This window comes from Chryseolinea serpens, assembly GCF_900129725.1.
GTDB classification, from domain to species: domain Bacteria; phylum Bacteroidota; class Bacteroidia; order Cytophagales; family Cyclobacteriaceae; genus Chryseolinea; species Chryseolinea serpens.
This window is the reverse complement of the sequence record NZ_FQWQ01000001.1, coordinates 57,672-115,342: the sequence shown is the minus strand read 5'-3', so window position 1 is coordinate 115,342 and position 57,671 is coordinate 57,672. Positions and strand designations below refer to the sequence as shown.

At 53.0% G+C, this 57,671-nt stretch carries 39 protein-coding genes (2 of these 39 cut by a window edge); 13 read left to right on the top strand and 26 right to left on the bottom strand.

Annotated elements, in window-relative coordinates:
- The 4 genes from BUB30_RS00395 to BUB30_RS00380 form a co-directional block, all read right to left on the bottom strand.
- A protein-coding gene (locus BUB30_RS00395; RefSeq protein WP_073129794.1) for a PKD domain-containing protein crosses the window boundary here: on the bottom strand, positions 1-1,071 show its 5' portion. Its footprint begins 276 nt before the window's first position; the window shows 1,071 of its 1,347 coding nt (coding positions 1-1,071); its start codon is at positions 1,069-1,071; the stop codon falls past the left edge of the window.
- Positions 1,072-1,102: 31 nt separating this feature from the next.
- Positions 1,103-2,422, bottom strand: coding sequence for a RagB/SusD family nutrient uptake outer membrane protein (locus BUB30_RS00390; RefSeq protein ID WP_073129793.1), 1,320 nt, complete (start codon positions 2,420-2,422; stop codon positions 1,103-1,105).
- 3 nt (positions 2,423-2,425) lie between these two features.
- Entirely contained in the window at positions 2,426-5,356 is a 2,931-nt protein-coding gene (locus BUB30_RS00385; protein WP_073129791.1) for a SusC/RagA family TonB-linked outer membrane protein, read from the bottom strand.
- Positions 5,357-5,433: 77 nt separating this feature from the next.
- Positions 5,434-7,452 (bottom strand): T9SS type A sorting domain-containing protein, encoded by a 2,019-nt coding sequence (locus BUB30_RS00380; protein ID WP_073129790.1) that lies wholly within the window; start codon positions 7,450-7,452, stop codon positions 5,434-5,436.
- A gap of 277 nt (positions 7,453-7,729) precedes the next feature.
- Here BUB30_RS00380 and BUB30_RS00375 point away from each other — a divergent pair, with 277 nt between their 5' ends.
- The gene (locus BUB30_RS00375; protein ID WP_073129788.1) at positions 7,730-8,278 is read left to right on the top strand and encodes an NADPH-dependent FMN reductase; all 549 of its coding nucleotides are present in this window, start codon (positions 7,730-7,732) and stop codon (positions 8,276-8,278) included.
- 12 nt (positions 8,279-8,290) lie between these two features.
- On the opposite strand, the gene BUB30_RS00370 is transcribed toward BUB30_RS00375, so the two are convergent.
- Positions 8,291-9,196: an SAM hydrolase/SAM-dependent halogenase family protein gene (locus BUB30_RS00370; protein ID WP_073129787.1), complete on the bottom strand. Its 906-nt coding sequence runs from the start codon at positions 9,194-9,196 to the stop codon at positions 8,291-8,293.
- 124 nt (positions 9,197-9,320) lie between these two features.
- Here BUB30_RS00370 and BUB30_RS00365 point away from each other — a divergent pair, with 124 nt between their 5' ends.
- Positions 9,321-10,940, top strand: coding sequence for an ABC-F family ATP-binding cassette domain-containing protein (locus BUB30_RS00365; protein ID WP_073129785.1), 1,620 nt, complete (start codon positions 9,321-9,323; stop codon positions 10,938-10,940).
- A 34-nt stretch (positions 10,941-10,974) separates the two neighbouring features.
- On the opposite strand, the gene BUB30_RS00360 is transcribed toward BUB30_RS00365, so the two are convergent.
- Positions 10,975-11,439: a hypothetical protein gene (locus BUB30_RS00360; RefSeq protein WP_143164702.1), complete on the bottom strand. Its 465-nt coding sequence runs from the start codon at positions 11,437-11,439 to the stop codon at positions 10,975-10,977.
- A 333-nt stretch (positions 11,440-11,772) separates the two neighbouring features.
- Here BUB30_RS00360 and BUB30_RS00355 point away from each other — a divergent pair, with 333 nt between their 5' ends.
- Together BUB30_RS00355 and BUB30_RS34995 are read left to right on the top strand one after the other, a co-directional pair.
- Positions 11,773-13,521, top strand: a complete 1,749-nt coding sequence (locus tag BUB30_RS00355; protein ID WP_073129782.1) for an ABC transporter ATP-binding protein — start codon at positions 11,773-11,775, stop codon at positions 13,519-13,521.
- Between the two features lie 165 nt (positions 13,522-13,686).
- A complete protein-coding gene (locus BUB30_RS34995) occupies positions 13,687-14,142 on the top strand; it encodes a hypothetical protein (protein ID WP_178376978.1) in 456 nt (151 codons plus the stop codon).
- Positions 14,143-15,358: 1,216 nt separating this feature from the next.
- Here BUB30_RS34995 and BUB30_RS00345 read toward each other — a convergent pair.
- From BUB30_RS00345 to BUB30_RS00330, 4 genes are all read right to left on the bottom strand, one after another.
- The gene (locus BUB30_RS00345; protein WP_073129780.1) at positions 15,359-17,257 is read right to left on the bottom strand and encodes a polysaccharide biosynthesis protein; all 1,899 of its coding nucleotides are present in this window, start codon (positions 17,255-17,257) and stop codon (positions 15,359-15,361) included.
- A complete protein-coding gene (locus tag BUB30_RS00340; protein WP_073129778.1) occupies positions 17,254-17,442 on the bottom strand; it encodes a hypothetical protein in 189 nt (62 codons plus the stop codon). The genes BUB30_RS00345 and BUB30_RS00340 overlap by 4 nt, the downstream gene beginning before the upstream one ends.
- The gene (locus tag BUB30_RS00335; protein ID WP_221408650.1) at positions 17,442-22,631 is read right to left on the bottom strand and encodes an Ig-like domain-containing protein; all 5,190 of its coding nucleotides are present in this window, start codon (positions 22,629-22,631) and stop codon (positions 17,442-17,444) included. The genes BUB30_RS00340 and BUB30_RS00335 overlap by 1 nt, the downstream gene beginning before the upstream one ends.
- A 595-nt stretch (positions 22,632-23,226) precedes the next feature.
- On the bottom strand, positions 23,227-24,039 hold the full coding sequence (locus tag BUB30_RS00330) for a caspase family protein (RefSeq protein ID WP_073129775.1): 813 nt from the start codon (positions 24,037-24,039) through the stop codon (positions 23,227-23,229).
- A gap of 48 nt (positions 24,040-24,087) precedes the next feature.
- Here BUB30_RS00330 and BUB30_RS00325 point away from each other — a divergent pair, with 48 nt between their 5' ends.
- Positions 24,088-25,017 carry a hypothetical protein gene (locus BUB30_RS00325; RefSeq protein ID WP_143164701.1) on the top strand — a complete coding sequence of 310 codons (930 nt, stop codon included), beginning with the start codon at positions 24,088-24,090 and terminating at the stop codon, positions 25,015-25,017.
- A complete protein-coding gene (locus BUB30_RS00320) occupies positions 25,017-25,943 on the top strand; it encodes a porin family protein (RefSeq protein WP_073129772.1) in 927 nt (308 codons plus the stop codon). The genes BUB30_RS00325 and BUB30_RS00320 overlap by 1 nt, the downstream gene beginning before the upstream one ends.
- Positions 25,944-26,053: 110 nt before the next feature.
- Here the strand turns inward: BUB30_RS00320 and BUB30_RS00315 are convergent, their stop codons facing one another.
- The 3 genes from BUB30_RS00315 to BUB30_RS00305 form a co-directional block, all read right to left on the bottom strand.
- Entirely contained in the window at positions 26,054-26,473 is a 420-nt protein-coding gene (locus BUB30_RS00315) for a hypothetical protein (protein ID WP_143164700.1), read from the bottom strand.
- A gap of 36 nt (positions 26,474-26,509) precedes the next feature.
- Complete coding sequence (locus BUB30_RS00310) at positions 26,510-29,425, bottom strand: IPT/TIG domain-containing protein (RefSeq protein ID WP_084137807.1); 2,916 nt, start codon at positions 29,423-29,425, stop codon at positions 26,510-26,512.
- 318 nt (positions 29,426-29,743) lie between these two features.
- Positions 29,744-33,049 (bottom strand): immunoglobulin domain-containing protein, encoded by a 3,306-nt coding sequence (locus BUB30_RS00305; protein ID WP_084137806.1) that lies wholly within the window; start codon positions 33,047-33,049, stop codon positions 29,744-29,746.
- A gap of 482 nt (positions 33,050-33,531) precedes the next feature.
- On the opposite strand from BUB30_RS00305, the gene BUB30_RS00300 reads away from it, so the two are divergent.
- From BUB30_RS00300 to BUB30_RS00285, 4 genes are all read left to right on the top strand, one after another.
- A complete protein-coding gene (locus tag BUB30_RS00300) occupies positions 33,532-33,798 on the top strand; it encodes an NTF2 fold immunity protein (protein ID WP_073129766.1) in 267 nt (88 codons plus the stop codon).
- 547 nt (positions 33,799-34,345) lie between these two features.
- Entirely contained in the window at positions 34,346-34,678 is a 333-nt protein-coding gene (gldC, locus tag BUB30_RS00295; protein ID WP_073129764.1) for a gliding motility protein GldC, read from the top strand.
- Positions 34,679-34,832: 154 nt separating this feature from the next.
- Complete coding sequence (locus tag BUB30_RS00290; RefSeq protein WP_073129762.1) at positions 34,833-37,751, top strand: TonB-dependent receptor; 2,919 nt, start codon at positions 34,833-34,835, stop codon at positions 37,749-37,751.
- 19 nt (positions 37,752-37,770) lie between these two features.
- Positions 37,771-39,294, top strand: coding sequence for a hypothetical protein (locus tag BUB30_RS00285; RefSeq protein WP_073129760.1), 1,524 nt, complete (start codon positions 37,771-37,773; stop codon positions 39,292-39,294).
- Positions 39,295-39,404: 110 nt separating this feature from the next.
- Here BUB30_RS00285 and BUB30_RS00280 read toward each other — a convergent pair whose 3' ends face one another.
- From BUB30_RS00280 to BUB30_RS00265, 4 genes are all read right to left on the bottom strand, one after another.
- Positions 39,405-39,860 (bottom strand): rhodanese-like domain-containing protein, encoded by a 456-nt coding sequence (locus BUB30_RS00280; protein ID WP_084138081.1) that lies wholly within the window; start codon positions 39,858-39,860, stop codon positions 39,405-39,407.
- 63 nt (positions 39,861-39,923) lie between these two features.
- The gene (locus BUB30_RS00275) at positions 39,924-40,688 is read right to left on the bottom strand and encodes a YdcF family protein (RefSeq protein WP_073129758.1); all 765 of its coding nucleotides are present in this window, start codon (positions 40,686-40,688) and stop codon (positions 39,924-39,926) included.
- A 52-nt stretch (positions 40,689-40,740) separates the two neighbouring features.
- A complete protein-coding gene (locus BUB30_RS00270) occupies positions 40,741-43,800 on the bottom strand; it encodes an ATP-binding cassette domain-containing protein (protein ID WP_073129757.1) in 3,060 nt (1,019 codons plus the stop codon).
- 117 nt (positions 43,801-43,917) lie between these two features.
- Positions 43,918-44,805 (bottom strand): hypothetical protein, encoded by an 888-nt coding sequence (locus tag BUB30_RS00265; protein WP_073129755.1) that lies wholly within the window; start codon positions 44,803-44,805, stop codon positions 43,918-43,920.
- Between the two features lie 140 nt (positions 44,806-44,945).
- Between BUB30_RS00265 and BUB30_RS00260 the strand changes: the two genes are divergently transcribed.
- Positions 44,946-45,356 (top strand): response regulator, encoded by a 411-nt coding sequence (locus tag BUB30_RS00260; protein WP_073129753.1) that lies wholly within the window; start codon positions 44,946-44,948, stop codon positions 45,354-45,356.
- A 244-nt stretch (positions 45,357-45,600) separates the two neighbouring features.
- On the opposite strand, the gene BUB30_RS00255 is transcribed toward BUB30_RS00260, so the two are convergent.
- From BUB30_RS00255 to BUB30_RS00235, 5 genes are all read right to left on the bottom strand, one after another.
- Positions 45,601-46,365, bottom strand: coding sequence for a LytR/AlgR family response regulator transcription factor (locus tag BUB30_RS00255; protein ID WP_073129752.1), 765 nt, complete (start codon positions 46,363-46,365; stop codon positions 45,601-45,603).
- Positions 46,362-47,378: a sensor histidine kinase gene (locus BUB30_RS00250; RefSeq protein WP_073129750.1), complete on the bottom strand. Its 1,017-nt coding sequence runs from the start codon at positions 47,376-47,378 to the stop codon at positions 46,362-46,364. Before BUB30_RS00250 ends, BUB30_RS00255 begins: the two co-directional genes overlap by 4 nt.
- A 22-nt stretch (positions 47,379-47,400) precedes the next feature.
- A complete protein-coding gene (locus tag BUB30_RS00245; protein ID WP_073129748.1) occupies positions 47,401-47,808 on the bottom strand; it encodes a hypothetical protein in 408 nt (135 codons plus the stop codon).
- A gap of 258 nt (positions 47,809-48,066) precedes the next feature.
- Positions 48,067-48,720: a hypothetical protein gene (locus BUB30_RS00240; protein ID WP_084137804.1), complete on the bottom strand. Its 654-nt coding sequence runs from the start codon at positions 48,718-48,720 to the stop codon at positions 48,067-48,069.
- Between the two features lie 43 nt (positions 48,721-48,763).
- Complete coding sequence (locus BUB30_RS00235; RefSeq protein WP_073129746.1) at positions 48,764-50,914, bottom strand: TonB-dependent receptor; 2,151 nt, start codon at positions 50,912-50,914, stop codon at positions 48,764-48,766.
- A 547-nt stretch (positions 50,915-51,461) separates the two neighbouring features.
- Here BUB30_RS00235 and BUB30_RS00225 point away from each other — a divergent pair.
- A complete protein-coding gene (locus tag BUB30_RS00225; RefSeq protein ID WP_073129742.1) occupies positions 51,462-52,175 on the top strand; it encodes a DUF3667 domain-containing protein in 714 nt (237 codons plus the stop codon).
- Between the two features lie 290 nt (positions 52,176-52,465).
- Positions 52,466-52,843, top strand: coding sequence for a hypothetical protein (locus BUB30_RS00220; RefSeq protein WP_143164699.1), 378 nt, complete (start codon positions 52,466-52,468; stop codon positions 52,841-52,843).
- A gap of 96 nt (positions 52,844-52,939) precedes the next feature.
- Here BUB30_RS00220 and BUB30_RS00215 read toward each other — a convergent pair whose 3' ends face one another.
- From BUB30_RS00215 to BUB30_RS00200, 4 genes are all read right to left on the bottom strand, one after another.
- Complete coding sequence (locus tag BUB30_RS00215) at positions 52,940-53,875, bottom strand: ribose-phosphate diphosphokinase (RefSeq protein WP_073129739.1); 936 nt, start codon at positions 53,873-53,875, stop codon at positions 52,940-52,942.
- Between the two features lie 111 nt (positions 53,876-53,986).
- On the bottom strand, positions 53,987-55,150 hold the full coding sequence (locus tag BUB30_RS00210) for a bile acid:sodium symporter family protein (protein ID WP_084137803.1): 1,164 nt from the start codon (positions 55,148-55,150) through the stop codon (positions 53,987-53,989).
- A gap of 110 nt (positions 55,151-55,260) precedes the next feature.
- Positions 55,261-56,670, bottom strand: coding sequence for a mandelate racemase/muconate lactonizing enzyme family protein (locus tag BUB30_RS00205; protein WP_073134588.1), 1,410 nt, complete (start codon positions 56,668-56,670; stop codon positions 55,261-55,263).
- 125 nt (positions 56,671-56,795) lie between these two features.
- A protein-coding gene (locus tag BUB30_RS00200; RefSeq protein WP_073134587.1) for an RraA family protein crosses the window boundary here: on the bottom strand, positions 56,796-57,671 show its 3' portion. The gene runs 51 nt beyond the window's last position; the window shows 876 of its 927 coding nt (coding positions 52-927); its start codon lies off the right edge, out of view — the gene reads right to left on this strand; it ends in the stop codon at positions 56,796-56,798.

The window sequence follows — 57,671 nt, the reverse complement described above, 5'->3', positions numbered from 1 at the left end:
GCCATACACGCCCGAAATGATCGGCGTCGCATTGCCACCATCCAGGTCGGACATATAAAGGTCTTCGTTGTTCACTTCGTAGAAATACATTTTGTTGTTTTTAAGATCGAGGGCAACGGCTCTGAATTGCGCATCGGCCATCGTCACGATATCCACTTTGTCGCTGCCATCGAGGTTAGCTCTCGAAACATGTCCGTCACCATTGGCATCCGTCTCGTCTACCCAATAGATTTTTCCGGCGGCCACGTCCAGGGCAATGGCATAAGGCTCAACAAGTCCGTCGACGATAGGAGTCAATTCCGTACCGTCCAGGTTTACGCTCCAGATCTTTCCATCGGCGGTGGCAAAGTCGCTGAAGTACACCTTGCCGTGAACGTCGTCATAAGCGAGGCCCACGCCAGACATTCCGGCGACATCAAGGAAATTGGTGACTGTACCCGAGCCATCCAAAGCAAGCTTCTTGATAAGGTCGTTGTTCAATTCCGAAAAATAAATTTCCGGAACGGCTGCTTTTATCGTGATCTGCTTTTCATATGTGGTGGATCCTTCTGCGCTGGTCGTTTTCAGGGTAACCTTATACGTTCCGGCTTTCAGATAAGTAAACGTCGGATTCTCCGCGGTAGAGGTCGAACCGGCCTCGTTGCCAAAGGACCACAAGTATGAGGTTGCCCCTTTGGATGCGTTTGTGAATTGAACCGGCGTGAGCGCGATCAAATCGTCCTCCCCTTCCACGGTGAAGGCCGATGTCGGCACCACCGTGATCGTCAGGTTGGAAATCGTCGATCCCCCTTCCCCAGTGCTCACCAGGCTCACCAGGAATGTGCCCGACGATTGATAGGACTTCTTAGGCGAAACTTCCTTAGAGGTCGTGCCATCGCCAAAGCTCCACTTGAAGGCCGTTGCATTTTGAGAGGTGTTTGTGAATTGAATACTCTCATCCACTTGCGCCGTAGACTTATCGGCCGTGAACGTGGCCGCGGCCTGGGGTACGGCATCATCGTCTTCTTTACAGGACAGCACGCAGGCAAACATCAGGAAGAGCGTGAGGTATGCGTATATCTTTGATTTCATATGCTATGTTATTTTTTTCAGGTTCAGTTTATTAATAGCCGGGGTTTTGCGACATACCGGGGTTTGTGTTGGTCAGGATCTCGGATAACGGAATGGGCCAAAGCGTTTGGTTCACGTTGTTCACGCTCAACAAAACGTCGACCGCTCTTCCGGTGCGTACCAGGTCAAACCAGCGCTGGCCTTCGAAGGCAAACTCCACTCGTCTCTCCTTTTCAATGGCGCGAAGCAAGTCGGCAAACGAAGAAGCCGGTGTGTCGGGCAGCTTGGCCCTGGTCCGGATCACGTTGATGTCATTCTGAATGTTGCCGACATTTCCTTGCAGTTCGGCTTCCGCTTCTGCGCGAATGAGATACATTTCTGCCAGCCGAAGAATGATGACGTTGTCTGCTCCAAGACTCAGGTCGTCATACTTGATGGCATAGGCCAGCGTTCCCGAGAAAGCAATGGAACCCGAGAAGCGTTCATCGCCCGCTTCATAGGACGCCAGCAGGGAGGCCGTCGGCGCCACTTCCCTTCTTCCATTCAGGGTTTTGGGGAAGTTGTATTCGGCAATGCGGTTCCGGTTGAGCTCTGTAAAGTCGATCTCGAAAATCGATTCGGCAGATTCATCCGTAAACACGTCAGCGTAGTTCAGCAAATCGTATCCTCCGTTGGTGATCACATCCGTAGCCTTGGTCTTCGCATTGGCATAGTCACCTTTGTAGAGATACACACGCGCCAGCAAGGCCGTGGCGGCATATTTTGATGCGCGTACTTTCGTACCACCGGCCGACAGGTTTTGTTCTGCAAATGTCAGGTCGGCGATGATCTGGTCATACACTTTGGCCACGGGGTCGCGCGCCACATCCAATCCCGTTGCTCCAGCGGTGGGCTGCGTCTTGATGGGAATAGCGCCAAACCAATTCACGAGACTGAAGTGGTTGAACGCCCGTATGAAATACAGCTCGCCCAAGGCCTGGTTCTTTTCTTCATCCGTCATGTCGCTCATTTCGGGCACTTTGGCGATGATGTTGTTGGCAATGTTGATGCCTTCATAACCCGCGGCCCAGATGTCGGAGATGCCGGCATTCTCCGGCAACACGACGTTGTTATCAATTTGCGTATAGCTCACTGCCGTTCCGTCAACGGGTTGTTCAAGATTGTCGGCGGCGAGATCCGAGAAGATGATATAGGACCTGCCGTAGTAACCAAGTTCCTGGAACGACGTGTAGGCTCCGAGGATCCCTTTTTCGATTCCTTTTTTATCCTTGATCGCCTTCTCTTCCGGCACCGCGCTTTGCGATTCTACGTTGAGCACATCGCATGAAGCCAGCGGCAATAATGTAATGATGAGTATGAATAGCTTTTTCATGCGTTAAAATTTAAGGTTAAGACCAAACGTGATGGCACGGGCTTGCGGGAACGTGAAGAAGTCTGTTCCCACCACCGAAACGTCGTTGCCACTGTAGTTTACCTCCGGATCGAGGCCTCCATAGTTAGTGAACGTAAAGAGGTTTTGTGCGCTGGCATACACGCGAATGCTGGAAAGCATGATCTTGTCGGAAAATTTCCTGCGCAACGTATAGCCCAGGGTAACATTCTTTACCCTCAGGTACGATCCGTCCTCGACGAAGCGCGATGATACGCGTACGTTATTGGCCGCGGCAACCGGATCGGATGTGGCCCGGGGAACATCGGTGATGTCGCCCGGTTTCTTCCAGCGTCGCAGGACGGCCGTGGTCTGGTTGTCGCCACGCTGCAGCGACTCCAGGTAGAGGCGTGATCCGTTGAACACGTCGTTCCCATACGACCATTGCAGGAAGACGCTGAGATCAAAATTTTTGTAGTTGAACGTGTTGGTGAACCCGCCAATGAATTTGGGGTTGGGGTTGCCCACCACGGTACGATCATCGGTCGTGATCTCGCCGTCGTGATTGGTGTCGGCAAAAACGATGTCGCCGGTTGAGGGATCTACACCCAGGGATTTGAAATTATAAAAAACACCGATGGGCTGTCTTTCCATAATACGGTTTCCGCCACGACCGGCATCCAGGGGCTGGCCCCCGTAAAGCTTTGTCACCTTGTTCCGGTTTCCGGAGACGTTCAACCGCGAGGTCCATTGCAGGTCGCCAAAGCGATTGTTGTAGCCCAGGCTGATTTCAATACCCTTGTTTTCGAGCTCACCCACATTTTGATATGCCGAACTGAAGCCTGACGAGGGCTCCACCGGTGCGGCCTGCAAGAGGTCTTTCGTTTGTTTGTTGTAATAGTCGAACGACACCGTGACGCGGTCTTCGAACAAACCGGCGTCGAGGCCCACATCGAACTGGGCGGTGCTCTCCCACTTCAGGTCCGGGTTGGGGATCTGTGAGGGATATATCGCCGGCGCCCCGTGATAGGACGCTGTGCCATACATGGCCTGATACGAAAACGGCGTCAGGTCCTCGTTCCCCAGCAAGCCATAGCTCGCCCTAACCTTGAATTCTGAGATCACCGAGAGATTGTCCTTTATGAAATCCTCTTCGCCGATACGCCAGGCCACGGAAGCCGCGGGGAAGAACCCGTTCTTGTGGTTCGGGCCGAAGTTGGACGAGCCGTCGATCCGTCCCGACAGCGATACCATATATCGGCCATGATAGTTGTAGTTCAAACGGCTGAAATACGAACGCAGGCCGTGATCCAGGGCGTTGGCTGTAACGTCAACTTTTGTAGCCGCTGAATTGATGTATTGCAAATTCTCGTCGGTGTAATCCTGACCGCGCATGTACGAACTGCGCGTTTCTTTTTTCTCAAAGCTATAGCCCGCCACCACGTCCAGGTTGTGTTGACCGAACGAAGTCTCGTACCGGAGCATGTTGTTGCTCACAATGTTGAGTACGTTGGTATACGTCTCGAAGCCGAGACCGTTGTACTTCTGTCCTTGCACGGTATTGAACTCGAAAGCGTGTTCACGGAGGTTGTAGAAGTCCACACCCCACTTGGAGGTGACCGTCAACCCCGGAAGGATGCGGTATTCGCCGAATACGTTACCCAAGGTGCGATAGGTAAAGTTCTCGTTGGTCGCTTCGTTGGCGATCGATACGGCATTTGAATACGGGCCGCTCTGGTTATAGGAACCGTCGGCATTGTATACCGAGATCACCGCCGGTGTAGAGATGCCGTTGGGGAGTATCCCGTGCAGGGAGGCATCACCTTCCACGCGGTTGGATTTGGAATAGGTGAGACCAATGCTGGTTCCGACGCTCAGCCGGTCGTTTATCTTGTGGTCCACATTTATCCGGCCGTTAAGACGTTTGAACGCCGTGCTCAGGATGATACCGTCCTGGTCGAAATAATTTCCGGAGATAAAAAATTTTGTTTTATCATTTCCCCCCGTGGTCGATAGTTCGTAGTTCGACATGGGCGCGGTGCGGAAGATCTGATCCTGCCAGTCGACATCCACGCCGTTGTCCGGAAGTTCTACGCCGGTAAGGTCCTTGCGATAATCTCTCCATTGCGCGGCGTTCAGCATGTCGAGGCGATTCCACACTTGTTGGAAGCCCTTGTACATATTGAAGTTCACGGACGATTGCCCCGTTTTTCCCCGCTTGGTCGTAATCAGCACGACACCGTTGGAAGCGCGCGCGCCATACACCGCAGACGCCGCAGCATCCTTGAGCACGCTCATGGACTCGATATCATTGGGGTTCAAGTCCGACAAGGCATTGATGCCCTGCCCTTCATATCCGATCTGCGCATAATCGCCGGTAATGATGGGGATACCATCGATAACATAAAGCGGTTGCCCCGATCCGCTCAGTGACGTGTTACCGCGAATGCGAACCGACATGGCGCCACCCGGTGTACCCGAATTCTGGCTCACTTGTACGCCCGTAGTTTGTCCTTGCAACACACCGTCGACCGTTGGCACCGGCAGGTCTTTGATCGCGTCTGACTTCACCACACCGACCGCTTCGGTCATCAGTCTTTTCTGCTCGGTTCCATACCCCACCACCACCACTTCCGAGAGTTCCCGGATATCAGCTGCCATGGCCACATCGATCAATTCGCGCGTGCCGACTGTAATTTCCTGCGGCAACATGCCGATGAACGTAAACACCAGGATATCGTCCGGAGCGGCGTCAATGGTGTATTGACCATTCGCGTCCGTCACGGTGCCCCTAGGGGTACCTTTGACCACCACGTTTACCCCGGGTTGGCCCGTGCCATCGTCCGCACTGGTCACCTTGCCGTGAACCGCGCGTTGCTGGGCCAGCGAGCACCAGGATAAAAATGAAAAAATTAAAAACAGTAGCGTTTTCCTCATAAGCATCGGGGGTTTTAGTGTAGCGTTATAGTAGTTATGTTATATTTTTTTAAAGCTTAAAAACGACGAAGTGATCCTTACCGTTGCTTGATCACCTTCACAGAAGAAATTTCTTTGCCGTTGTCGATCCGGAGCAGATATACACCATCCGGAAACCCGGATAGGTCGACGGCCTGCTCCAGGCTGCCGCCATGCTGTTCGAGTAACGTCCTGCCCACGATGTCCACAATGGAAAGCTCCAGATTCCGGGATGCGGGAATGTCCTGCGACAAACTAAATATACCACTTGACGATGGATTCGGAAAGACGCGAAGCGCAGAAAGCCCGAATTCACTGTCCACCCCAACCACTGGGTACTCAAATGCGTAAGGTGCGTCCGTTGACGGAATGGGGACGCCGGCGTCCAACACCGCGCTGCCGTTCAAGAGCGCATATTGCATGGAAGCAAATCCGGCATAATCGCGCGCCGGCCCACCGTTGTTCACCGGCTGTGATGCCAGGGCGGCCTCCGTGCCGCGATTGATCAATACCAAAACGGATTGATCGCCCGTGGCCTTGAAATGATTGAGCCCGTCTTGTTGATAGAATTTCACGAAGTTTTTTTTGTTGAGGTATATGCCATAGCGTGCGCTATCGGCCACTACTGCATAAGAGACCGCCGCGGTCGTATTCTCATAATAGTCCGTCGTGGCGGGATCGAATGTATTGGCCATGATGACCGACGTTGGCAAAAGGCGCAATCCTTTTTGATAGGAAAGCCTGCCGTAATACGCGGCATATCCATCGGTGCGGTGATTGGTCGTGAAGGAACGTCCGGCATAGCGACTGTCTTCTCCCGCAAAGGCGATGACCATCCCATTCCGGCGGATGTGGCCCTTGAGCAGGATGCCGGTGGGTCCCCCGGCAAGAAAATTGAACAACAAACTGTTGTCGTTTTCCACGAACAATATTTTTTTTGACCGGCGGATGATATTGCGCAGCGTCATTTGACTGATGTCGTTAGCCTCCGTCGTCGTCTCCACCAGCGTTGTGCCTCCGCCCAAATCCTTTATTTTTTGAACAAACGCCTTGCCTTTTCCGGGTGCGGTCACGACCACCACGGTGTCGTGGAGTTGTCCGTTCTCTTTCACCAGGTAGTTCAAAAGGTCATTGTTGTTGCTCACCTCGCCGCCACCACTGAGGACCACCGCATAATTCCCGGTTTCGTCATAGGGCTGGGGTGAGACTACGTCGGGTGGTCCCTCCAGAACTTCAAATGTCTTGAGGTCGATGCGATGACCGTGCAGGAGCTGGATCGCGTTGATGGAGTCGGCCACCGGTATTTCGTCTTTAAAAGCTGCGTAAGACGCGCTGTTGTAGATCGACACCGTCCCAGTTCCGAACACTTCGGCTTTTTTATCAGGGTCGATGCAAAGGACTGTGCGGTCGTCCACGCCAATGCCCGTGATCAACGCGTGTATGTCGAGATACCATCGGGCAAGAAAGGGCAACAGGCGGCCTATACGCCCGCGTTCGGTAAAATGGGAATCAAAAAGAAATCCGGGAAGGAAGGCCAGGAAATCGTCCGCAAGCGTGATGTCTTTATTATAGAGATTGGCCAGGGTCTCGTCCGGGTATGCCGATCCTTTTTCGGCGGTATACATCACCCCGGATAAAATGGCCATCCCAGCCGATGTGCCCGACATCACGCCACCCGCATAGAACTTGTCGAGGGCGGCCTGCATGGTCTTCGTGTTTTTGAACTGGGTATAGTAGATGGATTGATCGCCGCCTTTGAAAAAGAAGCCGTCATAGGCCATCAACTGGTCGTAGGTGCTTTGAAGGTCGGCAACGGTGCGGCTATCGATCTTTATATTGGTCGCCTCCGTTGCACCGAGGGAAATAAAATAGTCGGGGATGAAGTTATCTTCGTCAGCGTAGCTGATGACGGCCACCTTTTTGTTGGCGGCGTGGTCAACGATCCATCGATAGGGCGCGTCGCTCCATCCTCCCTCGCTCTCCGACCCGCCACCAATGAGGACGAGTTTGCCTTGTGCGGCGAGAGAAATGGGCAGACATAGTAATACAATGACAGTGATCCGGTAAAATCCCCGCATAGGCTCCAATTACACATGCATAATAGTTATTACTCCTGTGTGAGCAAAGTTTTAATTATATAATAGGCTTTAAATCCGGTGGCGTGGTCAACTCATTTTTGAAGTGTCCTATATCGAACATTCTGACGGAAGACGTTTCGTTCGTGAACTTTTAGACAACACATCAAGTTTTCGCTGATACAACCAGGCGACGCGCAGTGTCCTCTGCGTTGCCTTTGCATTTTTGCTTTGCCCGCGGAAGCTTGAGCGAGGGAGAGCCGTTAAAAAAAATTCATCCATGAAAGAAATCAAGATCCTCGCTTTGGTCGGAAGCCTCCGGGCAACGTCTTCCAATCACGTTGTCGTGAAGCACCTGGCACGGCTTGCGCCGGACGAGGTCGATTTTCAAGTCTATGACGGCATGGGAAAGTTGCCGCTCTTCGACGACAGCGAAACAACACCGCCCGCGGTACAAGATCTGCGCGACAAGTTGAGCGCTGCCGATGGCATCCTCATCTGTACACCGGAATATGCTTTCGGCGTGCCCGGTGCGTTGAAAAATGCATTGGACTGGACGGTATCTTCCGCGGAACTGGTGAACAAGCCTGTAGCGTTGATCACCGCCTCGACGGGTGGCGAAAAAGCGCACGCCGCATTGCTCTACATCCTCGAAGCGTTGTCGGCCCGCGTCGCCGACGATGCGCGTTTATTGATCTCCTTTATCCGCGCCAAGCTGAAAAACGGTGAGGTATCGGACGGCGACACGCTGCGCGCCCTCAACACGGTGTTGACGGCCATCATCCGGGAAGCAAGACTTTCCAAGGCCGAAGCGTCCTCACACCACTGACATTCGCCCCCGTCACGGCTTCGCCGCTCGAAGCACGACGGACCACTCCGGGCCGGAGAAGACCTTATACTTATCCGAAAAACTTCCCAGGTTAATGCCCAGCGAAAAATTGAGCAAGCTGTTGAGATATCCCAAAGGCTCCCCTTCCCTGACCCCGGAAAAGGTATTGACAAAGGGCACTTTACCTTCGTATACCAGGCGCTTATCGTTATAAACCTCCACCCCAATCCATCCGCCTTTTTTAACCCCCAGCTTTTCAAACGTCGCGCCGTCGATGTTGGTCCAGACGTTGCCGTATTGAATGTCCAGCACGGGAATGTTGCCACGGATCTCGCCGTTTGCATAGACCGGTTTCTGGTAAGCCACCCGCACCACGTCGTTGCTCAATTTGGGGCCCACCTCTTCGAAGGTGATCACTCCGGCTGCCAGCCGCGCGCCGGTGTAGGCATATACATCGCGTCCGTGGAAAGTGTACGACTGGTTGCTGTCCTTCAGCCGGTTTTTAGCTTCATCGATTTCCCGGACCTCTTCGATGCCGAGCGATTCGGCCACCAGGGTGAGTGTACCGTTGTCGGGGGTGACCACAAAGTGGCCGGTCTTGGTCTTTAGCACCACCGATTTACGGTCCGACCCGACCCCGGGATCGACGATGGAAACAAACACGGTGCCCTTGGGCCAATAGGGCGCGGCCTGGTTGAGACGATAGGCGGCTTCCCAGATGTTATAGGCGGGGATCTCGTGGGTGAGATCGAAGATCCGCAGGTCGTCGGAAACGGAAATGGCCACCCCTTTCATGGCGCCCACGGCCCCGTCTTTCAGACCGAAGTCGGATTGAAATACCAGCGGCCGGTGCTGCCCTAACGCGAGTGAGCCTGCGAAAAGAAAGCCGGCGACAAACAGAAAATTCAGTGCGCGCATGTTCCTGTAAAATTTATGTTAGGTCTATGGCAAAAATAGCAGAATTAATAAAGTATCGAAGGCGCCGGCAAGGGACCGCACGAGGCTTTTGCGTATCTTTGTAGCTTGATCATTTTAAGTCATCATGATTGCTGCTAATAACGTATCGCTCCAATTCGGAAAAAGGGTTCTCTTCGACGAAGTCAATATCAAATTCACCCCGGGCAACTGCTACGGTGTGATCGGTGCAAACGGTGCCGGTAAATCCACGTTCCTGAAAATCCTCGCCGGCGACGTAGATCCCACGCGCGGAAACATCAGCATCGAACCCGGCAAACGGATGGCCGTGTTGCGCCAGAACCACTATGAGTTCGACGAAATAGCGGTGCTCGACACGGTGATGATGGGCCACAGCAAACTGTGGAGCGTCATGAAGGAAAAAGACGCCATCTATGAAAAACCCGATTTCTCGGAAGCCGATGGCATGCGCGCGTCGGACCTCGAAGCCGAGTTTGCCGAAATGAACGGATGGAATGCACAGTCAGACGCCGCCGCCTTGTTGAGCGGCCTGGGCATTGCCGAGGAAGATCACTACCGGCTCGTGAAAGAGCTTGCCGGTAACCAGAAAGTACGCGTCCTCCTGGCGCAAGCCATCTTTGGGAACCCCGACATCCTCATCCTCGATGAGCCTACCAACGACCTGGATATTCATACCATCACCTGGCTGGAGGATTTCCTGCTCGAATTTAAGAACACGGTGATCGTCGTTTCGCACGACCGTCACTTTTTGGATACGGTCTGTACCCACATTGTCGACATCGACTTCAGCGCCATCAAGTTGTATACCGGTAACTATACGTTCTGGTACCAGTCCAGCCAGCTGGCCCTGTCGCAGCGTTCGTCGGCCAATAAGAAGGCCGAAGAAAAGAAGAAGGAGTTGCAGGAGTTCATTGCCCGCTTCAGCGCCAATGCCTCTAAATCGCGCCAGGCTACCAGCCGCCGCAAGCTGTTGGAAAAGATCAACGTGGACGACATCCAGCCGTCGACGCGCCGCTACCCGGCCATCATCTACCAGCAAAAACGGACCGCCGGCGACCAGATCCTCCACATCGAAAACCTCAGCTACTCCACGGGCGATACCGTGTTGTTCAAGAACCTCGACCTGTACGTCAACAAAGGCGACAAGATCGCCTTCCTCAGCAAAGACAGCCTGGCCATCACCTCGCTGTTCCAGATCCTGAACAACGAATTGAAGCCCACCAGCGGCGAGTTCAAATTCGGCCAGACCATCACCACCGCCTACCTGCCGGGCAACAACGAAAAGTTCTTCCAATCGGACGACAACCTGATCGATTGGCTGCGCCAGTTTGCGGAAGAGGAGAACAAGGATGAAGTGTATGTGCGGGGTTTCCTGGGTAAGATGCTTTTCTCGGGAGAAGAAGTTTTCAAAAAATGCAACGTGCTCTCCGGAGGCGAGAAAGTGCGCTGCATGATCTCCCGGATGATGCTCGCCGGCGGCAATCTGCTGATGCTGGACGAGCCCACCAACCACCTCGACCTGGAGTCCATCACGGCGTTCAACAACGCGCTGAAAGACTTCCCGGGCACGGTGCTGTTCACCTCGCATGACCACGAGTTCACACAAACCGTGGCCAACCGCATCGTGGAGATCACCCCGAACGGCTTCATCGACAAACTGATGTCGTACGACGAGTACATCACCAGCGAAAAAGTGTCGGAACAAAAAGAGCTACTGTACGCATAACGCACAGTAGCTCGCCTAACCTTTTCAGCTTTCTTTATTTTACCGAGGAAGTCTCCTCGCCTATCCGCACGTAATAGTATTGCATTTTGTCGGCGTGCTTGCCCTTCGCCGGCTTTTCATTTTTACGCTGAAGGATCATGCTGTCGTCTTGAAGCGTGATCTTGTATTCGGTGATCAATTTGGGTGAATCCTTATCTTTACCTGGGTTCACATGGCTCTCCAGGTACAGCGAGGACTGGTTTTCGTTGAGGCGATACGAGCCGCTGTCGAGCGCCGTGCCATGGTTGACATAGGTGCCGTCGGACCGGAAAGCGATCCATTGACCCGACGTGGGGTTCCTCGCCACCTCCTGGGTACCGGACATGATCTTGGCGATCTTCCACGATCCGCGGATGGCTTCAATGGTTTTGGTTGGAACGGTCTTCGCATCCTGCGCCAGCAGCGCGGTGGTAAAAAGCATTCCAAAAACCAGGGCATACATACATTTCTTAATCAGCATAAGTTTTTCGTTTAGTTTGGCTGAAGCGCCGACCGGCAAAGCCAGGTCAGCTCTTCTTTTTCTTCTTGGGGAGCGAGACTGGCAGCGTCTTTTTTCCGCAGGAAGTCAAACGAAGAGCGTGAAAAATCATGCCGCCTGTCCGCGGCTTGGAATGAAGCTTTCACCCGGTTTGGTGGGGAGAAATAATCACACTTTAGCGCGTAACTTTTCCCCAGCGGTTAATGTTCAGGTCTGGAATGATTGGAGAGCAATCCTTTTTTCTTTTCCGATCGATAAAATAAAAAGGGGATGCCACACGACATCCTTAATGTTATTCCAGACACAACGCCACCTATGCCCGAACCAAAAGTAAAATCCAAGATCACCATAGCCCATGTTTTCAAGACAATCATCTGGCCCCGAAAGAATTTGTTGTTCGTCGGTCTGCTGCTGATTGTGATCAGCCGACTGTCCAGCCTGGTCCTGCCCTATGCCAGCAAGTCGCTGGTAGACGATGTGATCACGAAGGGGGACCTGCGGATGCTAAAGCTCCTGGTCGTCGGCGTGGTCGCTTCCATTGCCCTGCAAGCCGTCACCTCCTACTTGCTCACCCAACTGTTGAGTGTTGAAGCGCAACGGCTCATTTCCGTATTGCGTGCCCAGGTGCAAAAACAATTGCTCCGGCTGCCCATCCGTTTTTTCGACAACAACAAATCGGGTGCCCTCGTATCGCGCGTCATGAACGACGTGGAAGGTGTGCGCAACCTGGTGGGCACAGGATTGGTTCAACTCGTTGGCGGCCTGTTCACGGCGGTGATTGCCCTATACTTTCTCATCAAGATCAGTCCCCTCATGACCTTGTACGTGCTGGTGCCGGTGCTCGTCTTTGGTTTTATTGCGCTGAAAGCTTTCGCCTACATCCGGCCCATCTTCCGGGAGCGCAGCAAGCTGAATGCTGAGGTCACGGGCCGGCTCACCGAGACACTGGCCGGCGTGCGGGTGATCAAGGGGTTCAATGCCGAAGCACAAGAGATCCGGACCTTTGAAGACGGGGTGACGCGACTTTTCCAAAACGTGCGAAAGAGCCTCACCTCCACCAGCCTGGTCACCAGTTCGGCCACCCTGCTGTTGGGATTGGCTAGCACCGGGATCATGGGGATCGGCGGCTGGATGATCATCAAAGGCGAGATGACGTTGGGCGACTTTCTCTCGTTCACGTTATTCCTCGGTTTTATGATCGCTCCCATCGTGCAGATGAGCAACATCGGCAGCCAGCTCACCGAGGCCTTTGCCGGCCTGGACCGCACCGAAGAACTGATGAACATGGCACCTGAGGACGATGGGACCGTGCGCACGATAGAGGCAAAACGCATCGAAGGGGATATCATTTTCAACAACGTCTCGTTCGCCTATGAAGCCGGCAAACCCGTGTTAAATGACATTAGCTTTCATGCCCCCGCAGGGAGCGTGACGGCCTTGGTGGGCACCTCCGGTTCGGGGAAGACGACCATCGCGGGGTTGGCCGCCAGCTTCATCTCCCCCGACAGCGGCACCATCACCGTGGACGGTCTGGACCTCTCGCGCGTGTCGTTGAACAGCTATCGCAGTCAGCTTGGAGTGGTCCTGCAAGACGACTTTTTGTTCGAGGGCACCATTCGTCAGAACATTCTCTTCCCCCGGCCACAGGCCTCGGAAGAGGCGCTGCAGAGCGCGGTGCGGGCAGCCTATGTACAGGAGTTTACCGATCGATTCGAGAACGGGCTCGACACCGTCATCGGCGAACGGGGCGTGAAGCTCTCCGGCGGCCAACGCCAGCGCATTGCCATCGCCCGCGCTATCCTGGCCGACCCCCGGGTGCTGATCCTGGATGAGGCCACTTCCAACCTCGACACGGAGAGCGAAACGTTCATCCAGCAAAGCCTGAGAAGCCTCATGCAGGGGCGTACCACCTTCGTGATCGCCCACCGGCTGAGCACCATCCGGCAGGCCGACCAGATCCTGGTGGTCGAGCACGGCGCCATCGCCGAGCGCGGCCGGCATGAGGAATTGATCGCCAAGAAGGGCCGCTATTTCGAATTGTATACCTACCAGGCGCGCATCTGACGGAGTGAAATTTTTCGCGCGAGACGCCCGTCTTCGCGCGCAATTATGACCATCTTCAGAGGGGAAAATGTGACGGTTACAACTCCCCCCGTACACACCGTTCGTCGGGTAGTGTCGTAAATATTTTATGCTTCATAGTGAAAAGTGAGATATAATATTTATCTTTTGGGTACTAAAACATTAATAGCTATGGCAAAAAAAGCTAAGAAATCATCAAAAAAGGTTGCAAAGAAAGCGGCGAAGAAGGCCGCTAAAAAAGTAGCCAAGAAGGCCGCCAAAAAATCGGCGCCGAAGAAAGCTGCTAAGAAGAAATCCGCCCCCAAGAAGGCTGCTAAGAAATCCGCCGCAAAGAAGGCCGCTCCCAAAAAAGCAGCAAAGAAATCGGCTAAAAAATCAGTGGTTAGCGCAGTAGCGACCAAGGCAAAATCCATCAAGAAAAAAGTGGTAAAGAAGGCCAAAGCCATCTCACAAGCCGCCACTGACAAAGCTGTTGAAGTGAAAGAAGCCGTGGTGGACACCGCAGCATCGGTAGCCGAAAACGTAGGTGAAAAATTGGCTGATGCAAAAGAAGCCATCGAAAACAAAGCGTCCGACATTCAAAAAAATCTCTTCGGCGCTTAAGCCTTTTGATAACCTAAACCCTTATTTGAAGGAAGCGGTGATTTGGTCATCGCTTTTTTTTTGGGGGAAGTGTTCAGGAGCCAGAATCCAGGAGCCGGGAGCCAGTAGCTTGTTCTCGGCATTATTAGTAGCCAGTATTCAGTAGCCAGTAGCCTGTTCTCGGCATTCTCGGGAGTCTGTATTCAGGAGTCAGAATTTACTGAATCGACATCCGGTGACCAGTAAGTCCGTCGCCTGACCAGTCTATGCACGCGCAAGTCATGATGATGATGTATAACCCACGCCCTAGCTCCTCTGCTGTACATTCGCCTACTCATTAAGCGTATTTGAATAGCCCCGGCCTTTAGACCTAGTGTATCCACACATCTTTTGAATGGAAAGGGTATAATAGATGAGTGAACAACCCTGGGTTTAGGTCTACGTTCGGAAATCTAATGTGTAGGTAATATCCCGAATAACCCCGGACTTTAGTCCGGGGTACAGACACCTATTTATGACGGGCTTTAGCCCTGACTTCCCCCTTTGCATGTATCGCCGTCTGCTCAATCATCGGCGTGGTCAGTCCGCCAGTCGGTGGACCTTGATTGGATACAACTTATGTACCCGGACTAAAGTCCGGGGTTATTCACTTCATTTCTTTAATCTTCGAAAGGTGTGTGCATAAGTTAGGCTTTTAGGCTAGGGTGACAAAAAGACGTTCTCTCGACAGGCCTTTAGCCTTGACCACTTCGATAGAGCGCTTGACTACGAATTCCACCTCACGCACCCAGCACGAATCACTCCAAAGGAATGTTCCCTATGTTCCTGGCTGCTTACTAACTGGCGATGAAGTCGTGTTGGTGGTAAAAAATTCAATCTCCGAAAACGCTTCCGCTACCCTTCATGACTTCTAAGCCCTGTCCCCGAGCACCGAACTAACTGAATATTTGTATTACTGAAGAACTGAATACTGGCCCCTGACACCTTGGCCCCGGAGTGTTACACGCGCAGATTTTATACAATAAAACTGGCTACTGAATACTGGCCACTGGAGAATGCTCAGAATAAGCTACTGGTTACTGAATACCGGCTACTGGAGAATGCCGAGACGAAGCCACTGGTTACTGAATACTGGCTACTGAGAATGCCGAGAACAAGCTACTGGCTACTGAATACTGGCTACTAATAATGCCGAGAACAAGCTACTGGCTCCTGGATTCTGGCTCCTGGCTCCTGATCAATTGACATCCAAAACCTCAAACCGCGAATAATTGCTCTTAAACTCCGGCACAATCTCCTTCATCAGCGCCACCATTTTAAGCTCATTCTTGTCGCCCATAAGGTCCTCGAGCAGACCGAGGTGCTGGCATACCTCGTCGTAGAGATATTCGCTTACCTGGGCCTTCAGGATCTTTTCGTGGTGGGTGGGGATGGTGTTCTCGTGGTCGTTGAGAAGTTCTTCGTAGAGCTTTTCGCCGTCGCGGAGACCCGTGAAGACGATCTCGATGTCTTTGCCCAGCTCCTTGCCCGAGAGCTGGATGGTTTTCTTGGCCAGGTCGAAGATCTTGACGGGTTTGCCCATGTCGAAGATAAAGATCTCGCCCCCCTGCCCCATCGAGCCGGCTTCGATCACCAGTTCGCAGGCTTCGGGAATGGTCATAAAGAAACGCGTGATCTCCGGGTGCGTCACCGTGACGGGGCCGCCCTTGAGGATCTGGTCTTTGAAGATCGGGATGACCGAGCCGTTAGAGCCCAGCACGTTGCCAAAGCGCGTGGTCACAAACGAGGTGCGCCCCATGCCGAGACGGCTGTTGTGACGGTCCAGGGACTGTACATAGATCTCGGCAATGCGCTTGGAACAGCCCATGATGTTGGTGGGGTTCACGGCCTTGTCGGTCGAGATCATGACAAACTTTTTCACTTTGTGCAGCACCGCCAGGTCGGCCAGTTGGCGGGTACCGAAAATATTGGTGGTCACGGCCTCCGACGGGTTGCTTTCCATGAGGGGCACGTGTTTGTAGGCCGCTGCGTGGAAGACGATCTCCGGCTTGAAGTCGCGGAAGATGCTGTGGATGCGTTGCTTGTTGCAGACACTGGCCACAAAAACAAAAAGGCGGGTCTGTTGGTTGCGCGCCCGCAGCTCGCGTTCAATTTCATAGAGCGGCGACTCGGCCTGGTCGATCAGGACCAGCGTCTGTGGCTTGTAGTTGAGCACCTGGCGTGCCAGCTCGGAACCGATGGAGCCTGCTGCCCCGGTGATGCAGATCACCCGGTTGGCAATTTCCTTTTCGATGGCAGGGTTGTCCAGCCGGATCACTTCCCGGCCCAGCAAATCCTCGATGTTGATGTCGCGGATCTGTTTCATGTCCCACTCGTTGCGCAGCCACTTCTCGAAGGAGGGCACGTAGCTGACCTTGAGATGATATTGCAGCGCCAGGTCCACGATCTCGTTCTTACGCTCGATCGACAGGTTCTTGGAGGAGATCACCAACTTCTTGGCCTTGTGGCGCTTCACGATCTCCGAAAGGCGGTCTGAATGATAAATGCGGGTGCCGTTAATCTCTTTGTTGTTCTTCTTCAGGTCGTCGTCCAAAAAGGCCACCAGCTTGTAGAGGCTGGACACGTCGGCCTCGATGGCTTGCTTGGTGAGAAAGCCCGCCGCGCCGGCACCGAAAATAATGACCGGGATGCGTTGGGAAAAATCGGATTTATAATATGTAAAAACATTCTTCACCAGCAGCCGGTATTGATAAAGCAACAGCGACGAGATGAAAAAGGAAATGAATACGACAGAATAGGGAATGACGTTCTTTCCAAAGTTGTAATAATACCACAGGTTGAATACCACCACGATGGTGAGGCTCAGCAATTCGGTCCCCACAATGCGAAGGCCGTCCTGGATGCCCGTATACCGCACGATGCCGGCGTAACTCTTGGTGATGAGGGTGGATAGCAATGCCGCGGCTATGCAAAGCACGGCGCCTAAAGCAGGATTAAAGTTCCTGATCTCTTCGACGTTAAAATTGAAACGCAACAGGAACGCCAGGCTCACGGAGAAAAGGATCAACACCTGGTCGATCAGGATCACCACCCCGCGTGGCAGCACCGTAAGCTTATTGAATACGTTCTGTATCAATCTGCGTTTTCGTTTTTATCCTTTTTTTTAAGTAGCCGCGAAACCCCATAAGCACCGCCGCCAATCAACAGGTATTCGAGACCTGTGATGGGCACCGGGTTACCAGGAATGGGGTTTCCTGGTTGACCGTTAACCAATAAGGTACTAAGCAACAGTAATGAAATACTAGCGAGAAGGACTTTCATTATTTTATTTTAACGATTTTTTCAGTGTATTTTTTTGAACCATCTACAATCAGGACATAGTAAACGCCAATGGCGCTCGTGCCCAAATCAAATTCCGCCTCCTTCACGCCGCCGTCGCCTTTCAGCTCTCTTTCTTCCAGGTCAACACCGGAAGCATTGATCAGCGTGGCTATCACATTCTTGTTTGTCGTTTTCACCCGCACCAACGCCTTGCGCTGGGTGGGGTTGGGATATATCGTCACGGTACCGAATCCGCTCAACCCTGCCTCACTACCTGTAATGGTCACTTCGCGCGAAGCCGAGGTCTTGCAGTCACCCGACGTCACCTCCACGGTGTAGACACCGCTTTCCACGGCCTCAATCTTGTTTGTGGTGGCGCCTTCCAAGGCCACACCATCGCGATACCATTGGTTGCCCGTCGCATAGCTCGAGATCAGCGTGGTGCCCTCACCCGACAAGGTCACAGGATCCAGGATTGTCACGTTTGCTTTCACCGCCACCCGGTCGCCTTCGCATCCTGCGGCATTCACAACCGACACAAAATAAGTCTTGGTCTTTGGAATCACCGGCGTGGTGAAGGTTGCGCCTTGCTGGCCGGCGATCGGCGTGGTGTCCGTCTCGCCTTCATACCAGTTGTACCAACCCGATTCAGGAGCGCCCGTCGCCGACAGCGTCACGCTTCCCGCGTCGCAGGTATTTCCTTCACGGGTACTTGCCACAACGCCTTTGCCCACTACCGTGATGACGGGTTTCGTCGACAAGGGCAGGGTTAAACAAGACGATGATTTGGCCAGGATCGTCACGGTGTTGTCACCGGCCGTCAACAAGGTAGTGCTGACCGGCAGGCTGATGGTGTTGCCATTGCCCACCACAAAGTCAGTGGTCTGGTCGTTGTATTGTATGGCGTATTGCACATCGGCTTGCGATTGCTCGATGGTCACGTTCGCTAATGTATTGTCGACGCAAATGCTTTCGCCCATGGTCTTCAAGTCGGTCTTCACGGCCGCTTTGCCCACCGTGACGTAAAAACGCTTCGAAAGGTTGGGTAGGTCCGTAGCCGTAACGGTAAATCCATAGCTCTGTACATCGCGGATATTGATCGATGTGTTCTGAAGCACGTCCACCAGGTACAGGTTCAAGTTGGCATTGAAGGTCTCCAGACCAGTAAAGGCCAGGGAATAGGAACCTTTCACGGCGCCTACCATGGCCAACGGGATCTTTTTATCACAGTCGAGGCTGCCCATCGAGTTGATGGAGAGGCTTTGATTGTCAGTCGTCACGGTCGAAAGGCTCAGCTTGGCATTCAGCAACTTATAAGCATCGAATTGCTTGTCGAAGCCGTCGGTGGCGGGCTTGTGCAAGCGCAGAACGGTTTCGTCGCTCAAGCCAGTACCGATCATCGAGATGCGCAATAAATTGGGGATCACCATACTGGCGCTATCCTCGCGGAAGAACTGGGCCGCCGAGAGGGTCTTGTCATCTTCCTGTAAAGTAAGGGTTGTATTGGCCGTAGCGCGTACCCAGAAAGCCTGGCCTTGCGCGATGATGCCGGCGTAGTTCTGCACGCTGGGAACGCCACCCACATAAGAAACATAGTGCAATCCGGTGCCCTGACCGCTGTTGTTGAAGTTGTCCGAAATGTAGATAGCATCGTTCAACCCGGCGGGTATGGTCACCTGGTTCCAGTCGATCGCCGACGGATAAGGGTTGCCGATCAGGTTCCAACCATCCAGACCACCTGCCGAATGGGCGGTGACGTTGATGGGCACGGCGCTCTGTCCGAGTGTACCCCGTGAGTCGAATGTCTGCGCACCCGTGCTGTTCACAGCGGCCGCATAGCCACGACCCTGGGGTGTGAGCGCGCCGGTAAGGGTGTACTGACGATAACGTGCTTCGAGCGTTGCAGCACCCGTGTTGAACGTCTCGTCATAGTAGAAGATGGAGGTAATGGGTATCTCACCGCGCCAATCGGTCACGGTAGTGCCCGTTACCGGAGCGGAAAGATACCGGAAGCTGTTGGCACCGGCGGTGTTGGGCATATAGCGCTGCACAATCACCGAACCGTTGATGAGCCCTCCCGCGGTTATGGGCGTTACACGGGCCGTGAACGAAGCATTCGACAACAGGCGAAGCAGGTTGGTACCAGCGTTCACCGTAGTGGCCGAGCTCACGTTCAGGAAATGTTGGATGTCTACATTAGTGAGAATGTTCACGGGGTTAGCCGTTCCGGTCTTATTTACCGTCATGCTATACAAGGTGATCGGCCCGGAGCCCGTGGTCCGGGTAATGGATTGGATGGTACCGATACCATTGAACTGCACTGTGCCCTGCTGGGCCAGGAAAGTACCGTCGACAATAAAATCCTCGGCAACGGTGACCAAGTGACTGTTGGTTGAAACGTCCAGTGTGGAGGTTGATCCAATATTGATATCGTTCAGCGCGCGGAGGGCGCGGCTCAACACAAAAGGACCGGTTCCTGTGAAGTACACGGAGAAGAACGATTGGCCGGCGGCCGCAATGGTCTGCGCCGTGGTTCCGTTGAAGTCTACACGGCTGACGCCCGGGGTGAATGTACCGGTTTGTGTATCCCATGAACCCGAGACGCGAATGCGGTAAAGGGCCGAGTCGGGCGTGGGTTCCAGGAACCCATCGAGATCAAGTTTTAGTGTACCGGTGACCTGGACGTTGTGGAAAGAGGCGAGCAAAAGCCTGTTGAGATTATTGGTAATGGTAGTATTTCCATTAAAGATCGTTGTGCTTGTTCCACCGTAAATTGAGCCGTTGTTGGTCACATTACTGGCAATGTTCACGGTTGTACCAGTACCCAAATTCAATGTGTGTGAGCTGTTCACGGTGAAGGCGCCCAACGATAGGGCTATCGAGCCGCTGATGACCGTTGTCCCATCGAAAATAACGGCGCTGTTTGTGAATATACCCGCAGCGTTACTTACAATATTGCCTTTGAAGGTAATGCCACTAGTGGTGGCATCGAATGTGCCGTTGGTCAATGTGAGGGTACCATTCACTGTCGTTGCTTGTGACAGTGAGATCGTTCCGGTACCCGAGTTGGTCAGGTCCGTAAGCCGGGTCGTGCTCGTTGCGTCGTAGGGCAATTCCGGCCCGGTGCTGATATTGGACGAACCGTTATAAATCACGTTATAGCTGGACACAGCGCCTGGGGCTGTAGTAATTGTACCGTCTGTGCGGGTGATCGTACCGCCTGAGCCCATGCGGAAGCTGGCGCCAGGATTGAACGCCCCGACGGTAAGATTCAGGATACTCAGGTCGAGATTTGAACCAATGGTGAAGGTTGAGCTCGGTCGGTTCATAGCCATGGCCAGCATGGGAAGACTGCCGCTGCTCTCATTTTGAAAGCTTGCACTGCCGGTGATCGTACCCGTTCCGGTGACCTGCATACGGGCAAACTCATTGACCGCGAACGCTCCCCCGGAGAGTGCGATGTTGCCGTTCATGGTAAACAAAAATCCACGAATATCGATGACGCCATTGGTCAACGTGAACGTACCATTCACTGTCAGGTCGTCAAAAACGTAAACCCGTCCACCGGTCCGGCTCATGGTGAAATTATTGATGGTCAGTGGCGCCGTGCCTGCCAGAGGCATCGTGCCGCCGGGATTGGAAGCAAAGAGCCCGTTGCCGGTGATAGCGATATTTGAACTGCTGGTAACGTTGATGGAGTTGACGCCGGGGCTAAAGTCACCCGCAAGCGTCAGGGTGCGAATTCCTACAGACAGGTTTCCGCCATTCAGGATCAGGCCGCCTGAAAACGTAACGTTAGTTGCCAGCGATACGCCGTTGGTGTTGGTGATCTCGGTGGTAATACCCGCCGAACTGGGATGGCCCGCACCTATAAACTGTGCGGCCGTGCCATTATATACTATCCTTGAACCGGAGGCAAAAGTCCGGGTACCGGTCACCCGAATGTTGCCACCGGAAGGTCCTGTCTGGATCGCGCCCAGAGCGTCGGTTGAGCCTACCTGTAAAACGCCTCCGTCGGATAAGGTGAAAGTACCTGCACCGCCAAAAAAGTTATTGCCGGCAAGCGATACGGTAGATCCCGTAGCGATGCTATAGTTGATAGTGCCACCTATGGGTAGCAACGTAGACGTGTAAACTTGCGTAGTTGTTCCTTCAAAGCTGATATTGGAAACACCTCCACTGGTAAAAATAGAGCCGCCAGTCTGCGTGTAATTCCCCTTATGATGATAGGTGGTGATGGCCGTGGTCGCCGCGAAATCAACTTGACCACCGCCAGTAAGGCTGAAATCTCCGTTTACCGTCATGTCAAGATCCTGATCGTCTGCAAACTGGATATAACCCGTTCCTGAAACAGCAACGCCACCAACGACGTTTAGGGTACCGGCAACGCCCGATGCAAAGGCAAACGTCCCCCCGCTCACTTCAAGGTCAGCGCCTACTGTAAGCACGCCTCCCGCTCCAAGCGAGTGAAAGAGCGCGTCTGATCCCGTATCGATAATGCGAAAGTCGCCGGCAATACTTACCGGGAATCCGCCCATGTCGATAAATCCGTTATCGCTTGCCTGGTTGGGGCAATTCCACACTAGGTTCCCAAAGGTTTGATTAAGATTGGTCGGTGCCGTAATGGGGCCCGCTCCCAACCCTACGATGTTGGTGGTGGAATTCGAATTCCAAGTGGCTAGCAGTACGGCCCCACCGGAGGTATACTGGTGGTTATAAACCGAACCCGACAAAAAGAAGAGCTTGAGGATGGTACTGTTGACGGTAAGATTGGCATCATTGTTAAAGGTACCGGCAACTTGGATCGTTCGGTTGGGAATGGCTCCAAAGACGATACCACCATGTACGTTGATCGTACCGTTAACGGTGATTTCATCACCCGCCCCATTCGCAAGTGTTAAGTTAATGCCCGAATTGACGGTTAGCGTTCCGCCTACATCGATAGTCGTCTGATCGATTGTGACCCCCGCCGCTACGGTTACAATGTGAGGGCTGCGGATAGTAATTGCCCCGTTAGCCGAAGTAGGCGCCGCACCGGCAGCCACCCACGACGTCCCATTAAAGGTCTGCCATGTTCCTACCGTACTCCAAGGACCCGAGCCTGCGCTCCGATAATCGCCAATAGCCTGCCCCCATAAGTCCATCGTCAAAAATCCCAGGGCAGCAATAAGTAGTAAAGTCCTTTTCATCATACCTTAATATAGACGTCTTTCAATAGTTCGTTTAAGTCTGGGTCTCCGGTTCCCCGGATGCATTCCCCAACCAAGTCCAACTGTGACCGCTTTGCCAAAAAGGAAGTAAAAAATTACGTCCCCATATGCATTGCCGGCATCACTTTGCTGCAAAAGTAATGAAATTTACGTGAAGTCCTCAACCTGCTCCGCTTCACCCGTTTCCATACTTTTAAAACCAAAATCGTAACCTTATTGTGGAAAACTTTCCCTGATTTCGCCTACCGTCCATCAGGGATGCTGTCGGAAATTCTTTCATAACACACAAATACCTTACAAGTTTGCGCTACACTAAAATTTTGAGGCGAAAACAGCTTTTTCGAAAAAGAATTCCTGACGGCACTGGGGAGATATTATCTTAAGTAAAGATATGTTGTTATCGGATACCCTACAAACTTTAAAATTCACTTCAAAACGACATATAACCCGTCTCATTGCCGTGGTCAAATCCCGAATAAATGGGTAAACACAGGGCCTGGCGGGTCAAATCCGACCCTACTAATCATCCAAAACCTGCATTCAAGATATATCCCCAACCAAACGCCATCGGTTTTCAGGGCGTGAAGTAAAAGTCGCCCATCAGCGAATTGCTTTCCCACGGCACTTGGCGGCTCCCCGACTCGTTGCTCACTTCGATCCGCACCTGCTTGAAGATGTCTTCGATCTTCAGCCCGGGCACGTTCATGTATTTCATCAGCTTGGAGGTATAAAGCCCATTCCGCTGTGTGCCGTCGGAAGCGGTCTTCCCCGGGGCCGTGGAATAGGCCACGATGGAACCGGTCGGTGCCTCCACCCGCACCATGCCTTTTTCACCCGACCGCGAGAAGGACTTGAAGGGACTGTTCCGGCAGGCATCCAGGATCATGATGTTCAACCGGTTGTTGGACGATTCCATAAACCGCAGAATGGAAGCCACACTGACACACACATCGGGCACCTCCTCTTTATATTCAAAAGAGGCGTCGATAGGCACCAGGAAGTTGTCGCCATCCACCTGGACGCCATGCCCGGAATAGTAGAACAACCCCACCCCACCCTGGGCGATCTTTTCCGTGAATTGACGCACGGCGTTGCGCATCTCCAGGCGGGTGCCGTCGATCACTTTGGTGACGTCGAAGTTTTTTTGTTTCAACAGATCGGCCAGGTCGTTGGCATCATTCACGGCGTTTGCCAGCGGCGAGATCTTGTAGCCCTTGTTGCCGATGACGAGGGCGATCTTGCGCTCATCGGTGGTAGCGGTGGCGTTATGAGCCGTGTCGGCCAGGATGTTGTAGGCTTGCTCTCCGCTTTTTGCTTTGATCAACTGCTGCGCCACCAGGGGCCACGACCCTACACTCAACAACAAGAGAACAAAAAGCTTTTTCATTGGAAGGGTCGCGTCGTTTTTGTTAAATTACAATAATATCTTCCTTTCATGAAATCCCTCTCCCTCATTTTAAAGCCGGTCCCTCCTGTTCTTTTATCCTTGTCTCCCTTTCTTCAGGTACTTGTTTTGCTGACGGCGTTTTGTTTGCCTGCCCGCGCCCAGATCATTGGCGACATCAAACACGAAGCCTTCCGGCAGAAGGTATTGCTCACCTACACCGTGAACGGCCTCGCGGCCAACCAACACCTGGAAGTGAACCTCTATTGCTCCGACGACGACTTCAAGACCGGGTTGGCCAGTCTCTCCGGGAATGGGGCGGGCGATCGCGTGCAGGGCAACGGGCAGAAGACCATCATCTGGGATGTCCTGAAAGACCGTCCTAAACTAACGGGCAAGGTATCGTTCGAAATACGCGCCCTGGTGCTCAACGATATGAACCCCTCAGCCTCTACGGCCACGGGGCCTGTGATGACGGCGGCATCGCCGGAAGAAAAAAAGTCGGCCGTCTATGCCGAGATGTCGTCGGCCCTGGGCAGCTTTATTATCGAAGCCAAAGACCTGGTGATCGCTTTCCGCAAAAGCAACGACGCGATGTTTGAAGACAACCTGATGCTGCGCCAGCTCACCGACGCGGTCATCAACTACAATACGGCCTTCAACAAACTCAACAATGACCGCATGTCCTATGAAAAGGAAGTGCTGCTCTACTGGAACAACGAAGCCCTGTATAACGACGTGCGCTACCTCTTCGACTATGCCCTGGGCGAACTGCACTCGGCAAACGTGCTGGAGCTGAACAGCGCCTTGTCCACCATCAATGACATCAACCTCGGCAAAATAGCCGGGCGCAAGAATGAGCGCGACGCGAAGGAGAAGGTGTTGATGAGCATTTATCAGAACACCGGCCAACTGGACAAGCGCATCCAGGAATTGGAACGGCGGGCTAACCGGATCTTGTACACCCTCTCCAACCGATAATGAAAACCCGCCTCACCCCTCTCCTCGTCTTCGCCTTCGCGGTGGCCGCACAATGCAGCCAGGCGCAGGAAATAGACCAGGACAAGCTTCTGCGCATGCGCGATTCGCTCGACAACCTGCTGGTGATCAATCCCACGGCGTCGGCCATCCTGGTGAAAAAGCACGAGCTGGAACTGTACTCGTTCAACACCTTCCTCACCAGCACGCAATTCAATGACAAGAACGGCAGCAACGCCAACCTGGCGGGTAAGCAGTTGCTTTTCAATTCGCTGTTCCAGGTCAACTACGGTCTCTCCCGCGACCGCCGTGTCAACCTTGGGGTGGACGTTACCTTCAGGGCTTACCGGTACGATATTGATAAGAGCAGCAAAGTGCTCTCGTTGTTCCAAGACAATCCAGGCAATAGCACAGCCGTTAGTTATGTGGGTCCGCGCATCCGTTTTCAACCGTTTCGCAGGATTCGCAATTTTACCTATCAAAGCTATGTGTGGTTGCCCGTAGGCCCGAAGGAGACCCAGGTCGCTTTGGGCAGCAGTAAGGTGAATTGGGGTAACACGTTCTTCTTCTATAAATATTTCACCGACAAGCTCGGCTTCTTTTCACAACTCAATTTCGCGCTAGCGTTCCCTTCCGCCAACAGCGAGTCCGAAGCCAAGACGGAATTTTATCTCCCCATTAGTGTTTCACTGAGTTATGTGGTGACGCGCAAGGACTTGCTCTTCGGCACCCTCTCCTACAGTTGGACCAACATCGACGTCAGTAAGATCACCGAAGGAGCCGACAGTGACTTTGCGCAATACGGCGTGGGCTATCAGCATATTTTTAGCAAGCGTTTTTTTGCCAATGCCAGCTACACGGGAACGTTGATGGCACGCAACTATGGAAAGTGGAGTGGGGCTAATGTTTGTTTGCGGTACGTATTCTGATTCAAGACTGCCGTATGTTACAGGGCGGTTAACGCCTCAAACGCTCTGAATCAAAAAATGCTTTACTTCCGGCAAAGGTTATGATGAATGCATTCTTTTCAATCACGTTTTCATCGGCCAATTGCTTTCTCTAATACGTAGGTGTATTTCTTTTCCTCATGCTTTACTACTATCGTATCTGAAAAAGCCTTTTTCAGAATCACATCTCCCGGGCTAATTGCTGAACTGAGCCTTCTAAACTCCCCTTCGTACTGTATGTTATCCGCCCAAGGTATTCTATATTTCTTCTCACCACTGAATGTAACAAATGCTGCCCCCCTTTCTTTCTCTACCCCTGCCACCACATCATTTAATGAGTCTGTTGATGACAGATCAGGATATGTTACGGACCGCGAATAGTTGACGATAACTGCAAACGCAACAACGGCAATTACACCAAACCCAATTATCACTAAGGACTTCTCTGTGTACCATTCAAACATTACGGGTATGTTTTCGTCTGATCCTAATTCAAATTTACCGGAACTCATTCTACCACTTATCTTCCGCTACATTTCTACTCGCGACTATTTACAATCGGGCGTCGAACACGGGTTGGTCCCCAGCACGAGTTGTCGCCCTGTGGTGCGGCTCGTGAGGTAGATGGTGTTGTTGTAGAACTGGCCATCATACGTGTCGCCATTGATGGTCAAGGTGACGTAGCCGCTGGCAAAGCTTCCCACCGCGTCGCTGCTAGCAATGGAGCCCGACACCTGAAAGTCCTGGTCGGTGTCCAGCCGCACGGTAGATTCCCAAAAGAAGCCGTCGGTTTCATTGGTTTCATTGAACGCTACGAACCAATCGGCATCGATGTTGGTCGTCAGGTTGACGGGCGGCGGCGGTGGAAGGAAAATGATGGGTGGCGGAATGGGGCCGGGCGGTGGTGCATTCAGCACGGTGAAGTTGAGGTCGACTTTATACGACGTGGAGATGTCGGACGTGTAGTACAACCGTAGGGTCATGGCGCCGGTCGAGCCGATGTCGTTAGGCACCACGAAGGTGATGGCGTTGGCTTGGCGAAAATTGGGTGTGATCACTTTCCCGTTCAGCGTGATCCGTGTAACGGTGCCCAGGTTGGGTCCCTCCAGCAATACGGGCCAATCCACCGGGTTGTTATTAGGCTTTAATTTGAGCTGTGCTATGGCCGGCTCGGCCAACAACAGGAAAGGGAAATTATTGGAATTGTCGGCAGCGGTCTTCACGCTCACATTCACGCTTTTGTTCACCGTGCTGTTCACCGGCACGTTAACCTTCACCACATTGTTGTTCACCCATGTTCCCGCCACAGACGTGCCGTTGACGATGACGGTGATGGGGTTTGTGAAATTCGAACCGTTGATCGTGATCAATTGTCCCACCGTTCCGCTGGCCGGCGAGATGCTGGTGATGGAAGGTTTCCCCACAATCGTAAAATCCGTGCCCGATGCCACCGCGGTCTGCACGGCATCGGTCTTCACACTGATGCGCCCCGTGGTCGCCCCCGCCGGAACCTGCACCACCAGTTGGGTGGCCGACATGGATTGGATCGTGGCGTTTATCCCGTTGAAAAATTGAACGGCAGGATTGTGTTGGAGATTACTGCCGGTGATGGTCACACTCGTTCCCGCAACACCACCCGTAGGATTGAATGAGGTGATCGAGGGCGGAGAAAGTATTTCAAAATTACTCGATGTGATCGTGGTGCCTGGGGTCGTCGTTACGCTGATGGTTCCCGTCACTGCGCCGGCAGGTACTTTCACTACCACCTGGTTGTCGGTGCCCGCCCCCACTTTCGTGGCGGTTAAATTGTTCGCAAACTTTATGGTGGCGCCCGTCAGATAAGAACCGTTGAGCGTGACTTGTGTGTCCACACCTCCCTTTGCCGGTGTAAACGAGGTGATGATCGGCTTCACATTCAAAACAAAATCCGTCAGGCTCAATGCACCGTTCACATTGATCTTACCGGTGGACGCACCGGCCGGCACCTGGCAAATGATCTGCGTCGATGATGACTTTAAGATCGTTGTGGCCTGAACATTATTCGTGAAGCGCACATAGGGCGAGCTTGGCAAATTGATGCCGGTGATGGTAACCACCGTGCCCACGATGCCGGAGCTTGGGTTGACGGCCGTGATCTGGGGTGCGCCCAACACGGTGAAAAGGTCGGTCGTTTCAAATGTGCCACCGGGAGTTTGCACGGAGATCTTTCCGGTCACCGTGCCCGCCAATACCTCCACGGTCATCTCGGTTTCGCTCTTGCTCACGATCTTCAGATCTTTCAACGCCACCTTTGCCGAGGTGACCGAAGCCAGGTTCATCCCGGTGAGGACGATCTGTGTGCCCGTCACTCCGGAAGGCGGGTCGAACTTGGAAATGAGCGGTGCACCCGGCACCACGAAGTCGGTGGCCGATTGTGCTGTTCCGGCCGGTGTGGTTACCGATATTTTGCCGCTGCTTCCTCCCACGGGCACTTTCGTTTTGATCTTGGTGCCATCGTTGGAAACGATCTGTGCCGGCGTGGTGCCGAATTTCAATTCGAATGCTCCCGAAAAATTCAAGCCGGTGATGAGCACGTCCGTGCCCGCAGCCCCCGTGGTCTTGTCCAGCGTCTGGATGGAGGGACCGGGAATGGCCGTAAACTTTTTGGGCGTCTTCCCCTTCCCGCCGGGTGTGTACACGTAGATCGTATCGGTAGGCGCGCCAGCGGGTACCCGTACCGTGATGGCTTCGGTTGCGTCGGTGATGATCTCGGCTTCCAGCGTGGGCCCGAAGGTCACTTTTTGCACATCCGAAAGATTTTCACCTTCCAGCTTGATCACTTTGCCGGCAGCCCCATTGTCGGGCGTGAAGGAAATAATTTTAGGGGCCAGCAGCACCAGGAACGCGGCAGGCTCGGACACGCCACTGGGGGATGTGACCCGGATGTCGGCCGCATCGGGCGACAATCCAGCGGGCACGGTCACCAGGATCGTGTCGCCGGAAACGGTAAAGACAGCGTCACGCTCTGTGTCCTGGTCGGGCGATTTGAAGCGAACAGCCGATACGTTGGTGAAATAGCTTCCCGCAACCTTAATGGGTGTGCCGACGCCCGAGCGGTTGGGTTTCAACGTGCGGATAATGGGCACTGGCGGCAACACGGTGAATGCCTTTGGCTCCGAGGCACCGTATTTTGTTTTTACCGTAAGGAATACCTCTTCTTGCTGGGTCCGGAAGGGAACGATGAACTGCGCTTCCGTACGCGTTGGCGTACCGGCCGTACTGATCACCCCATTGTTGACCAACACCTGCAGCGACCCATCAAAATTATTACCACTGATGGTCACGATCTTCCCGGACGGCGCCGACGTCTCGCTCACCGAAGTGATCACCGGCGGCAACAGCACCTCATCCCGGATACAACCATCAACCCATACCAATAGCAAGGCCACGATGGCCATTTGTACAGCGCGTAAAATCCGTTTCATTCGGTGAGGGTTAAGCCTTTGTTGTTGGTGTGTATTCAGGAGCCAGAAGCCAGGAGCCAGGAGCCAGAATTCCAGTAGTCAGTAGTCAGTATTCAGTATTCAGTAGATCAGAATTCAGCAGCCAGTGGGCTTCAACAGTTGGCGTTTGTTTTACATGATGTCGCACGTTGCGCCTTCACATGAATTCCATTTTCCTACTGAATGCTAAATACTGGCTACTGATTCCGAATACTGAATATCGATTCTGACTACTGAATACTGACTACTGAATACCGAGCACTGATTCTGGCTCCTGGCTCCTGGATTCTGGCTCCTGATTTACGGTTCCCGGCTTATCACCACCCGCAAGGTCTCCCCTTTCCCGCCCTCCCCTGGGATCGAAAGCAAATACAATCCGTCGCTCAGGTGTTCGGCGTTCACAAATCCGTCTGCATTGGGTTCTTTGGCCGTCAGCACTAATTTTCCCTGGGCGTTATAGAGTTCGAAGGGTAATGGTCTGGCCAGGTTTTGAATTTTGAACCGGCCGTTGTTGGGGTTGGGTACGACGCTGATGTGGGATGAGAACGCGCTTTCGGTTCCCGTGATGACGCAGGTGTTGTTCCAGATCACGGTGTCGGAGCAGGTGCCGGTGTTTTTCACGATCAGGTATTCGCCCAGGCCGTCGATGTCCATCAGGCCGAGGGGTGTGGTGCTGCCTTTTTTGTACAGGGTGTATTCGCCCTGGGTGAAGTTGTTGTCCGTAACCAACTCGGACCATATCGGTTGGAAGCCTTTACAATCTATGTCGGTGGCCAGCACCAGGTCGGGCTTGGGATCGATGTTTACGTCGATGCCATCGCTGATGGCGGTGCCTTTGCAGGTGCCGGTCACTTCGCAGGTGTATCGTCCTTCATCCAAGGGCGAGGCATGCAGGATGGTGAGTGTGGCGGTCTTTGTGCCGCTGATGGTGCCTGCGTCTGATAAGAGGGCACCGTTCTTCTTCCAACTGTAGGTCAGGCCGTTGCCGGCCGCGGTCACGGTGAGGATGAGCTTGTCGTCCTGGCACGTTTTCAGGTCTGTGGATTGTGTGACAATCTGTGTTCCCTTGTTCACCGTAACGGTGATGCCGGTCGACGTAACCGGGTTGCCGCATCCTGATTTTACTTCGCAGGTGTATACGCCCGCGTCGGCCGGCGATGCCGAAGTGATCAGTAGCTCATCCGTGGTGGCACCCGTAACGGCCATGCCATCCGTCAGCACCACGCCGTCTTTCTTCCATTGGAATTGAAAGTTGCCCGCGCCCGTGGTCACGGAAATTCTGCCCACGTCGCCTTCGCAGAGTACGGTGTTGCCGGATTGGGAAACAATTGACGGCGCGGCATCGATGTTGAGTTGCGCGGCCGAAGAGGCAATTTCACTTCCGCAAGGATTGTTGATGGTACAGGTATACGCACCCGCCTCCAATTCCGTGGCGCCGGTGATGGTGAGCGTCGCGGTGGTAGCCCCGCTATATTTGCCTCCGTTGTTGATGACGGTATTTCCTTTTCGCCAGGTGTAGGTAAGGTTCGATCCCGTGGCGGTGATGCTGAACGAAACGTTTGTGCCGGTGCAAACCGACTTGGACACCGGTTGCGCCGTGATCTGCGAAGCCGTGGCTATGCTCACCGTTGTCGACGACGACGTGGCCGGGTTACCGCACATGCCGGTGATCACACAAGAGTATTGGCCCACATCGCCTGCAGCGAGTTGCTTTAGGGTGAGCGTATTGGTTTTCGTACCGACCACGGTGGCACTCTCCACGAGATTGTTCCCCCCTTTGCGCCATTGATAGGTGATGTTGGCGCCACTGGCCTCCAGGGCGATCGAAAGGTCGTTGCCGGTACAGGCCGAGGCCGTAGCGGGCGGTGGTGTGATGACCGATGCGGGCAGGTAGACCGTTAGCGATGCGCCTTGGCTGGCGATAGGAGTAGCAAAACAATCGGACGTCACGTCGCAGGTGTACAAACCGGCATCAGCTGCGGCGATGGTTTTCAGACTTAGGTTGGCCGTTTTAGAACCCGTGATCAGGGTGTTGTCTACCAGGGCCACCCCTCCTTTTTTCCATTGGTATTTTACGTTCTGGCCCGTGGCCGTGATGGCGAAGCTGATGTTGGATCCCGCACACGCTTCCACGGCTGTGGGTTGGCCGGTAATGGCCGGGCCGTCCACAAAGGTTAGCGTGACAGCCGTCGTGGCCTTCGAGTGATTGCAGCCGTCGTAGATCGTGCAGGTGTATGAGCCTCCATCGTTCACATTGTCGGCTCCCGTGATGGTGAGCGTTGCCGTGGTGGCGCCGGAAATATGGCCACCGTTGGCCAACAGGTCGGCACCTTTTTGCCATTGATACAACAACCCTGTTCCCGTCGCAACCACCGAAAACTGAACCGTGCTACCGGCACAAACTTTCTGGCTTTGAGGTGGCGTGGTGATGTTGATGGCGAGTTTGCTGCAGAGCGTGAGGCGCTTGATGCATTGTTGTTTGGTGGGGATGATGTAGTCACCATTGACATCGAGAACGGCCCCTGTCGTAAAGGCGCTCACGATGGTTTGGTCAACTTTCGTTCCGGTCGGGGAATAGCGGACCAACGAACTCTCCTGTCCAAACCCTTGATCCGGAAGACTGTTGACGATGCCCGCCGTTCCGTCGGCCTCCACATTCAGGGAAACATAGGGGTAGCCGGGATCGGTGGCGGTAAACGTATTGATGTAGTCGGCTGCTATCGGGACTGGAAAGGTGCTCGGGTAATTCACCAGGACGTTGCTGCCTTCGAAATCCTGGCCCACAATAACAAAGTTGCTGCCGCGAAAAGCTACCTGGATCCTTCCCAGATCGAAAAGAACATCCTCCAGCACATTCCCGTTGGATGCCTGAATTTTAACAAAGCGCGACGAACTGAAATCGGCCACGGTCAGATACGGATTGCCATCGGGCCCGATCATGAGCTTGGGGATGGACAGATTGTTGACATAATTGATCTGCCACTGGAACGCACCCGCTGATGAATATTTATAGAGTGTATACGTCAGCGACCCGAAGTTCCCATTGTCCGCCAGCACATATACATCCCCTGACGGCGCGGTCACCACCGAACGGCCAAACAGATCCGCTACAGGCTTCGACCAGAGCACAGCGCCGGTAGCACCATTATATTTAGTGAATACCAAAAATTCGTTTGGATTTGCCATGGAACCATAGTCGTGTCCCGTGGCGTATACGTTCCCGTCTTTATCGACCGTGGCGTCGAGAAGGGCAAAGGTCGTAAAGGTATTTTCCCAGGCCTTGGTGCCTGCCGAAGCATATTTAATGATGCTCAGGTCGCCGTTGTGAATGGCAACAACGTTACCGCTGGCGTCGATCTCAAAATCCTGGACGTCCGTCGTCAGGTCTTTTTCCCAACTTTTGACGCCGGCACTGGTAAGTTTGTAGATTTTCCGGTTTCCGATCAGCACCATTTCACCGGCGGCATTTCGCGCGATGCTGTTGCGAAGGGTGATGCTATTGGTGCCATCGTCGGCGTAGGTGGGTACGTCGATGCACGATTGGTAGAACTGCCCGTAACCAGGCAAGCACAATAATGCCGAAACAACAAAGAAGAGGGTTCTCATGTAAGATCAAGCAAATAGACAACATCCGAAGTTAGGGAATAATCGGGGGCAAACAATATTTGGGGAAAATTATAATTGGCGTGAAATAAACTTGGTGAATATTGATTCAGAAGTTTCAGGAACGGGGAGTCCGGCGCCGGAAGTCAGGTATGCGGGTAGGTTGATGATGGACCGGGTGTTACGCACTTTCATTTGCTGACCGGACTGGCAACTGCCCGAACGTTATCTTTGTGCACGGGTTGGAACCTGCACATGTCACCGTTGCTTGAGGTCAGGCATTTCGCAGGTGATCCAGAGGGTCCTTATAGAGGTAATCCGGTTGACCCATTTAATTTACCTAAAAATGAACCAACATGGGATTGGTCTGATTGGTGGGATGACCTTGGGGGTGATTATTAAAGACTAAGCTAAATTTTCTACAACGTGAATAAACATTTGATTGCAGCAGCTATTTCAATTTCCTTTTTATTGTCTTTGGTTTCGTGTCAAAAAAAGAAACGCTAGTCAATCCCAATCCAGAAATCGACGGCTATATTTCTAACGCTGAAACAGCAATAAAAATTGCCGAAGCTGTTTGGCTGCCGATATATGGAGAGGGGATTTACAACAAGAAGCCATTTAAAGCTGAATTAAAAGATTCCATTTGGGTTGTTGAAGGAACTGTGTCACCTGACAAACTTGGTGGTGCGCCATATCTACGCATACAAAAAAAAGACGGTAAGATTCTTGAAGTGACTCACTTTCAGTAGCCTTAAAGAAGAAATTCTTCATCAGGACGATGAGGCAATCATTATAGATTCAAAGGGTTGTCCAGAAAGACTAATCGCTGCGTAAGCTTTTAGTCCTGTCGCACTCGCAGCAGGCTTGCCATTTGAGTTCGTCAATTTGAGGCCAGTAGTTCTCGGTGTTTTTTGCTTCAAAAGATGATCAAGAGAAATTTTATCCGAGTTCGGAAAAGTTCAAGACGCCGTCAGCTAGTTCTTGTACAAGAGAACATAGTCTTCACACTTCGCCTCACTCCAAAGTTGCTCTGTCCCTTAACCCAAAGGGGATGATTCAACGGACACCGGCCAGGGATAGTAGTGAAAAGCCCGAAGCGCGCTGGCCCGCGCGCGGACGGACTTGTAACGGATAGCCCGGCCCGAGGCTTCCGAGGGGGCCGCCAAGGAGTTGTTCTACAAAAGATCCCATTTTTCAAACGGTTCAGGAAATCTTACATTCCTATCGGCAAATTTCCACCACGAAAAAAACTCCCCCAACCCCCAACCAAAACCACCCGCTTACTAACTTGCGCCCATGAAAAAATCATCCATCAACTTTACTGTAGAGCTCGATCAGAATAATGTGCCGGATAGGATCCTGTGGGAAGCTACCGATAAGCCGGATCCGGGGCTGTCGGAAACCAAGTCGATCAGCGTGGCACTGTGGGACCATACGCAGAAAAATACCCTGCGCATCGATCTGTGGTCAAAGGATATGCCTGTGGAGGACATGAAGCGCTTCTATATTGACTGTATTGGCGGGCTGGCGCAGAGTGCATTGTCGGCTACCGGCGACGAGTATATGGCCGGCGAACTCAACGCGGTGTGTGAGCGCCTGGTGCAGCACCTGCGGAAAGAGAACCAGTAATTTTTGCTCTTTTTTGAGCCGGCTACGATAGTCAAACCCTCCCACAAACGTTTGCTTTTTACTATTTTTTTGTACTTTGCTAAAAAAAAGCTCGGTATGCATACCATTTTGTGCCCCAGCTATTTTTCATAAAAGTCACTAAACTCAAACGTTTATGAAGAGATTTTACAAGCATGCCTGGGCTTCGGCTGCCCTTTTTGTGCTGGCAATCACCGCCGTTTTTGCTCAAACCACCATTTCGGGTAAGGTGACCGATGGGGTGAGTGGAGAACCCCTGGCTGGGGTGAATATCGTGGTGAAAGGCCGCGTGATCGGCACGGTCACCGATGTCAATGGGGCCTACACGTTGAAAGTAAACGACGCTCCTCCCCTTACCCTCAACTTCTCCTTCATCGGTTTCCGGAGCCAGGAAATCGAGGTGAGCAATGCCACCACCGCGGGGCTCGACATCAAGATGGAAGAACAAACCATTTTAGGTCAGGAAATCGTGGTGTCGGCAAGCCGGGCGGAAGAAGCCATCATGCAATCGCCGGTGTCGATCGAAAAAATGGACATTCTCGGTGTGCAGAATACGGCCAGCGAGAACTATTACAAAGGCCTCATCAACATGAAAGGTCTGGACATGACACAGAGCAGCGTGAACTTCCAGATCATCAACGCCCGTGGTTTTAACTCCACCGGCAATACCCGCTTCGTCCAACTTACCGACGGAATGGATACCCAGGCGCCCGCGCTGAACTTTCCTATCGGTAACCTCAACGGTCCATCCGAACTCGACGTGGAAAGCGTTGAATTTATCCCGGGATCGGCGTCGGCCCTTTATGGTCCCAACGCCTTCAACGGCATCCTGCTGGTGAACAGCAAGAACCCTTTCGAATATCAAGGCCTGAGCGCTTTCGCCAAGATGGGTGTGAACCACATCGGCGACTCCGACCTCAACTCCGACGGCACCAAGATCGGCCCCGGATCGGCCAAGCCCATGTATGAAGGCGCCATCCGCTATGCCAAAGCCTTCAACAACCGGTTTGCCTTCAAAGTCGCCCTCTCGTACAGCAAAGCCACCGATTGGTATGGCACAAACCTGCAAGACAAGAATGCTGCCGTCAACCCCGGCTACTCCACAAACCCCGGCGCGGACAGGGTCCATGCTTTTGGTGATGAAGTGTCCACGAACATTGCTTTGCTCGGTTTGACGCCCGCATTTCAAAACAGTGTCAATGCCGCGGGATTAGGCAGCTACCTGGGCAGTCTTCCCAACGACATCGTGTCGCGTACACCTTATAAGGAGCAATACCTGGTCGACTACAATGCACACAACTTCAAGGCAAACGTCGGCCTGAACTATCGCATTACCGATAAAATTGAATTGCTCTACGCTTTGAATTATGGCGCCGGTACTTCCGTTTACACGGGGGCACAACGCTACTCCCTGAAAGACTTTAGCATTCAACAACACAAGGTTGAATTAAAAGGAAGCAATTTCTTCTTAAGAGCCTATGCAACCCTCGAGAATTCCGGTGACTCCTACATCGCCGACCTGACCGGTGTGTTGGTGAATCGCGCATGGAAAAGTGACAACGATTGGTTTGGACAATACGCCGCCACCTATCTTGGCGCGCTGGCCCAGCAAGGCGTTGCCCCCGGCACACCCGGTACGACGGCACAGCGCGAGGCAGCACACCAGGCAGGCCGAAACGCTGCAGACCAGGGCCGGTTTGTCGAGAACTCATCCCAGTTCAACGACGCCAAGAAAACAGCCCGCTCATCCGTGATCCCCGGCGGATCCTTGTTCGACGACAAGACCGCACTCTATCACTTTGAAGGCAAGTATGACTTCAAGAACCAGATCGACTTTATGGACCTGATGATCGGCGCCAGCTACAGGCTCTACGATCTGAATTCAAACGGGACCATTTTTGCCGACACCGCCGGTAACAACATCACCATCCAGGAAGTAGGCGCTTACATTCAGGCCGCGAAGAAAATCCTGTCCGACAAGGTGAAGGTCACGGGCTCGCTGCGCTACGACAAGAACGAAAATTTCAAAGGCCTGGTGAACCCGCGCATTTCGGCGGTATACTCTCCCACGCCGAATCATAACATCCGCGTCTCCTATCAAAGCGGTTTCCGCAACCCGACCACGCAAGGTCAGCACATCAACCTCGACGTGTTATCGTACCGGCTATTGGGCGGCTTGCCTGAATACGCCAAGGCGTATAACATTTTCGAGAACGCCTACACGGTGGCGTCTGTGAACCGCTATACCGCGATCGTCGCGGAAAAGGCGGGCAAGGGCGCTTACAGTGGCTCGAATGCTGGTTTGGCCATTGGCGACCCCGAAGCGCTTCGCCAACTCGTGGCCGTAACCGATGCCAAGCCCGTGACACCCGAAAAGGTTAAGGCTATCGAGATCGGTTACAAAGGTTTGCTGGGTGACAAGTTGCTGTTCGACCTGGTCTACTACCATAACTCCTACGACAACTTCATCACGCAAGTGATCCTCCGCCAGTCGGCCGGTCCGCTCGATCTCAATGCGAGTACGCCCACGGAACAAAACATCCGCAATGCTTCGACCCTCCTCACCCCGGGAACCGACGAGAACGGTCGCCAGAATTCTTATTCGGCCTACACCAACCTCAGTAAGCGCGTGAGCGCACAAGGCGCAGCGATTGGTCTGGAGTACAGCCTTCCCCGCGGCTACAAAGTGGGTGGTAACTACAACTGGAACAAGTTGAACGAGGAACTGGGCGATGGCTACTTATCGGAGTTCAACACGCCTGAACACAAGTTCAACCTCACCTTTGGCAACCGGAAAGTGACCGAGAAGATCGGTTTCAACCTTGCCTATCGCTGGCAGGCCGGCTTCCTGTGGGAGGCCACGTTTGCCCAGGGCAATGTGCCCGCCGTGGGCCTGATGGATGCGCAGGTGAGCTACAAAGTAAAAGCTATGAAGTCTACCTTCAAGCTGGGTGGCTCTGATATTTTCAACAAGCGCTATGTGCTGAACTATGGCGGCCCGACGCTGGGTGCCATCTATTACATATCCATCACTTTTGATCAATTGATGAATTAATCCTTAACCGGTTTAAGCTATGAGAAACAGCAAGAAATATTTCGCCCTGGCCCTCAGTATGGTGGCAAGCGCGTGCACATACGATTTTCCCGAAACCGCCGAGCCCACCGCGGGCGAGGCAGATTTTTCCAAGATGGTGTCCGTGGGCAGTGGCCTGTCCACCGGCTTCATGAACGGTGCGTTGTATACAGCCGGACAGGACGCTTCCTTTGTGAACATCCTCGCCCAGCAGATGGAAGTGGTCGGCGGGGGCACGTTCAATCAACCGGACGTGAATTCGGAGGTCGGTTGCTATAACCCTGCGGCAGGTTGCTCAGCGGGGCGGCTTTACCTGAAGATCAATCCCACCACCGGCAGCCCCGGTCCAACACCGAAGATTCCGGGTGATATGAACGCCCTGGCGCCTTTTTCCGGTGGGGCTACGCTGAATAATTTCGCGGTACCCGGCACCACGCTGCTCCTTTCGCTGATCCCTCAAACGGGTGGCCCCGCCATTCCCCAGAATCCCGCCTATAATCCTTACTACACGCGTTTTGCCTCCACACCGGGTGTTTCCACGATCATCGGTGACGCGGCAACGCAGTTTGGCAACGGCGGTACGTTCCTGACCTTCTGGCTGGGCAACGACGACGTGCTGGGCTATGCCACGGCCGGCGCATCGGCGGCCATACCGTTGACGACGAACGACGATTTTAACACCCGCTACAACAGCGCGCTCTCTACGATGCTTTCGGCATCGCCCAATGCAAAAGGTGTGGTGGCCAATATCCCGGACGTTACCAGCCTGCCGTTCTTTAGCACCGTGGCGTATAATCCCATTCCCCTGGATGCTGCCACCGCCGGGGCCCTTACATCGCAACTGGCCGTAAACTATAATGCTTTCCTCGACGGTATGGTGGGAAACCAGATCATCACCGCCGATGAAGCCGCCAAGCGGAAACTGACCTACATCGCGGGCAACAACCCCATCCTGATCAACGACGAGACCCTGACCAACCTCGAGCCCTACATGGCCGGCCCTTACGCAGGTTTGAAACCTTATGCGATCGCCAGACAAACGACCAAGAACGATCTCGTTTGCCTCACGGCCGGATCCTATATCGGCGCTAACCTGGGCGCCAACGGGGTGAACGGCGTGTCGGCCCCGCTGACCAACACCACCAATGCCAACACCCAGGCCCTGAAAGGCGACGACCTGATCCTGATCCCGACCGAGATCACCCAGATCCAAAACAGCATCTCCGCCTTCAACGGCATCATCAAAACGGCAGCCGATGGGAATGCTACACGACTTGCTTTCGTTGACGCCAACGCCATCCTGGCTTCTCTGAAAACCAAAGGCGCCGAGATCAACGGCAGCACCATCACCGCCTCCATCGCCCCTCCGTTTGGAGGCTTCGGACTTGATGGCGTCTACCCGAATGCCCGCGGCAACGGCTACCTGGCCAACGCCTTCATCGATGCCATCAACACCAAATTCAAATCCAGCATCCCCCACTGCAACCCGAACAACTTTGCCGGCAACGAGTTGCCTGTACCTTAAGCAAGAATCTATACCTAAACCTAAACCTATAGAGCAAAAAAAGTCAGCGCCTCCAAGCGCTGACTTTTTTCATTGGTGTCATTTTGTTTTGCCTGCTTTGCCCGCCGAAGCTACTTCTTCTTCACTTCCAACCCCTGCCCTACCCACGCATCATAACCTCCCTTGAGATTATGCACTTCCTGGAATCCACTCTCATTCATGAGCGTAGCAGCCTTACCACTGCGTCCACCCACTTTACAATACACGAAATAGGATTTTGATTTATCCAGTCCCGCAATCTTTTCCTTAAAATCAGGGGCATTAAAATTGATATTCACAGCTCCCGGTAGCGCACCCTCGGCCACCTCTTCAGGCGTGCGCACATCCAACAGCACAGCGGCGGGATTGGCGGCCAGTTTCTTTTTGAACTCGGCAGGCTCCAGCACATCGTTCACTGCCTTTGATTGCAGCGCGGCTGCCGTTGCTTGCGGCGCAACTGTCGCAGCCTCGGTCTCGGTTTTTGTTTCCTTCTTTTCGGGCGAGCAGCCTGCCAGTGCCAGTAAGATCAGGAGGGTCGTTCGGTTCATATTCATAGTTTGTCCTTTTGTGTTGAATGCATTTTTATGGGAAATAATTCCGCCGCAAGCCCGCTAAATGTAGCCCGCCAGCTTATAGGCCGCCATCCCAATCCACTCCTTCACCAGTTTGTTCCAGATCAGGATGGCCTCCAATTGGGGAAAGATGTTTTCGCCTCCCCACATGTTAGGGTGCCCGTAGAAGTCGGTGGAGAACGGTTCCAGCTCCACGCCGGCTTTGCGATAGCAGGCCAGCGACCGGCGCATGTGGAACGCGGAGGTGATGAGCAGACAGTCCTTTGCGTCATAGTGCAGGGAGTCCAGCATGGGCTTCACGGCAACGGCCGACTCGTAGGTGTTGCGGGTCTCATTTTCGATATAGATATCTTCCGGGGCCACGCCCATCATGATCATGGCCTTGCGGAACTTGTTGGCTTCGGGTTCTTCCTCGTGCAGCAGCATGCCGCTGCCGCCGCTGATGAGTATTTTTTTGATCAATCCCAGGGAATACAATTGCACGGTGTGGGTCACGCGGTCGGCGCCCCGTTGGAAGTAAACGCGGTCCTCGGGTTTCAGGAAGGGAAGCGTGGATCCCGTGAGCACGATGCCCAGTTGATGCGGCCGCATGTCTTTGTAGGCCACCGTGGGGATTTCCCACGCGCGCATCACGGCGTTGGAGATAAACCCGTTGGAAAAGAACAGCAGCATTCCAAACCCCGACCAAAAGCAACGCTTACGCCATGGGGTTGACTTGAGGATCACCGAAAGGGCCAGCAGCACACAGATCACGGTGAACGGCATGGCCAGGTAACTCAAGGTCTTGGAAAGAATGAAGAACATAGTCGTTTGTCAGTAGTATAAAAAATGGCTCCTGTCCACGAAAGTAAAACGTTTATTTCTTCCTGTACAATGGATTCGACAGGTTGCCGATGCCGTCAATGATCCGCCGCAGCACATCAAAATACAGGGCCAGCGCCAGCACCAGCGACATGGACCAGATCACGCCCGTGTTGAAATAGAACGTGTCGATGTTCCGGCTCAGGAAGTGTTTGGCGGGCATGTAGAACTGCGCGTTGAAGTCGATGGCGTGCTCGGGGTCCGGATCTTTGTAGATGGGATAGATCTTCTGGATCAGTTTGCCATCCATCTCCACGATGCGGTGGGTTTCCTGGAGGTTTTTTACCAGCTCCATGATCGCCTCGTTGTGATAGGATTCGCGGTAGGCGTTGAACGCCGCCTGCTTCTCGGGGGTGTTGGTGAGGTCGAACAACTTCTTCTCCTTCGACTGGTCGGCCGCGTTATAGCGGTTCACGTAATACTTTTTCAAATGCTCCAGGTAGCCGGTCACCGAGGTGTAGGTGACGGAGTCGAACTGGGATGGGGTCAGGCGGGCAAGGGCATCCAGTTTCTGCCCGGTGTCCTCCAGGGTCTCCGATACTTCGCGCTGGATGAGGCTCAGGTCGGTGGCCACGCGCGCTTTCACGTCGGCGTCGGCAGATCTGAAGTTGTTGAGGCAATACTGAAGTTTGGTTTCGATCTCGGGGATAAAGTATACCTTCTGATAATCGGCATCGGCCATCACCTTGTCGTATACATAGAACTCCCGTTCATAGCGGTTGTCTTTGAATTGTGAGACCATGGCCGCTTCAAACGCCCAGCGCGACGCCATGAGATCGCCCACCAGCGGCACCGTCGCCGAGTTGCCGATGGAAGGATTCAGCTTGTCGAACTTCACCACCACGCCGCTCAGGATGAGTTGCGGAATGAGCAACAGCGGGATCAAAATATAGATGGTCACCGCCGAGTTGAACGCCGACGAGATATTCAATCCCAGCAAGTTGGCAAAGCATGCGGCCGAAAAGAGGATGAACCAATGGTGAAAGAACATGCCCTTGATCTCCAGGATATAGTTCCCCACCGCCACAAACGCCAGGGTTTGGATGGCCGACAGGATAAAAAGTATGGAGATCTTTGACAGGATATAGCTGCTGCGGCTCAGGTGCAGGAAGGCTTCGCGTTTCAATATTTTGCGGTCGCGGATGATCTCTTCCGCGCTCACCGTTAACCCCATGAAGAGGGCTACGATCACGCTCATAAAAAGGTAGGCCGGCAGGTTCAGGTTCTTGCCAAACGAATAGCCCGTCAGCAGTTTGTCGTCCACGTTGTAGTAGCGCACGATGAAGGCCAGGATAAACGCCAGCACGGGGGCTTCCAGCAGGTTGATGATCATGTACTGCCGGTTGTGGATCTTTGCCTGGATGTCGCGCATCGAAAAGAGGTGCGCCTGCTTGAACCGCGTGGGGATGTTTAGCGTGGAGTGTGGCACTTCCTTGCTGGTCTCTACCGAGAAGGGCCGGTAATTGTTTTTGAAGATGGTGTTCCACTGTTCGGCCGAGATCTTCCGCTCGTTGGTGAAGTGGCCATACTCGTTGATCACCTTCGTTTCGATGATGTTGAAGATCTGCTCCGGGTTCACATTGCCGCATTCGTGGCATTCCCCTTCTTCACTGTTCACCAGGTTGATGCTTTTCTTGAAATAGACGATCGAATCCACGGGGTTGCCATAATAGATCTGGTAGCCTCCGGAGTCGAGGATCAAAAGTTTGTCGAACATTTTGAAAATGTCGGACGACGGCTGGTGGATCACGGCGAACACCAGCTTGCCCTTCAGGGAGAGCTCTTTGAGCAGGTCGATGATGTTTTCGGAATCGCGCGATGACAAGCCGCTGGTGGGCTCATCACAAAAAAGCACGGCGGGTTCGCGGAGCAGTTCCAGGCCGATGTTGAGGCGTTTGCGCTGGCCGCCGCTGATGGTCTTGCGCAGGGGCGATCCCACCTTCAGGTCCTTTGTTTCGGCCAGACCCAGGTCTTCCAGCACCTTCATGACCAGGGTGTCGATCTCGGCTTCCGGTTTGTCGCTGAAACACAGTTTGGCGGCAAAATACAGGTTCTGGTATACGGTAAGGTCTTCGATCAGCAGGTCGTCCTGTGGTACGAACCCGATCACGCCTTCAATTTTCTTGGGGTCTTTGTGTATGTCGATGCCGTTGATGAGCACCTGGCCTTGCGAGGGGCCGTCTGACCCGTTGAGCACGTGCAGGAGTGTGGATTTGCCGGCGCCGCTGCCGCCCATGAGGGCGATGAGGTTGCCCGATTCTTCGGCCAGGCTCACCTCGCGCAACCCGAGCTTGCCGTTCTTGAATTTGAAGCTGATGTTGCGGCCTTCAAAGGAGAGGCGTGGATAACTTCCGAATTTCTTGAACCGGTTCAATATATCACCATAGTAGACGGGCTCATCCTTTTCCCAACGCAGCATACTCCCTACCGCGAGCACCCCAATCCTACCCGATTTGACGGGCACACCGTTCAGGTATACGTCCGTGCCCCCCAGGTATTTGATAAAATACAGTTCCGCCTGGGCCACGTGGAGTACGGCCACAAAGCCGTTGAGGTGTGTGCGCATCAGGTGATGGGCTTTCTGGATCTGCCCGGCCGGCGAAGCGTCAACGATGAGGATATGGTCGTTGTCAAGGGCTTTTGCGTTTTGGCCCCGGATAAAGACCTTGATGGCTTCGATGTCGGTGGCGGGAATTTTGAAGCTTTCGCCAATAGCGTTCAGCAGGGTTTCTTCGCGGGGCGAGATGTTGCCGTCGGCCTGGATGATGTTGATCAGTTCGAGCACGATGACCACCTTTTGTTTTTGGGTGAGTTGTGCGTTCACTTCGCGGCAGAGATCCTCCACGCTGGCCAGCTCTTCCGTGAGTTCGCCGGTTCGGGGGGGCAGGCCCTGGATGTATTCGTCGAAAAGTTTCAGGTAGGACTCTACGGAGGTGCGGCTTAAGTGCTCGTCGAGGAAACGGCGAATCTGGTCACGCTCCTGCTGGGTAACGTCGTCTTCCCGGGCCACCACTGCAAACAAACGGAGAATGGCTTTGAGTAACTGTTCGCTCATAAAAATGGATGTCTGTTCCTAAAGATAATTAAAGATGCCGTATCCGGTATGGGGTGAAAAAAAATAAGGGACTGGCGTTTGAACCAGTCCCTTGCTTTTCATTTCAGTCGTTTGAAATTATTCGGTAATACCCTTACGGATTTTATCGACGATGTTGGTGATGTCGATCAGGTTCTTGTCGCTGAGTACCAGGCTTCCTTTATTGTTCTTGATCTGTTCTTCGATGTTGAGGTTTGTGTAGGCGGTTTCCAGGGACTTCAGGTCGGCCACGATGGGCGTTACCGATTCAGTTTGTTCCGTGGCGCTAAGCATTTTCAGCAATTCGGAAACCGATTTCTTTTGTTGCAGGATGACGCGCATCAGGTCGGTTAAGACAATGTTACGTTCGCTTTCCTTGAGGTCTTTGGGATACGATTTCACCAGGCCGGTGGAAATGTAGAGGCCTTCGATAAAGCTTCCGGTGATGACCAGGGCCGACAGCTTGGTGCGGTTGTCGTCCTTCAGGAAATCTTCCGTTTTCTTCATGGTCGCGTCGAGGATCTTGGTGAGGGAATCTTTGTTGGAGATATTGGCCTCAAGCTTCTTGAGCACGTCCGCATCGAAAGTACCGATCACCCCCATGTTATCGGCCAGGGTTTTGGCTGAATTGAGGTAGTCGATGGCTTCCTGGGTTTTGTCGTATGAGCTCAGGTAGCCGATATCCGCAGCATATACACCGAGGTTAAGGGCTGCCTTGTCGGTGCGGGTGGCATATTGGTCAACTTTCGTACGGGCGTTGATGAGACTTTCGTTGAATTCCGCGCCCGTATTCTGGAGTAAATAGGGAATTTCGGTGGGCGACGGGATATTATAGACAACTTCTTCGATTCGTTTCGACAAACTGTCTTCGGCTGCTTTGAAATCGGAAGAGTTCTGATCTTTTTCGCTGGAAGACTTTCCACATGAAGCCAAACCCGTGGCTATCAGGGCGCTAAAAGAGAAATAAAGGAGGTGTTTGAATTTCATGGTTAATGCTTAGGTGTTTAGAGTTTCAATTTTACTACATTTTTCAAAGCTTTAAAACCCGCGTTTTATAATTTTAAATGATTTTTTCCCCTTTTGCGTACTTTTTACTAAGTTTAATAATGCACCTTTGAAAAAGTGTTATGCCCAAGCCAACTCTTGTAGATAAAACAGTGTTGATTGACGACAGTGACATAGATCTGTTTATACAGCGTCGGTTTCTGGAAGTCTATAATTTCTCTTCTGAGCTATTCCTTTACAGATCTGCCGAGGAAGCCCTGTCGTGGCTAAAGAACATCAACGGCGAGGCCGCTCCCGACATTATTTTCCTCGATTTGAACATGCCCGAAATCGATGGATTTTCATTCCTGAAGACCTTCAAGGAGCTCCCCGAAAAAATCAAGCTCAAATCCAAGATCGTCGTCCTCACCAGCTCCAACAGCATGAAAGACCGCGACCAGGCATTCTCCTACACCAACGTGATCCAATTCATCACCAAGCCCCTCAAACAATCCGACATCGAGGAGCTCAAAAAACTCATCAACAAAAATTAACGCAGCCTGGGTGTCTCCACCCCAGCCGCCCCGCCTTTGTTGGTGTTCTTCACCAACAAAAGTCGCTTCCACCCCACACTACCGAAGCAAATCGCCTGGTGCATTGTCGTTCCAAATACAAATTATTAAATGAGTGAAGGATCATTTAGAGACACGTGCCGTCAAATCTTGTTGGTGAAGAACACCAACAAGGGCGGCTCCCCGTTGTTGATGTCCCGCCAACAACACCTCTCCAAATCCACCGCTACCGATCCAACCACTCCCTAAACTCCTGCACCCTCTCCCGCGCCACAATCACCTCCGGGTCATCCGAATTTTTTAACACCAACCTCAACCGGCTATTCGTATAATGGATCATATCCTGTATAGCATCCGCACTCACAATATACTTCCGGTTAATCCGAAAAAACCGCTCCGGATCCACCAACCCCTCCACCTGATCCAGCGTATAGTCCAGGATATTTTTACGCCCATCGCGGCTATAACAAAACGTCGCTTTCTCCAAGCTTAAAAAAAACAGGATATCCCCTACCTCCACCGACTTCAAATGTTCCCCCACCTTGATCACAAAACGGGTTTTATATTTCTTGGTCAGCATCGCGATCGCCTTCCCGATATTGTCCAGCACTGCATGCTGAGGAGCGGCTTCCCCTTTTACAAGACGCCGGAATTTTGTCAGCGCAGCCGCCAGTTCATCCTGGTCGAAAGGCTTTAGGATGTAATCGATGCTGTTCACCTTAAAGGCCTTTAATGCATACTCGTCATAGGCCGTCGTGAAGATCACCGGGGAAAGCACCTCGCATTGTTCGAAGACCTGGAAGCTGATGCCATCGGCAAGTTGGATGTCCATGAAAATGAGGTCGGGTGCCGGGTTGCTTTTGATCCAGGCTACAGCATTTTTCACGGTATCGATCTTGCGCAGCACCGTCACCCCGGGTTCGAGGTTTTTCACGAGGGTCTCCAGCCGGTTGGCCGCTTGTGGTTCGTCTTCGATGATCAGGATCTTCATGCGGCAGTGACGGGAATGATGGGAAGTTTTACGAGGAAACGATCTTCTTGCCGGATCTCCACCTTCCGGTCGCTGAGAAAGGCGTAGCGTTTCACAATGTTGTCTAACCCGATGCCCGGAGAATCCTCCAGCGTGAGCGACTTCTTTTGCAGATTGTTTTCCACTACGATGTAGCCCGCATCTTCATAGACGCGGATGGTCAGCGGGTTGTCTTCCGAGATCTCGTTGTGTTTGATGGCATTCTCCACCAGCATCTGCAACACCAATGGCGCCACCATGCTCTTCACCTGGGTGAGCCGCACGTCCAGTTTCAACTTGTCGCCAAAGCGGATCTGTTGCAGGAAGAGGTAGGCCTCGAGGAATTTGTGTTCTTCTTCCAGGTTCACAGCCTCTTTGTCGCGGGTGTCGAGCACATAGCGGTATACGTCCGAGAGTTGTTTGATGAACTTCACGGCTTTGTCCGGGTCCTCATAGACCAGGTTGCTCAGGGCATTGAACGAGTTGAAGAGGAAGTGGGGGTTCACCTGGTTCTTCAGGCTTTCATATTTCGCAATGGCGCTCTCCTTTTGAAATTTCTCGGCTTCCACAATGGTTTTCCTCCAATTGATAAGGAACGAGCGACCGGTCATAAAGAGGTTGATGATCAGGGTGATGGCGAGTGTAGTCAAAAGCGTGTCTTCGACGGAAGAAAAATTCCGGTTATAGATTGCCTCAAAAAAATAGATGAGCCCGGTGATGGCGGCAACCGTATAGACCACCGTAGCGACAATACCCCAGATGAAACGCTTCACCGGCGCCTTGGTCCACGCGATTTTCTCGGAGAGGTATTCGGAGAGATACTCGTTGCCAAACCACATGAAGAACCAGGACGTGACAATGAAGGAGGAGACCACAAGAAAGGTGTCCGGCGACACGCGGCAGTGGCGGCACTCTAAATAGGTCATCACCAGGCCCCCGACGAGCAGCCAGGGAATAACAATGAGCCGTCCTTTGAGGTAGGTGAAGAAATTCATGCGTTCGGTTTCGAAGGATGGCCTAGCGCAGCAATCCCACACCAAGAATAATAAGGGAAGCGGCCAAAACAAAAATACCGGTGTAAATTAGTTTGATCAGTCCGTTGGGCTGGGTTGCGTCTTTGTCGAGGGCACAGAAAAAAAAGCCGCCGCTAATGAGCAACGCTGCCGTGGGAACGCCGGCGCGCACCAGCCACAACAAGGCCGTGGACAGGTTGGCGTCGTCGGCCAGCACCTGGCAGACGAGCGACAGGATAACGATCACCCCGGCGTGTGCGTGGCCGGCGCGGAACATGGACTTTTGGAAACCGGTGAACGTTGCTCCTTTGAATTTTCCGGAGAGCACCGTCAACAGGAAATAGCCGCCGTACTCGATGGAGGGGATGGTGAGGAGGGTGATGCCGGACATGAGTTTTGCTTCGTGTGTCATAGTGATAAAGTATAAGTTGTTGGACTTCTGGTAGTGATCCCTGACGTGCGTCGATCAGGTTCAGTGATATCGGCGCCATGAACGATCCTGCTGATGCACGTGCGTGCCTGGCGCCTTGGGTGTGGGTGGGGCATGAACCCCGGGCTAAAGCCCGGGGTTATTTTGAGTCATGAAGGTTTCCTTTCGGGGACGCATGCAAGGCTCAAAGGTCTTTGATGGATGCCCTGTGCCTCGTAATGGTCGTGCGTTACGATAACCCTATTTACACTTTTCTTTCATGCTTTCCGCCATGCCTTTACCCCAACGCGGTGCAAGGGCGTCGGCGGGTTTGGAGGTTTCGAATTTTTCCAAGGCCTGGGTGTTGGTGGCGCAGGCTTCGGTGGCGGGGGAACCGAAAAATGCGGCTGTGCCAAATTGTATCTGGGCAAGCAGGGCCAGCGCACGGGGATTTTCAGGATTCAGGCTGATGGCCTTGCGGAAATTTTGCGTGGCGAGACCAGAATATTGTTGTCCGCGCGAGGCAGGGTCTACGTTGATGCGGATCATTTGGATAAATCCTTCCATGGCCACGATCTCAGAATCATTCGGGAGCAAGGCCTGGGCTTTTGCCAGGGCGGCAGCCGCCTGGTCCAGGTAGGCATCTTTCTTGGCGCCGTCTTTTTCCTTGTTGGCCATCATCACATAACCAAAAGAAGCATAGTAGAATGGCTCCCACTTCGACTTCTCCGCTGCCCCAACACGTTCGAGGGTATTCACAGCATTTTGCAATTCGGCAGGAGCCGTGGCGGTGTAGACGATGTTGATGTTTTTCTGCATGGTCTCGGTGTATTTGTCATCGGCAGCCAGCACAGCAGCAGGAAAAACCAAGGTAAACAATACGAGGAGGCGATAGGTGAACATGATGGGTTTCATAGTTTTGTTGTTTTGGATGAAAGATTTTTTTTAGAAGATCGATTTATAGTGTTGGCAATTGATTCGTGCTTTTATCTTTTGACAGTGTAATAAAAATGCCCAGGAACAAAAAGCGCGTCGCGGGCTGCCGTATAGCCCGGCTGTTGAAAATGCCCTGCGCATCGGGCGACGTGCTGTACTCGTAACCGAAAATGTTGTCGCGCCCCAACACATTCGTACACGACAGGTGAATGATGATATACGGCTTCGGCAGATACGACACGTTCACACTCAGGTCGGAATAATAAGGTGTCTTGCCCCCATTGAAAGTCTCCGTGTTGGGGTTGTTGTAAGGACGGCCCGACGTGTAGGAGTATGTAAGACCAAGTTGGCTCCGGATATCAGTAAAGAAATATTTGGTCACCACCGAAAAATTGTGGGCCGATGCAAAGCTGGGGGTGGCGCGGTAGGGAGAATCCAGATAGTCGCGTTGTGTGTCGAGGTATGAATAGGACACCCAATAGTCCAGGTTGCGAACGGAGCGGTTGTCTCTCCAAAAGAATTCGAGCCCTTTCGCATAGCCGTCGCCTGTGTTGGCCAATTGCAGGGGGTCGCCGTTCACGTATTTCACCAGGTCACGATAGCGCTTGTAGTAAGCCTGCAAACGCAGTGTCCGGTTGTTTTCCATCACCTGGTAGTTCAGAATAAAGTGCTCGGCTTTCTCCGCTCCCAACTGGTGATCGATCCGCACCAACTCATTCTTGGCCGTTTGGCGGAAGGCGCCATAAGCAAAATGGATCTGGCTGCTTTTGCCCGTCTTGTAGGCCAGCGACAACCGCGGGTCGACGCTGAACTTTTTATTGAGACTATTGTATTCCGAACGCAAACCACCCTGCATCACAAACGCGTTGCTGGTATAGAGGTCCATCTCGGCAAAACCGGCGGTGATCAGTTCCTGGAACGATAACGTATAATCCTGTCCGACATGCAGGTCATTGACCTGGTCATAGTTTCTTTGAATAACCTCCACGCCCGTGCGTAACTCCGCCTTGTCCGACAACGATCCCTCGAACACGGTCTTTGCATGCAAACCCTTTTGGGTTTCTACGGTATGGTCCAGCCCAGTCCAGGTGTTGTTTTCGATCGAGGTGTAGGAAAGGCCGCCACGCACGTTCCACTTCTCGTTCAGCACATTCTTATAGAAGCCGTTCAGGTAGCGATAGTTGTTGGTGAGGTCGTAGACGGTGCTGTGGTTGTAATCGTCGATGTCGTGACTGTATAGCGAGTAGTCCGCATGATTGAAGTTCCCATACACTTTCACCATCCCCTGCTTGCCGACTTTCTGCCGGAAAGCGCCGATGCCTTCGATGGACGCGGGCGCCGTTTTCCAATCGATGCGTTGGTTTATCAATCCGAAATAGGGACGGATGTTCGTGTACTGCACCTTGGCCGCCACCGAGCCCCCCTCCCAAGCCTGCGTATGCGCCACATCGGCGCCCACGGAAAGAATACCAATGTCGGTGCGCGTCATCGCCGTCTCGTCCCTCGAATCCAGGGCCAACACCGACGACAGGGCCTGACCGTATTCGGCAGAATATCCACCCGTGCTAAAGCTCACCCCCTTGAACATAAAGGGAAGGAACCTGCCCCGCGACGGGGTGTTTGGAGCCGACGGGCCATAGGCATCCAGAACTAACATGCCGTCGATAAATGTGCGCGTCTCGTTGCTATCGCCGCCGCGTACGAAAAGGCGGCCGCTCTCCCCTACTTTCTGCGTGCCGGGCAGCGTGTTGAGGGCGCCCGCAATGTCAGCCGTAGCGCCGGCCGTGGTGGCAATGTCCAGTGCTCTGAACACCGTTCGGCGCGAAGCATCGCTGGCGGTGAAGGCGCCGGCGTTTATGGTGACCGCCTCCAGTTCGTTAATGGTTTCTTCCAGGCGGGCGTCGACAACGATCGGGCTACCTTCGAGGGCAACGGCCTTCCGGTATTCTTTGTAGCCGATAAATGAAACCACCAATACGTGCGGGCCTTGTTCGGTGGTGGTGAACTGAAACCTGCCCTCTGCATCGGAGGTGCCGCCGTCGTAGGTACCCTCAAGCACTACGTTGGCGCCGGGGACGCCCTCGCCTTTGTCGTCGGTGATCTTTCCGGAAAGGGTGGTCTGCGCCAGGGCTGCCAGGGGGAAAAGAAAGCATAGGGTAAAAAGTATCTTCATACGTGGCCTGTTTTTTAGGGGCTTACACGTCAAAGATTCAGGCAAAGAAGCGGTTTTGCGAACGGGAGTTACCGAACTGTGGTGTGGGGTGGATGAAGTGTCGTCCTCGGGGCACCGGCGGGGAGGCGGACGAGGGGTTTTACTTCGCCTTAGCGATCTGGATGACACATTCGATCATGGGGCGCTTGTGCCTGCTACACGACGAAGCCCTCCCGGGCGTTCTGCAAAGCACGTCGTTCCGCAGGCACACTCTTCCCCTGGCTTCGCACGTTTTCAAGGAACCCCGTGGATAGCTCGTTAGATCTGTGCTGCCTTTGAATGGGGCGTGACGTATTCGGTGTTTGCCTGGTTTCGTTTTATGCTGTGCGAAGGCTATCCACGTTCACTGCATTCGAAATTCGGGATGTCTTGAACTACTGGCGTAGGTTTTTAGAACGGTGTGCCTGCGACATGACGATTGACTTTATAAAAACTTCACATGGGCTACACGACGGCACCTGGGGAAATCTAGCCCGATTGCATTATATTTGGTTATAACGACCTTAAAATGAATTCGGCAACCACGACCTGCAAGGCTTGTCAAACGGAAGGCACCGGGAAATTTTGCAGCAACTGCGGGCAATCCCTCGTGATCAAGAAAGTGACCCTGCCCTATCTGCTCCACGAGGTATTTCATTTTTTCACCCACCTGGACAAAGGCATCGGCTACACGCTAAAACACCTCATCACCTCGCCCGGCACCATGCAACGCGACTTCCTTGCCGGGAACCGGAACCGGCATCAAAAGCCCTTCTCCATGTACTTCGTTTCTGCCTCCCTGGCAGCCCTGGGCCTGTATTGGATCAATTATCTGATCCTGCACTTCTATCACGTGGGCGGAGGCAGCGAGATGATGTTCTTTAATAAATACCTGGTCATGATGCTGCTGATCATCATTCCGGCAAGCGCCTTGTTGACCTGGCTGTTCTTCTACAACAGTGAATTCGGATTTGCTGAGATCGGGGTAATGCAACTGTACATGCTCTCCATCTTTTTCCTGATGGTCATGCTGATCCAGTTTTTAAAATTGATCCAGCCGGCGCTGGAGACCCGCTATATTGAACTGCCGTGTTTTTTGGTGTATACCGTATTCACCTTTAAAAATTTCTTCCTGTACCAATCAAAATGGAAAGTGATCGTAAAGGCCGTCGTTTGTGGATTGATCTTTTATCTCTCCGTCATCAACCTCCAGGATTTTATTGTGGAGCGGTATATGCACTGAGACAACACTCGGATCGAACGGCGGCATGGTGCTATAGACCCACGTGCTTCCAAAAGACTCGGTTTTGACTATCCTATGAACTTCCTATTGGATAATTTAAGGGATGACATTAACTTGGGCTGGAGCAATCATTCGCCACTTTCAATTGTTTCGCAGCATTTATGATTAAGAGAAAAATAATCTTTTTTGCTCTTTTGGGACTCTTCGCTTGCCATGACGTTGAAACAAAATTTGGCAAACAATACAATTCGGTTCGATTAAAGTATGGGTCTCCCATAATCCACGATTACATGAAGTTAGAAATCTCCGATGAGGACTTTGAAAACTGGCGTATTCCCCGGGCAATTCATGACACCATTTCGACAGGATTTCATGCCGGCAAAGGTTTTTACATAAACAAAGATTCAACGCTGCAGGAAGACGACATTTTCCGGAAGAGAATCGATGACACGACCTTTGCTTTCGTAGCCATACTAACTTTCGGGAAAGTGAGTAAAAACCAATTCACAAGCATTTACTATGACTCGGTTGATGAAAAGGAATTAACCCTTAAAGCAACTGAATATCTAAATAGCGATACAAGGCATCGTGAATTTCATAAAAAAGATCTCACCATCGAAGAAGCAGACAGTATTCTTAGTTCGTGGGGTACAAGTCGTTTCAAATAGATTCTGAGCTTAAACCGTCGTTGATAAATGCAACAGATGGTTAGCTCCACGTGTAACGCTATGGTTTTCCATCTTACTTCTGGACAGGATATAATTTCACAACGCCTTATCCAGTGCTGCCAAGCTCTTATTGTTCACCAGGTGCTCAATGGCCCGCGCAAGCAAAGGGGCACAGCTGACCACTTCGATTTTTGGATGCTCGAACTTTTCGTTCACCGTATCGGAAATACATAACTTCAGAAGCTGCGAGTTTTGGATGGTCTCCAGCGCTGCACCGCTCAATACACCGTGTGTGCAATAGGCACGTACCGATGCTGCGCCGTGTTCCATCAGCACGTCCGCCGCCTTGCAAAGCGTGCCCGCCGTGTCCACCAGGTCGTCGACAATGATGATGTTCCGGTTCCTTACTTCCCCGATGATCTCCATGTGGGCCACCTGGTTGGCTTTGAGTCGCTCTTTGTTGATGACAACCATTTCGGCGTCGAGGTGTTTTTTATATTCGCGGATGCGCTTGATGCCCCCAAAATCGGGACTGCAGAGACAGAGGTGGTCGAGCCCCGAGTTTTTGATATGGTCGCAGAACAGCCGGAGCGACGACAACGGATCCAGCGGGATTTTATAAAAACCTTCGATGGCGTTGGTGTGCAGGTCGAGGGTGATGATGCGGTCGGCACCCATCAGCTGGATGATGTCGGCCACCATGCGCGAGGAAATGGAAGTGCGCTGACCGTCACGACGTTCCTGGCGGCTGTGGGGAAGATAGGGCAAAACCAATACGACCTCTTTGGCCGACGAGCGCCGGGCGGCGTCTACCGTCATGAGCATTTCGAAGAAGTGCTCGTAGGGCATGTTTACCTTGGCGACCAGGAACACCATCTGGCCGCGGACGCTTTCATTGAAGCGCACAGACAGTTCGCCGTCTGAGAATTTCTCCGTTTGAATATAGTGGAGGGGCAAACCGAGCGCAGTGGCGATCTTTCCCGCAAGTTCAACAGCAGTGGAGGTGGCGTAGAGTTTTACCGAATTTTCCATGCGCCAGTATACGAATTTTTAAACCGCAAAGGCGCAAAGACGCAAAGAAAAAGCGCAAAGCCAACTTTGTATTGACTTTGCGCTCTTTGCGCCTTTGCGGTTTAATGTATTTTATGCGTGGTGACGTTCGTCAGTCTCCTGCTCTGTCTCCGGCGTACGACTCCGCCACCAGAGCGCGAGCGAAGAACCGGTAATGTTCATAGCGGGGCCAAAAACCGCCGCAGCCAGTCCCACCGTTGCCAGCTTGCCCATCTTGAGCGCAATGCCCGAAGCCAGCCCACCATTCTGCAGCCCCACTTCCAGCGCCAGCGTGCGACAATCTTTTTCGCTCATGCGCAAGCCGCGACTGATCCAATAGCCGAGTATGTAACCGGTAATGTTATGCATCAACACGGCCACGACCAGTAATTTGCCCACCAGCAACAGATCGTTGCGACCTGCGGCCGTGATCACCACAATGATCAACGCGATGCTGATCATAGAGACCAGCGGCATCACCGCATCCAGCCATTTGAATTTTCCATGAAGGAAATGATTGAATATCAAACCGACACCAATCGGAAGCACAATGATCTGGGTGATGTGCCACACCATATCCAGGAAGTTGACCGGCACATATTGCCCGGCGAGCAGCTTCATGAACATCGGCGTTACAAGGGGTGCGATCAAGGTCGAGATGGCGGTCAGCGTAATGGACAAGGCCAGGTTGCCGCGCGCCAGGAAGGTCATCACGTTCGAGGCAAGTCCGTTCGGACAGCTTCCGATCAATATGATGCCCGCGGCGATCTCGGGCGGGAATGAAAAGATCTGCGTCACCGTCCACCCCACAAAAGGCATGACGGTGTAGTGACACAACACACCCACGATGACACCCTTGGGCATCTGAAGTACGCGGGTAAAGTCTTTCCAGCTCAATGCCGTGCCCATGCCAAACATGATCAGTTGCAGCAAGGGAACGATGAGTTTGGAAAGTTTGAAATCGCCCACGGTCACAAAATATTGCGGGTAATACATGGCCACGCTCACCGCGGCAAAGATCATGATGGTATAGGAATATCCTTTGAGCAGCTCATAGCCGCGAAAGGCCAGCGCGATCATCACAAAGAAGCCCATCAACAACAGGCCACCAAAGCGGAACGATTCGGGCTCGACAGGTGGTGTGGCGCTGCGGGGTGTGAGGGTTACTTCCTGGGGCTGTGTGTACAGCAGGACGATGTAACCAAGAATAAAGAGTGCTGCAAGAAAAAAGAAGATCTTTGAAGTGGATTTGTTCATACGTACAAGCTTGTTAAAGACTTTGCGTCCTCCCTCCTTTTCGTTGTGACACACACGCGCACACCGCAAAGAAGCAAGGACGCAAAGCAAGGTAATTTACTAAAATCAGATTAACTCCAAAGTCTGTCCCATGAACGGTCTTTGTCCCAATCTGTTGACGGTGCGAAGTAGGCTGGATATTCAGGATCCAGGTGTTTCTTCACCACCTCTTCGTTGAGCTCGATGCCCAGTCCCGGCGAATCCGGCACGAGCGCATAGCCCTTTTCTATCATCGGTTTTTTTGTTTTCACGAGGCTGTTCCAATAGTCAACATCCACGGAGTGGTGTTCGAGGGCCACAAAGTTTTGTGTGGCCGCCGCACAATGCACATTGGCCATAAACGAAATGGGTGTGCCCGCAAAGTGCATGGCCATGGCCACGCCGCGCTCTTCGGCGTAGTCGCCGATCTTTTTGGTTTCCAGTAATCCGCCGGAGGTGGCCAGGTCGGGGTGCACGAGGTCGATGGCACGAGCGTCGATTAGTTTGATGAACTCCTCTTTCAGATAAATGTCTTCGCCGGTCAAGGTTGGAGTTTCGATGGCTTCCGTGATCTGGCGCCATTGGTCGGTGAACTTCCAGGGAATGAGATCTTCCAACCAGGCGAGGCGATATTTTTCAACGGCCCTGCCCAGGCGGATGGCGTTGTTGTGATCGAAGTGTCCATAGTGATCGGAAGCCAGTGGAATTTCGTAGCCGATCTTCTCGCGCACAAACGCGATGCGTTGGGTCATCAACTCCAGTCCCTTGTCGGTGATCTGCACTTGCGTGAACGGGTGCTCTGTGCCGCCATAGGTCATCGCTTCGTTTGACCACTGCCGGCCGATGTCCCAATAGTTGCTGTTCACCGTTGTTCCCGGGATGCCTTTCAATAATTCAATACCAAAGTCCATCTTCATGAACGTGAAGCCTTGCTCCACCATCCGCACATTCACCTTTTGGGCGAAGTCGGCCTCGTTCTCGCCTTCGGGCGTGTCGGCATAGAGGCGCACTTTGTCCCTATATCGTCCACCGAGCAACTGGTAGGCGGGCACGTTATACGCTTTCCCTGCCAGGTCCCACAGCGCCATCTCCACACCACACACGCCACCACCCTGACGGCCATGAAAACCGAATTGCTTGATCCGTTTAAACAACAGCTCCACGCTGCAGGGATTCATGCCCATGATGCGGCTCTTCAGGAACATGGCATAACGCCAGCTCGCCCCATCGCGCACTTCACCATAGCCGGAGATGCCCTGGTTGGTATCGATGCGTATGATCGGACAGCGCGCATGGCCGTTCATGACCACAGCAAAACGCATGTCGGTGATCTTCAGATCGGTTGGCGACGATAGCTTGTTCACCTTCGAAGTGGCCTGTGCCAGCGTGTCTTCTATGGGGCTGAACATGAAACCGCCCAGCATCAATCCGCCTGCGCCCACTTTCTTCAAAAAGTCGCGGCGGTCGTTGCCATTGCCCTGGGGGGCACTCGTTTCGCTCATTACGGGGTCTTTCAATCCCAGTCGTTCCAGGAATTTTTGTGACGGTGTCTTCATAATAGGCTAGTCTGGTTAGGTTTTGATAAATCACTATCTATCTATTGGCGCCCTCCGCCTAGGCGGAGAGATCACCACGTTCTCTTCTTCATGAACTCGTCCAGTTCGGCGCGGGTCATGGGCAGTTTGTCGGGATTCTGATCGAGCCACTTCAGGAAGTCTTTCTTGATGTCGTCGGTCCACTGCTGGTCGATCTGGCCCGGGGTATATTTTCCTTCGCGCAGGCGTTGGTGGCCAAAGGCGTCGCGCAGGGCAATGAACTCGGCGTTGACCACGACTTCTTCCACCATGTGGGCGGGGATGAACACGATGCCACCCTTCTTGGCCAGCACCGCGTCGCCAGGCAACACCGTGACACGGCCGATGCGGATGGGTACGTTAATGCCGCCCAACATCATTTCCTGTATGTAAGACGGGTCATAGCCCTTGATCCACGCATTGAAGCCTTCAATTTTTTCGAGGCCTTCGGTGTCGCGCACGGAGCCGTAGAAGATGACGCCGTTTTTGGATTTGGAATAAATGGAGTTGCCCAGGTTGTCGCCAATGAGCGTGCCGTCGACGATCTTGCCATAGCTATCGGCCACATAGACGTCGCCCGGTTTCAACATATCGATGGGCCACGAATTGAAGCCGCCGATGCGGCCTTCGGCCTTGCCCTTGTCTTTCACGATCTTGTCGTAGTCGGGACGGCGGGGCCAGTATTGCACGGTGACGGCACGACCGGTTAACACTTGTTCGGAACGCAAAAGCATCCAATCGCCTTCAAACTGGTTGTTGTAACCGGCGTTGCGCAGGATGCCCCACGCTTCTTCCAGCGAGATGTTCCTCAATCGCGTCAGAAATTTGTCGGGAACATTGGGGCGTCCGTCCGGCAGGCGGTCGCCTTTCCATTCGGGGGTGAGGGCCACGATCTGTTCTTTGGATAACGTCACCTGGGCTTGGGTGGC

Excerpts from the sequence above, each read along its gene's own strand:
- BUB30_RS00390 (WP_073129793.1), bottom strand. The coding sequence starts at position 2,422 with ATGAAAAAGCTATTCATACTCATCATTACATTATTGCCGCTGGCTTCA.
- BUB30_RS00385 (WP_073129791.1), bottom strand. The coding sequence starts at position 5,356 with ATGAGGAAAACGCTACTGTTTTTAATTTTTTCATTTTTATCCTGGTGC.
- BUB30_RS00380 (WP_073129790.1), bottom strand. The coding sequence starts at position 7,452 with ATGCGGGGATTTTACCGGATCACTGTCATTGTATTACTATGTCTGCCC.
- BUB30_RS00375 (WP_073129788.1), top strand. The coding sequence starts at position 7,730 with ATGAAAGAAATCAAGATCCTCGCTTTGGTCGGAAGCCTCCGGGCAACG.
- BUB30_RS00370 (WP_073129787.1), bottom strand. The coding sequence starts at position 9,196 with ATGCGCGCACTGAATTTTCTGTTTGTCGCCGGCTTTCTTTTCGCAGGC.
- BUB30_RS00365 (WP_073129785.1), top strand. The coding sequence starts at position 9,321 with ATGATTGCTGCTAATAACGTATCGCTCCAATTCGGAAAAAGGGTTCTC.
- BUB30_RS00360 (WP_143164702.1), bottom strand. The coding sequence starts at position 11,439 with ATGCTGATTAAGAAATGTATGTATGCCCTGGTTTTTGGAATGCTTTTT.
- BUB30_RS00355 (WP_073129782.1), top strand. The coding sequence starts at position 11,773 with ATGCCCGAACCAAAAGTAAAATCCAAGATCACCATAGCCCATGTTTTC.
- BUB30_RS00340 (WP_073129778.1), bottom strand. The coding sequence starts at position 17,442 with ATGAAAGTCCTTCTCGCTAGTATTTCATTACTGTTGCTTAGTACCTTA.
- BUB30_RS00335 (WP_221408650.1), bottom strand. The coding sequence starts at position 22,631 with ATGAAAAGGACTTTACTACTTATTGCTGCCCTGGGATTTTTGACGATG.
- BUB30_RS00330 (WP_073129775.1), bottom strand. The coding sequence starts at position 24,039 with ATGAAAAAGCTTTTTGTTCTCTTGTTGTTGAGTGTAGGGTCGTGGCCC.
- BUB30_RS00325 (WP_143164701.1), top strand. The coding sequence starts at position 24,088 with ATGAAATCCCTCTCCCTCATTTTAAAGCCGGTCCCTCCTGTTCTTTTA.
- BUB30_RS00320 (WP_073129772.1), top strand. The coding sequence starts at position 25,017 with ATGAAAACCCGCCTCACCCCTCTCCTCGTCTTCGCCTTCGCGGTGGCC.
- BUB30_RS00315 (WP_143164700.1), bottom strand. The coding sequence starts at position 26,473 with ATGAGTTCCGGTAAATTTGAATTAGGATCAGACGAAAACATACCCGTA.
- BUB30_RS00310 (WP_084137807.1), bottom strand. The coding sequence starts at position 29,425 with ATGAAACGGATTTTACGCGCTGTACAAATGGCCATCGTGGCCTTGCTA.
- BUB30_RS00305 (WP_084137806.1), bottom strand. The coding sequence starts at position 33,049 with ATGAGAACCCTCTTCTTTGTTGTTTCGGCATTATTGTGCTTGCCTGGT.
- gldC (WP_073129764.1), top strand. The coding sequence starts at position 34,346 with ATGAAAAAATCATCCATCAACTTTACTGTAGAGCTCGATCAGAATAAT.
- BUB30_RS00290 (WP_073129762.1), top strand. The coding sequence starts at position 34,833 with ATGAAGAGATTTTACAAGCATGCCTGGGCTTCGGCTGCCCTTTTTGTG.
- BUB30_RS00285 (WP_073129760.1), top strand. The coding sequence starts at position 37,771 with ATGAGAAACAGCAAGAAATATTTCGCCCTGGCCCTCAGTATGGTGGCA.
- BUB30_RS00280 (WP_084138081.1), bottom strand. The coding sequence starts at position 39,860 with ATGAACCGAACGACCCTCCTGATCTTACTGGCACTGGCAGGCTGCTCG.
- BUB30_RS00275 (WP_073129758.1), bottom strand. The coding sequence starts at position 40,688 with ATGTTCTTCATTCTTTCCAAGACCTTGAGTTACCTGGCCATGCCGTTC.
- BUB30_RS00270 (WP_073129757.1), bottom strand. The coding sequence starts at position 43,800 with ATGAGCGAACAGTTACTCAAAGCCATTCTCCGTTTGTTTGCAGTGGTG.
- BUB30_RS00265 (WP_073129755.1), bottom strand. The coding sequence starts at position 44,805 with ATGAAATTCAAACACCTCCTTTATTTCTCTTTTAGCGCCCTGATAGCC.
- BUB30_RS00260 (WP_073129753.1), top strand. The coding sequence starts at position 44,946 with ATGCCCAAGCCAACTCTTGTAGATAAAACAGTGTTGATTGACGACAGT.
- BUB30_RS00255 (WP_073129752.1), bottom strand. The coding sequence starts at position 46,365 with ATGAAGATCCTGATCATCGAAGACGAACCACAAGCGGCCAACCGGCTG.
- BUB30_RS00250 (WP_073129750.1), bottom strand. The coding sequence starts at position 47,378 with ATGAATTTCTTCACCTACCTCAAAGGACGGCTCATTGTTATTCCCTGG.
- BUB30_RS00245 (WP_073129748.1), bottom strand. The coding sequence starts at position 47,808 with ATGACACACGAAGCAAAACTCATGTCCGGCATCACCCTCCTCACCATC.
- BUB30_RS00240 (WP_084137804.1), bottom strand. The coding sequence starts at position 48,720 with ATGAAACCCATCATGTTCACCTATCGCCTCCTCGTATTGTTTACCTTG.
- BUB30_RS00235 (WP_073129746.1), bottom strand. The coding sequence starts at position 50,914 with ATGAAGATACTTTTTACCCTATGCTTTCTTTTCCCCCTGGCAGCCCTG.
- BUB30_RS00225 (WP_073129742.1), top strand. The coding sequence starts at position 51,462 with ATGAATTCGGCAACCACGACCTGCAAGGCTTGTCAAACGGAAGGCACC.
- BUB30_RS00220 (WP_143164699.1), top strand. The coding sequence starts at position 52,466 with ATGAAGTTAGAAATCTCCGATGAGGACTTTGAAAACTGGCGTATTCCC.
- BUB30_RS00215 (WP_073129739.1), bottom strand. The coding sequence starts at position 53,875 with ATGGAAAATTCGGTAAAACTCTACGCCACCTCCACTGCTGTTGAACTT.
- BUB30_RS00210 (WP_084137803.1), bottom strand. The coding sequence starts at position 55,150 with ATGAACAAATCCACTTCAAAGATCTTCTTTTTTCTTGCAGCACTCTTT.
- BUB30_RS00205 (WP_073134588.1), bottom strand. The coding sequence starts at position 56,670 with ATGAGCGAAACGAGTGCCCCCCAGGGCAATGGCAACGACCGCCGCGAC.